General features: G+C 71.1%; 52 protein-coding genes, 1 pseudogene and 1 riboswitch (2 of these 54 cut by a window edge). Of the genes and pseudogenes, 16 read left to right on the forward strand and 37 right to left on the reverse strand.

Going from position 1 to position 56,959, the window contains the following annotated elements:
* On the reverse strand, positions 1-1,782 hold the 5' portion of the coding sequence (locus EDD93_RS00245; RefSeq protein ID WP_123523239.1) for an ATP/GTP-binding protein. Its footprint begins 699 nt before the window's first position; the window shows 1,782 of its 2,481 coding nt (coding positions 1-1,782); its start codon is at positions 1,780-1,782; the stop codon falls past the left edge of the window.
* Between the two features lie 245 nt (positions 1,783-2,027).
* Between EDD93_RS00245 and gabT the strand changes: the two genes are divergently transcribed.
* Positions 2,028-3,368 carry a 4-aminobutyrate--2-oxoglutarate transaminase gene (gene gabT, locus EDD93_RS00250; RefSeq protein WP_123523240.1) on the forward strand — a complete coding sequence of 447 codons (1,341 nt, stop codon included), beginning with the start codon at positions 2,028-2,030 and terminating at the stop codon, positions 3,366-3,368.
* Positions 3,369-3,745: 377 nt separating this feature from the next.
* The gene (locus tag EDD93_RS00255; RefSeq protein ID WP_260255574.1) at positions 3,746-4,309 is read left to right on the forward strand and encodes a phosphatase PAP2 family protein; all 564 of its coding nucleotides are present in this window, start codon (positions 3,746-3,748) and stop codon (positions 4,307-4,309) included.
* Here the strand turns inward: EDD93_RS00255 and EDD93_RS00260 are convergent.
* The 8 genes from EDD93_RS00260 to EDD93_RS00295 all read right to left on the reverse strand — a co-directional run bounded on the left by EDD93_RS00260 (position 4,294) and on the right by EDD93_RS00295 (position 13,963).
* Positions 4,294-6,123: a chitinase gene (locus EDD93_RS00260; protein ID WP_123523241.1), complete on the reverse strand. Its 1,830-nt coding sequence runs from the start codon at positions 6,121-6,123 to the stop codon at positions 4,294-4,296. The genes EDD93_RS00255 and EDD93_RS00260 overlap by 16 nt on opposite strands.
* Positions 6,124-6,207: 84 nt before the next feature.
* Positions 6,208-6,657 (reverse strand): hypothetical protein, encoded by a 450-nt coding sequence (locus tag EDD93_RS00265; protein ID WP_123523242.1) that lies wholly within the window; start codon positions 6,655-6,657, stop codon positions 6,208-6,210.
* A gap of 127 nt (positions 6,658-6,784) precedes the next feature.
* Positions 6,785-8,200: an FAD-binding oxidoreductase gene (locus EDD93_RS00270; protein ID WP_123523243.1), complete on the reverse strand. Its 1,416-nt coding sequence runs from the start codon at positions 8,198-8,200 to the stop codon at positions 6,785-6,787.
* A 23-nt stretch (positions 8,201-8,223) separates the two neighbouring features.
* Positions 8,224-9,027 carry an ABC transporter permease gene (locus EDD93_RS00275; RefSeq protein WP_123523244.1) on the reverse strand — a complete coding sequence of 268 codons (804 nt, stop codon included), beginning with the start codon at positions 9,025-9,027 and terminating at the stop codon, positions 8,224-8,226.
* Positions 9,027-9,953, reverse strand: coding sequence for an ABC transporter permease (locus EDD93_RS00280; protein WP_123523245.1), 927 nt, complete (start codon positions 9,951-9,953; stop codon positions 9,027-9,029). The genes EDD93_RS00275 and EDD93_RS00280 overlap by 1 nt, the downstream gene beginning before the upstream one ends.
* Entirely contained in the window at positions 9,950-11,098 is a 1,149-nt protein-coding gene (locus EDD93_RS00285) for an ABC transporter ATP-binding protein (RefSeq protein ID WP_123523246.1), read from the reverse strand. The genes EDD93_RS00280 and EDD93_RS00285 overlap by 4 nt, the downstream gene beginning before the upstream one ends.
* 57 nt (positions 11,099-11,155) lie before the next feature.
* Complete coding sequence (locus EDD93_RS00290) at positions 11,156-12,406, reverse strand: spermidine/putrescine ABC transporter substrate-binding protein (protein ID WP_123523247.1); 1,251 nt, start codon at positions 12,404-12,406, stop codon at positions 11,156-11,158.
* A 42-nt stretch (positions 12,407-12,448) separates the two neighbouring features.
* Complete coding sequence (locus EDD93_RS00295) at positions 12,449-13,963, reverse strand: gamma-aminobutyraldehyde dehydrogenase (protein ID WP_123523248.1); 1,515 nt, start codon at positions 13,961-13,963, stop codon at positions 12,449-12,451.
* Positions 13,964-14,178: 215 nt separating this feature from the next.
* On the opposite strand from EDD93_RS00295, the gene EDD93_RS00300 reads away from it, so the two are divergent.
* A complete protein-coding gene (locus EDD93_RS00300; protein ID WP_123523249.1) occupies positions 14,179-14,730 on the forward strand; it encodes an NADAR family protein in 552 nt (183 codons plus the stop codon).
* A 71-nt stretch (positions 14,731-14,801) separates the two neighbouring features.
* Here the strand turns inward: EDD93_RS00300 and EDD93_RS00305 are convergent, their stop codons facing one another.
* On the reverse strand, positions 14,802-15,614 hold the full coding sequence (locus EDD93_RS00305) for a DUF4190 domain-containing protein (RefSeq protein WP_123523250.1): 813 nt from the start codon (positions 15,612-15,614) through the stop codon (positions 14,802-14,804).
* Positions 15,615-15,863: 249 nt separating this feature from the next.
* Here EDD93_RS00305 and EDD93_RS00310 point away from each other — a divergent pair, with 249 nt between their 5' ends.
* The 6 genes from EDD93_RS00310 (at position 15,864) to EDD93_RS00335 (ending at position 21,694) form a co-directional block, all read left to right on the forward strand.
* Positions 15,864-16,898, forward strand: coding sequence for an adenosine deaminase (locus tag EDD93_RS00310; protein WP_123523251.1), 1,035 nt, complete (start codon positions 15,864-15,866; stop codon positions 16,896-16,898).
* Between the two features lie 23 nt (positions 16,899-16,921).
* Positions 16,922-17,626 carry a glycerophosphodiester phosphodiesterase gene (locus EDD93_RS00315; protein WP_123523252.1) on the forward strand — a complete coding sequence of 235 codons (705 nt, stop codon included), beginning with the start codon at positions 16,922-16,924 and terminating at the stop codon, positions 17,624-17,626.
* A 65-nt stretch (positions 17,627-17,691) separates the two neighbouring features.
* Positions 17,692-18,498, forward strand: a complete 807-nt coding sequence (locus EDD93_RS00320) for an SAM-dependent methyltransferase (protein WP_123523253.1) — start codon at positions 17,692-17,694, stop codon at positions 18,496-18,498.
* Positions 18,499-18,600: 102 nt separating this feature from the next.
* Complete coding sequence (locus EDD93_RS00325; RefSeq protein WP_123527515.1) at positions 18,601-19,695, forward strand: sensor histidine kinase; 1,095 nt, start codon at positions 18,601-18,603, stop codon at positions 19,693-19,695.
* Positions 19,692-20,384, forward strand: a complete 693-nt coding sequence (locus tag EDD93_RS00330; protein ID WP_123523254.1) for a response regulator transcription factor — start codon at positions 19,692-19,694, stop codon at positions 20,382-20,384. Before EDD93_RS00325 ends, EDD93_RS00330 begins: the two co-directional genes overlap by 4 nt.
* Positions 20,385-20,494: 110 nt before the next feature.
* Positions 20,495-21,694, forward strand: coding sequence for a serine hydrolase (locus EDD93_RS00335; protein WP_123523255.1), 1,200 nt, complete (start codon positions 20,495-20,497; stop codon positions 21,692-21,694).
* Between the two features lie 99 nt (positions 21,695-21,793).
* Here the strand turns inward: EDD93_RS00335 and EDD93_RS00340 are convergent, their stop codons facing one another.
* The 4 genes from EDD93_RS00340 to EDD93_RS00355 form a co-directional block, all read right to left on the reverse strand.
* Positions 21,794-23,698, reverse strand: coding sequence for a glycosyl hydrolase family 28-related protein (locus tag EDD93_RS00340; RefSeq protein WP_123523256.1), 1,905 nt, complete (start codon positions 23,696-23,698; stop codon positions 21,794-21,796).
* 47 nt (positions 23,699-23,745) lie between these two features.
* Positions 23,746-25,509: a glycosyl hydrolase family 28-related protein gene (locus EDD93_RS00345; RefSeq protein ID WP_123523257.1), complete on the reverse strand. Its 1,764-nt coding sequence runs from the start codon at positions 25,507-25,509 to the stop codon at positions 23,746-23,748.
* 292 nt (positions 25,510-25,801) lie between these two features.
* Positions 25,802-26,965 carry a spermidine/putrescine ABC transporter substrate-binding protein gene (locus EDD93_RS00350; protein ID WP_123523258.1) on the reverse strand — a complete coding sequence of 388 codons (1,164 nt, stop codon included), beginning with the start codon at positions 26,963-26,965 and terminating at the stop codon, positions 25,802-25,804.
* Between the two features lie 268 nt (positions 26,966-27,233).
* On the reverse strand, positions 27,234-28,673 hold the full coding sequence (locus EDD93_RS00355) for a gamma-aminobutyraldehyde dehydrogenase (RefSeq protein WP_123523259.1): 1,440 nt from the start codon (positions 28,671-28,673) through the stop codon (positions 27,234-27,236).
* Between the two features lie 163 nt (positions 28,674-28,836).
* On the opposite strand from EDD93_RS00355, the gene EDD93_RS00360 reads away from it, so the two are divergent.
* The 5 genes from EDD93_RS00360 (at position 28,837) to EDD93_RS00380 (ending at position 34,040) form a co-directional block, all read left to right on the forward strand.
* On the forward strand, positions 28,837-29,343 hold the full coding sequence (locus EDD93_RS00360) for an Lrp/AsnC family transcriptional regulator (RefSeq protein WP_073739130.1): 507 nt from the start codon (positions 28,837-28,839) through the stop codon (positions 29,341-29,343).
* A complete protein-coding gene (locus EDD93_RS00365) occupies positions 29,328-30,707 on the forward strand; it encodes an aspartate aminotransferase family protein (RefSeq protein WP_123523260.1) in 1,380 nt (459 codons plus the stop codon). Before EDD93_RS00360 ends, EDD93_RS00365 begins: the two co-directional genes overlap by 16 nt.
* A gap of 255 nt (positions 30,708-30,962) precedes the next feature.
* On the forward strand, positions 30,963-31,700 hold the full coding sequence (locus tag EDD93_RS00370) for an ABC transporter ATP-binding protein (RefSeq protein WP_123523261.1): 738 nt from the start codon (positions 30,963-30,965) through the stop codon (positions 31,698-31,700).
* Positions 31,682-32,866, forward strand: a complete 1,185-nt coding sequence (locus EDD93_RS00375) for a hypothetical protein (RefSeq protein WP_185092180.1) — start codon at positions 31,682-31,684, stop codon at positions 32,864-32,866. The genes EDD93_RS00370 and EDD93_RS00375 overlap by 19 nt, the downstream gene beginning before the upstream one ends.
* Positions 32,867-32,921: 55 nt before the next feature.
* The gene (locus EDD93_RS00380; RefSeq protein ID WP_123523262.1) at positions 32,922-34,040 is read left to right on the forward strand and encodes an LOG family protein; all 1,119 of its coding nucleotides are present in this window, start codon (positions 32,922-32,924) and stop codon (positions 34,038-34,040) included.
* Positions 34,041-34,103: 63 nt separating this feature from the next.
* Here EDD93_RS00380 and EDD93_RS00385 read toward each other — a convergent pair whose 3' ends face one another.
* The 4 genes from EDD93_RS00385 to rlmN form a co-directional block, all read right to left on the reverse strand.
* Positions 34,104-35,129 carry an ABC transporter ATP-binding protein gene (locus tag EDD93_RS00385; RefSeq protein ID WP_123523263.1) on the reverse strand — a complete coding sequence of 342 codons (1,026 nt, stop codon included), beginning with the start codon at positions 35,127-35,129 and terminating at the stop codon, positions 34,104-34,106.
* Positions 35,130-35,142: 13 nt separating this feature from the next.
* Entirely contained in the window at positions 35,143-36,756 is a 1,614-nt protein-coding gene (locus EDD93_RS00390; protein WP_123527517.1) for an iron ABC transporter permease, read from the reverse strand.
* Positions 36,757-36,842: 86 nt separating this feature from the next.
* The gene (locus tag EDD93_RS00395; RefSeq protein ID WP_123523264.1) at positions 36,843-37,946 is read right to left on the reverse strand and encodes a thiamine ABC transporter substrate binding subunit; all 1,104 of its coding nucleotides are present in this window, start codon (positions 37,944-37,946) and stop codon (positions 36,843-36,845) included.
* Positions 37,947-38,028: 82 nt separating this feature from the next.
* Positions 38,029-38,145: riboswitch (TPP riboswitch) on the reverse strand.
* A gap of 41 nt (positions 38,146-38,186) precedes the next feature.
* Complete coding sequence (rlmN, locus tag EDD93_RS00400) at positions 38,187-39,293, reverse strand: 23S rRNA (adenine(2503)-C(2))-methyltransferase RlmN (protein WP_123523265.1); 1,107 nt, start codon at positions 39,291-39,293, stop codon at positions 38,187-38,189.
* 138 nt (positions 39,294-39,431) lie between these two features.
* Between rlmN and EDD93_RS00405 the strand changes: the two genes are divergently transcribed.
* Positions 39,432-39,959, forward strand: coding sequence for a hypothetical protein (locus EDD93_RS00405; RefSeq protein ID WP_123523266.1), 528 nt, complete (start codon positions 39,432-39,434; stop codon positions 39,957-39,959).
* 73 nt (positions 39,960-40,032) lie between these two features.
* Here the strand turns inward: EDD93_RS00405 and EDD93_RS00410 are convergent, their stop codons facing one another.
* The 5 genes from EDD93_RS00410 to rpsB form a co-directional block, all read right to left on the reverse strand.
* Positions 40,033-41,118, reverse strand: a complete 1,086-nt coding sequence (locus tag EDD93_RS00410; RefSeq protein ID WP_123523267.1) for a phosphatidate cytidylyltransferase — start codon at positions 41,116-41,118, stop codon at positions 40,033-40,035.
* Positions 41,118-41,675: a ribosome recycling factor gene (gene frr / locus EDD93_RS00415; RefSeq protein ID WP_024488459.1), complete on the reverse strand. Its 558-nt coding sequence runs from the start codon at positions 41,673-41,675 to the stop codon at positions 41,118-41,120. Before frr ends, EDD93_RS00410 begins: the two co-directional genes overlap by 1 nt.
* 169 nt (positions 41,676-41,844) lie before the next feature.
* The gene (pyrH, locus tag EDD93_RS00420) at positions 41,845-42,621 is read right to left on the reverse strand and encodes a UMP kinase (protein ID WP_123523268.1); all 777 of its coding nucleotides are present in this window, start codon (positions 42,619-42,621) and stop codon (positions 41,845-41,847) included.
* A gap of 158 nt (positions 42,622-42,779) precedes the next feature.
* Positions 42,780-43,616, reverse strand: a complete 837-nt coding sequence (gene tsf / locus EDD93_RS00425) for a translation elongation factor Ts (protein ID WP_123523269.1) — start codon at positions 43,614-43,616, stop codon at positions 42,780-42,782.
* 101 nt (positions 43,617-43,717) lie between these two features.
* Positions 43,718-44,662 (reverse strand): 30S ribosomal protein S2, encoded by a 945-nt coding sequence (rpsB, locus tag EDD93_RS00430; RefSeq protein WP_123523270.1) that lies wholly within the window; start codon positions 44,660-44,662, stop codon positions 43,718-43,720.
* 276 nt (positions 44,663-44,938) lie between these two features.
* On the opposite strand from rpsB, the pseudogene EDD93_RS40775 reads away from it, so the two are divergent.
* Positions 44,939-45,670 (forward strand): annotated as a pseudogene (locus EDD93_RS40775) (murein hydrolase activator EnvC family protein); the annotation flags it as partial.
* A 119-nt stretch (positions 45,671-45,789) separates the two neighbouring features.
* Here the strand turns inward: EDD93_RS40775 and EDD93_RS00440 are convergent.
* The 14 genes from EDD93_RS00440 to trmD all read right to left on the reverse strand — a co-directional run.
* On the reverse strand, positions 45,790-46,365 hold the full coding sequence (locus EDD93_RS00440; RefSeq protein ID WP_123523271.1) for a TetR/AcrR family transcriptional regulator: 576 nt from the start codon (positions 46,363-46,365) through the stop codon (positions 45,790-45,792).
* Between the two features lie 140 nt (positions 46,366-46,505).
* On the reverse strand, positions 46,506-47,342 hold the full coding sequence (whiG, locus tag EDD93_RS00445; RefSeq protein ID WP_073739112.1) for an RNA polymerase sigma factor WhiG: 837 nt from the start codon (positions 47,340-47,342) through the stop codon (positions 46,506-46,508).
* A gap of 368 nt (positions 47,343-47,710) precedes the next feature.
* Entirely contained in the window at positions 47,711-49,030 is a 1,320-nt protein-coding gene (dprA, locus tag EDD93_RS00450; protein ID WP_123523272.1) for a DNA-processing protein DprA, read from the reverse strand.
* Positions 49,027-50,652, reverse strand: a complete 1,626-nt coding sequence (locus EDD93_RS00455) for a YifB family Mg chelatase-like AAA ATPase (RefSeq protein ID WP_123523273.1) — start codon at positions 50,650-50,652, stop codon at positions 49,027-49,029. Before EDD93_RS00455 ends, dprA begins: the two co-directional genes overlap by 4 nt.
* Positions 50,652-51,011, reverse strand: coding sequence for a YraN family protein (locus tag EDD93_RS00460; RefSeq protein WP_123523274.1), 360 nt, complete (start codon positions 51,009-51,011; stop codon positions 50,652-50,654). Before EDD93_RS00460 ends, EDD93_RS00455 begins: the two co-directional genes overlap by 1 nt.
* Before the next feature lie 84 nt (positions 51,012-51,095).
* Entirely contained in the window at positions 51,096-51,404 is a 309-nt protein-coding gene (locus tag EDD93_RS00465; protein ID WP_003965949.1) for a DUF2469 domain-containing protein, read from the reverse strand.
* A 61-nt stretch (positions 51,405-51,465) separates the two neighbouring features.
* The gene (locus tag EDD93_RS00470; protein WP_123523275.1) at positions 51,466-51,954 is read right to left on the reverse strand and encodes an NUDIX hydrolase; all 489 of its coding nucleotides are present in this window, start codon (positions 51,952-51,954) and stop codon (positions 51,466-51,468) included.
* Positions 51,944-52,693: a signal peptidase I gene (gene lepB / locus EDD93_RS00475; protein ID WP_123523276.1), complete on the reverse strand. Its 750-nt coding sequence runs from the start codon at positions 52,691-52,693 to the stop codon at positions 51,944-51,946. Before lepB (EDD93_RS00475) ends, EDD93_RS00470 begins: the two co-directional genes overlap by 11 nt.
* A gap of 49 nt (positions 52,694-52,742) precedes the next feature.
* Positions 52,743-53,663 (reverse strand): signal peptidase I, encoded by a 921-nt coding sequence (gene lepB, locus EDD93_RS00480; protein ID WP_123523277.1) that lies wholly within the window; start codon positions 53,661-53,663, stop codon positions 52,743-52,745.
* A gap of 84 nt (positions 53,664-53,747) precedes the next feature.
* Positions 53,748-54,647: a signal peptidase I gene (gene lepB / locus EDD93_RS00485; protein WP_123523278.1), complete on the reverse strand. Its 900-nt coding sequence runs from the start codon at positions 54,645-54,647 to the stop codon at positions 53,748-53,750.
* Positions 54,544-55,608: a signal peptidase I gene (gene lepB, locus EDD93_RS00490; protein ID WP_123523279.1), complete on the reverse strand. Its 1,065-nt coding sequence runs from the start codon at positions 55,606-55,608 to the stop codon at positions 54,544-54,546. The genes lepB (EDD93_RS00485) and lepB (EDD93_RS00490) overlap by 104 nt, the downstream gene beginning before the upstream one ends.
* On the reverse strand, positions 55,601-56,371 hold the full coding sequence (gene lepB / locus EDD93_RS00495) for a signal peptidase I (protein WP_123523280.1): 771 nt from the start codon (positions 56,369-56,371) through the stop codon (positions 55,601-55,603). Before lepB (EDD93_RS00495) ends, lepB (EDD93_RS00490) begins: the two co-directional genes overlap by 8 nt.
* A gap of 45 nt (positions 56,372-56,416) precedes the next feature.
* Entirely contained in the window at positions 56,417-56,767 is a 351-nt protein-coding gene (rplS, locus tag EDD93_RS00500; protein ID WP_123523281.1) for a 50S ribosomal protein L19, read from the reverse strand.
* A 127-nt stretch (positions 56,768-56,894) separates the two neighbouring features.
* On the reverse strand, positions 56,895-56,959 hold the 3' portion of the coding sequence (gene trmD, locus EDD93_RS00505) for a tRNA (guanosine(37)-N1)-methyltransferase TrmD (RefSeq protein ID WP_123523282.1). It continues 757 nt past the right edge of the window; 65 of the gene's 822 nt are visible here — the last part of the coding sequence; its start codon lies off the right edge, out of view — the gene reads right to left on this strand; the stop codon is at positions 56,895-56,897.

The following is a 56,959-nucleotide window of genomic DNA, read 5'->3' on the forward strand; positions in this document are numbered from 1 at the left end:
GTCGGCCAGGACGGCGGCCGGATCCCCCGCGCCGCCCGCCTGCCGGGCCCGCGCGTCCAGCTCGCGCAGCATCGCGTGCCCGCCGGCCGCCTCCAGGGCCTGGCGCAGCGCGGTCAGCGCGGGGACGGACCCTTCCAGGAGCTCGCGGAGTTCGGGGACGCCGGGGAACCTGCCGTGGACGGCGCGGTAGGGGCCGAGGAGCCGGCCGAGCACGGTGCCCGCGCGCCGGCTGTCCAGGCCGGGGAGGTCACCGACCAGCCCTTCCGCGAGGGTGGCCGCGGCCTCGTCGGGGTCGGTGGTGCCGCCGTAGAGGTCGAAGTCGTGCACGGAGGCGGGGTCCCCGATCCGGATGACGACGTCGTAGGCCTCGTCCGGCCCCAGCTGTGTGCCCGCGCCGCCGACGGCGAGCACCGCCGCCTGGCCCGTGAGCGCCCTGATGGCGAGGGATTCGATGACCGGCCGGACGACCCCGGCGGTCTTGCCCGAGCCGGGCGGGCCCACCGCCAGGAGCGAGGTGCCCAGCAACGCGGGCTCCAGGGCCAGGCCCGAACCGCGGCGGGGATAGGGGTTGCGCGGGTCGTCCGCGCAGCCGCCGATCCGGACCTGGCCGGTGAGCGGGTCGTGCGGGGCGGTGCGCAGCGGGAGATCGCGGTCGCCCGAGGGGTGCAGATAGGCGCCCGCGCCCTTGCGCAGCACGGTCTCGGTGAAGGAGGCGAGGCGGTCGGGGCGGGTCCGGGCGACGGCCCAGGCGTGCCGCAGCCGTACGCAGTCGACGTCGTTCATCCGGCCGGTGCGCACGGCGGCGGTCAGCGCCTCCGCCGCGTCCACCCGGCCCTCGGCCCGCAGCTCGGGCCAGTCCGCCGGGGCGGGACCGGTCTGCTCGGGGGCCGTCCGGGGGCGGCCGGGGACGGTTCCGGGCCGCTCCGGCTCCTGGTTGCGCAGGCGCCGCAGGAAGGGGCCGAGCTCCGTGGACCACTGGCCGATCCTGGCGAAGGGCCAGACGATCGCGGTGCCGATCAGCGCGTAGAGCACGATCGAGACGAGCAGCGCCGCGTACTGGTTGCCGCCGCCCTGCATCCAGCTGGTGGGCACGGCGGGCAGGACGACGTCCGCGAGCGGCACCCGCCGGGTCCAGACGAGCCAGACGGTGAGCAGCGCCCCGGCCACCGTGGTCAGGAACCTGGCCCGGTCCAGGCGGTCTCCCGCGTAGTACCGGAAGAGGTGCGCCCAGGCGCCGATCCGGGCGGCCCAGAAGCCGAGGGCGAGCACGAGGACCTGGTAGTAGAGCGTGGTGGAGTTGACGACCAGGGCGGGCGCGTCCTTACGGAGGCCGCCGAAGGACCACCATTCGGCCCCGGTGATGATCTCGATCGGCTTGAAGACGTAGGGGACGGCCCGTTCGGTGAGCAGCAGCCACAGCAGGAGCCACAGGACCAGCGTGGCGGCCGGCCCGAGCAGGGAGGGGCGCGGCGGCCGCTCGGCCGGCCTCGGCACATAGGCGTAGCGCCACACGCCGGGATCGCTCTCGGGGCGCGGCGTGTTCAGCCAGTCGGCGGTGGGCGATCCCGTCCCGGCGGAGCGGTGCTGGACCGGCATCGCGGCGGGGCGCGGCGGCCCCACCGTCGGCGGGAACGCGGGCGGCGCCGTCGGCGGCGGGCCCGGCGGGCGCGCGGGCGGCGGCCCGGCCGGGTGCGGCACGGAGCCCTGGGGGCGGCCGGCGCGGCCGTCGGGCGGCTGCGCACCCCGCGTGCCCCGGGCGCCGTGCGTGCCTTCGTTGTCCATGAACCGTTGCCCCCTGACCAGCCAGGTCCGACCGCTGCACGGCCAATCTAGTGCGCGGACACGGGGAGTTCAGCAACGCGCCCGGATAGTGACGGGGAACGGGCCGCCCCGCCCCCGTATCGCGTTCTGTCCGTCGCGGACAAGGACACGTCCGCCACCACTCCCGATCGGAGCATGCCCGCGCCCCGCCCACGCGCCTAGCCTGCAGAAACCGAAGCGTCCGAAACACCCCCCAGGAGCCCCGCATGACCGCAATTCCGCAGGAGCGCCGCGTCGTCACCGCCATTCCCGGCCCGAAGTCGGTGGAGCTGCAGGCCCGCCGCCTCGCCGCGGTCGCCGCCGGTGTGGGCTCCACACTGCCGGTGTTCACCGCGCGTGCCGGTGGCGGGATCATCGAGGACGTGGACGGCAACCGGCTGATCGACTTCGGTTCCGGTATCGCCGTGACGTCGGTCGGCGCCTCCGCCGAGGCCGTGGTGCGGCGGGCGTCCGCGCAGCTCGCGGACTTCACCCACACCTGTTTCATGGTCACTCCGTACGAGGGGTACGTCGAGGTCTGCGAGCAGCTCGCCGAGCTGACGCCGGGCGACCACGCGAAGAAGTCCGCGCTGTTCAACTCGGGCGCCGAGGCCGTCGAGAACGCGGTGAAGATCGCCCGCGCCTACACCAAGCGCACCGCCGTCGTCGTCTTCGACCACGGCTACCACGGCCGGACCAACCTCACCATGGGCATGACGGCGAAGAACATGCCGTACAAGCAGGGCTTCGGCCCGTTCGCGCCCGAGGTCTACCGGGTGCCGGTGGCGTACGGCTACCGCTGGCCGACCGGTGCGCAGAACGCCGGGGCCGAGGCGTCCGCGCAGGCCATCGACGAGATCACCAAGCAGATCGGCGCGGACAACGTCGCCGCGATCGTCATCGAGCCGGTCCTCGGCGAGGGCGGGTTCATCGAGCCGGCCAAGGGCTTCCTGCCGGCGATCGCGCAGTTCGCCAAGGACAACGGCATCGTCTTCGTCGCGGACGAGATCCAGTCCGGCTTCTGCCGCACCGGCCAGTGGTTCGCCTGCGAGGACGAGGGCATCGTCCCGGACCTGATCACCACCGCCAAGGGCATCGCGGGCGGCCTGCCGCTCTCCGCGGTCACCGGCCGCGCCGAGATCATGGACGCCGCGCACGCCGGCGGCCTCGGCGGCACCTACGGCGGGAACCCGGTCGCCTGCGCGGGTGCGCTCGGCGCCATCGAGACGATGCGCGAGCTGGACCTGAACGGGAAGGCGAAGCGCATCGAGGAGGTCATGAAGGGCCGCCTCGCCGAGATGCGGGCCAAGCTGCCCAACGGGGACATCATCGGTGACATCCGGGGCCGGGGCGCGATGATCGCGATCGAGCTGGTGCGGTCCGGCACCAAGGACCCGGACCCGGCGGCGGCCGCGCAGCTCGCCAAGGCCTGCCACGCCGAGGGTGTGCTGGTGCTCACCTGCGGCACCTACGGCAACGTCCTGCGCTTCCTGCCGCCGCTGGTGATCGGCGAGGAGCTGCTGAACGAGGGCCTCGACGTGATCGAGCAGGCGTTCGCCGGCGTCTGAGCCGGGTGGGCCCGGGAGCGGCGCGGCGTTTCCTCCGGGGATGCCCGGCGCCCCGGTGAGGGCCTGTGAAGAAGGTGTGCGGGGGCGATGGCGGGATAACGTTGCCGCTGTCGGACCCCCCACCGCCTGACGTACGGTTTGCGCAGATGAGAGAAACACCCCGCCCGCAGGGGACTGCCGGCGACACCGGGTCGGAGCTCCACCGGCACCGTCCTGGTTGTGCCTTCGCGCACACCACTGGAGCTTCGGGCTCCGGAACTCCTCACCGATCGGATGGCCGCCCGCCCCACACCCCCCGGGGCGCGCGGCACACCGGTCCGACCGTCCGTCCCGGAACACCCCCCCCTGTTCCGGGACGGACGGCTCTTCTCGTTTCGGTGGTCTCGGGCCTGCTGGCCCTGTTCGCCCTCACCACCTGGCAGATCGCGGCCGACGGCCCGCTGCGCGGCCTCGACGAACGCACCGGCCGCGCCCTGGTGGGCCGGGGTCCGGCCGGGCTCACCGAATTCCTCGCGGATCTCGGCAACATGCAGGTCGCGCTCCCGGTGCTGGGCTGCGCGATTGCCTGGTCGCTCGTGCGCGGTGCGCGCCGCGCCCCGGTCACGGCGGCGCTGACCACGGCCGCGGCGGGGCTGCTCGTCGTCCCGCTCAAGGACTGGATCGCCCGCCCCGGGCCGCTGACCGACGCCACCGGCTACTACCCCTCGGGCCACGCGGCGACCGCGGCGGTGGCGTACGGGGCCGCGGCGCTGCTGCTCGCCCCGTACCTGCGGCGGTCATGGATGATGCCCGTCGCCGCCGTCCTGCTGACGGCGGCGACGGGCATCGGTCTGGTGCTGCGCGGCTACCACTGGCCGCTGGACGTGCTGGGCAGCTGGTTCCTGTGCGGGCTGCTGCTCCTGCCGCTGGTGGTTCCGGGGCGCTCTCAGCCGCCGAAGTAGGCGTCGAAGTTCTTCGAGAACTCCCAGTTGTTGAAGCGGTCCCAGTTGATCGACCAGGTCATCAGCCCGCGCAGTCCGGACCAGGTGCCGTGGGTGGCGTAGGAGCCGCAGTCGGTCTTCTTCGTCAGGCAGTTCAGCGCCTTGGTCACCTCGGCGGGCGAGGTGTGGCCGTTGCCCGCCTGGGTGGAGGCCGGCAGACCGATCGAGACCTGGTCGGGGCGCAGGCCCGGGAAGACCTTGGTCTGGTCGCCCGCCACCGGGAAGCCGGTCAGCAGCATGTCGGTCATGGCGATGTGGAAGTCGGCGCCGCCCATCGAGTGGTACTGGTTGTCCAGGCCCATGATGGAGCCCGAGTTGTAGTCCTGGACGTGCAGCAGGGTGAGGTCGTCGCGCAGGGCGTGGATCACCGGGAGGTAGGCGCCGGCGCGCGGGTCCTGGCCGCCCCAGGGGCCCGAGCCGTAGTACTGGTAGCCGAGCTGCACGAAGAAGGTCTCGGGGGCCATGGTCAGGACGAACTTGTCGCCGTACTTGGCCTTGAGCGTCTTCACCGCGGAGATCAGGTTGACGATGACCGGTGTGGTGGGGCTGCGGAAGTCGGTGTCGCCGGTGTTCAGCGAGAGCGAGTGGCCCTCGAAGTCGATGTCCAGGCCGTCCAGACCGTACTCGTCGATGATCTTGCTGACCGAGGAGACGAAGGTGTCGCGGGCGGCGGTGGTGGCGAGCTGCACCTGTCCGTTCTGGCCGCCGATGGAGATCAGCACCTTCTTGCCGGCGGCCTGCTTGGCCTTGATGGCCGCCTTGAACTCGGCCGCCGACTCGACGTTCGGGCACTCGGCCACCGGGCAGAGCGAGAACCGGATGTCGCCCGAGGTGACGGAGGTGGGTTCGCCGAAGGCGAGGTCGATGACGTCCCAGGAGTCGGGCACGTCCGCCATCCGCGTGTAGCCGGAGCCGTTGGCGAAGCTGGAGTGCAGATAGCCGACGAGGGCGTGGGCCGGCAGCGTGGCCCCGCCCTCTCCCCCGCTGCCGCCGGTCTTGGTGGTGGCGAGCACCGCGGCGGACTTGGCGGACTCACCCCCCGCGTTGGTCGCGGTGACCTGGAAGCTGTACGCGGTCGAGGCGGCGAGGCCCGTCACCGTCGCGGAGGTGGCGGTGGTGGAGAGGACCTTCGTGCCGCCCCGGTAGACGTTGTAGCCGGTGGCGCCGGAGGACGCGGTCCAGGACAGCGGGACCGAGGAAGTGGTGGCGGTGCCCGCCTTGAGTCCCGCCGGTACCGCCGGGAGGACGACCGGGTCGCCGCCGGGGCCGACGAGGCTGAGGTCGTCGGCGTAGTAGGCGGGCGTCCCGTACCAGCCGTGCGTGTAGACCTTGACCGAGGTGGTGGAGGCGCCGGTCCTGAACGTGGTGGTGAGCTTCTGCCAGGCACCGGCGGACTGCGTCCAGGTGGACACGTCCGTCGTGCCGGTGCCCTCCGCGCCCAGGTAGACGTAGCTGCCCTGCACCCAGGCGCTCAGGGTGTACGTGGAGTCCGGCTTGACCGTGACGGCCTGCGAGCACTTGGCGTAGTCGCTGCCCGCCGGGGTCGCCTTCAGCGCCGAGGTACCGCCGTGCACCGGGGTGGTGACAACGGCTCCGCTGCCGCCCGTACAGCTCCAGCCGTCCAGGCCGACCTCGAAGGTGCCGTTGCGCGCCAGCTCGGCGTCGGCCGCCGCGGCGCTCGGCGCCGAGGCCGCCAGGCCGCCGGCGGCCAGAAGGGCGGCCGTGAAGGCGGCCAGCAGTCCGGTAATGCGGGCAGGGGGTCCCGTACGTTCCACAACGGCCTCCGTGCAGGGGGGAATTGGGTGGCCACAACATGGTCCAGACCAATCCGGTTGTCAAGACCTCTGGCAGCCACCCCGCTATTCCCGGCTCCCCGCCGCGGCCTCGTGCATCGCCAGTTCCAGCAGCGTGGCGTCGGTGAGCGTGCCCGAGCCGTCCGGCGGAATCAGCCAGCGGACCCCGCCGGCGGCGGACCGCCCGGGGTGGGGCACCACGATCCAGGTGCCCTGGCCGGCGCCCCGCACCCCCGTCCCGATCCAGCGGTCGACGGTGCCCGGCGGCACGAAGAACCCCATCCGGGCGTCACCGAAGTCGGCGAGGACCGGCCCCGGCCGGTCGATGAGCCGGGTGAGCACATCGAGCGTCGGATAGCCCAGCGCCCCCGGCAGGATCAGCACGTCCCAGCGCCGGCCGGCGGGCAGGAGCGCGATCCCCCGCGGATTGCGCTCCCACTCCCACCGGCAGGCGTCGGGGTCCGGTGCCACCGACACAAGCCACTCGACCGCTGCCCTGACTCCCGAGCCAGCCATGACCCGCCTCCGTTCCGTAGGCGCACCCGCGGGGAGTCGCGGGTGCGTTCACGGGAGAGAGAGCGGTGGGGCCGATCCATTACGCGGGTTCGACTACCAACCGGTAGTGAACTGGGTCACGCCCGGCTCAGCTGTCGAAGCCCAGCCCCAGCCGGTCCATCGTGCGCAGCCACAGATTGCGGTGGCCGCCGTTGTCGTCGGCGCGGGCCAGGGAACGCTTCGTCAGCTCGATCCCGGCCCAGGCGAAGGGCTCCGGCGGGAACGGCATCGGCTTGCTGCGCACCATCTCCAGCGCGGTCCGCTCCGTCTCCTGGCCGGCCAGCAGGTCGAGCATCACATCGGCGCCGAACCGGGTGGCCCCGACGCCGAGTCCGGTGTATCCGGCGGCATAGGCGACCCGGCCCTGATGGGCGGTGCCGAAGAATGCGGAGAACCGGGAACAGGTGTCGATCGCGCCGCCCCAGGCGTGGGTGAACCGCACTCCCGCCAATTGCGGGAAGCATTCGAAGAACTGCCCGGCGAGCTTCAGGAACGTTTCCGGCCGCTGGTCGAGTGCAGCGCTGAGCCGGCCCCCGTACGGATAGATCGCGTCGTATCCGCCCCACAGAATGCGGTTGTCGGCGGAGAGCCGGAAGTAATGGAACTGATTGGCGCTGTCGCCCAGGCCCTGCCGGTTCTTCCAGCCGATCGCGGCGAGCTGTCCGGCGGTCAGCGGTTCCGTCATCAGCGCGTAGTCGTAGACCGGGACGGTGTACGGGCGGACCCGCTTCACGAGCGAGGGGAAGATGTTCGTGCCGAGGGCGACCCGGCGCGCGAGCACCCTGCCGTCCGGGGTGCGGACCGCCATTCCGGTTCCGGTTCTGGCCAGCTCCAGGCCCCGGGTGTGCTCGTAGATCCGGACTCCCAGGTCGAGGCAGGCCTGTTTCAGGCCCCAGGCCAGCTTGGCCGGGTGCAGCATCGCGACCCCGCGGCGGTCCCAGAGGCCACCCAGGAATGTCGGTGAGTCGACATGGGCGCGCAGCGCTTCACCGTCCAGGAACTCGACGCCGCCGAAGCCTCGCCGCTCCAGCTCCTGGTGCCATTCCCGCAGCTCTTCGAGCTGGTGGGGCTGGGTGGCGACATCGATCTCACCGGTGCGCTCGAATTCGCAGTCGATGCCGTAGCGGGCGACCGCCTCCTCGATGGCGTCGAGGTTGCGCGCGCCCAGCTCCTCCAGCTTCTCGATCTCGCCGGGCCAGCGCTCCAGCCCGTTGGGCAGGCCGTGGGTGAGGGAGGCGGCGCAGAATCCGCCGTTGCGGCCCGAGGCGGCCCAGCCCGTCTCGTGCCCCTCGATCAGTACGACATCGCGTTCCGGTTCGCGCTCCTTGGCGAGCAGCGCGGTCCACAGTCCGCTGTAGCCGGCCCCGATGACGAGGAGGTCGCAGTGCTCGTCGCCCGTGAGCGCCGGGAGCGCTTCGGGCCTGCCGGGGTCGTCCAGCCAGAACGAGACCGGCTTCGCGTCGGCGATTGACTGGGCGGCGGTGCTCATGGCAACTGGGGCCATGTTTTCCAACTCCTTCGGGACTTTCAGGGTCGTGCGCTGTTCTTCCGCCGGTTCGCTATCAGCTGGCCGGCGAGAACCACCAGTACCGCAATGATGAACATTGCCGTACCGATGACGTTGATCTGCACGGGCGTGCCGCGCTGTGCCGATCCCCAGACGAACATGGGGAAGGTCACGGTCGAGCCCGCGTTGAAATTGGTGATGATGAAATCGTCGAAGGAGAGCGCGAAAGCGAGCAGTGCTCCTGCGGCGATTCCCGGGGCGGCGATCGGCAGGGTCACCCGCACGAAGGTCTGCACGGGCCCCGCGTACAGGTCGCGCGCCGCCTCCTCGAGCCGGGGGTCCATCGACATGACGCGCGCCTTGACCGCCGTCACCACGAAGCTGAGGCAGAACATGATGTGCGCGATGAGGATCGTCCAGAAGCCCAGCTGCGCGCCCATGTTGAGGAACAGGGTGAGCAGCGAGGCGGCCATGACGACCTCGGGCATCGCCATCGGCAGGAAGATCAGCGAGTTGATCGCGCCGCGCGCCCGGAAGCGGTAGCGGACCAGGGCGAACGCGATCATCGTGCCGAGCACGGTCGCGCCGACCGTGGCCCAGACGGCGATCTGGAGGGAGAGCGAGAGCGAGCCGCACATGTCGGCCACCCCGCAGGGGTCCTTCCAGGCGTCCACCGAGAAGCGCTGCCAGGAGTAGTTGAACCGCCCGTTGGGCTTGTTGAAGGAGAACACCATCACGACGATGTTCGGCAGGATCATGTAGGCGAGCGTCAGCAGACCCGCGATGACGATGATGTGGCGTCGCAGCCAGCGCAGTACGGGCATCAGACCAGGTCCTCCGTCCCGGAGCGGCGGATGTAGACAGTGACCGCGATCAGTACGACCGCCATGAGGATGAAGGAGAGCGCGGCCGCCGTCGGATAGTCGAGGACGCGCAGGAACTGGGTCTGGATGACGCTGCCGACCATCTTGGTGTCGGTGGAGCCCAGGAGTTCCGCGTTCACGTAGTCACCGCTGGCCGGGATGAAGGTCAGCAGGGTGCCGGAGACGACGCCCGGCATGGAGAGCGGGAACGTCACCTTGCGGAAGGTGGTGGCGGGGGTGGCGTAGAGGTCCCCGGCCGCTTCGTGCAGCCGGCCGTCGATCCGCTCCAGCGAGGTGTAGAGCGGCAGGATCATGAACGGCAGGAAGTTGTACGTGAGTCCGCAGACCACGGCCATCGGGGTGGCCAGCACCCGGTTGGACTCGGTCCAGCCGAGCCAGCTGGTGACGTCCAGGACGTGCAGGGTGTTCAGTACGTCGACGACGGCGCCGCCGTCCGCGAGGATCGTCTTCCAGGCGAGGGTGCGGATCAGGAAGCTGGTGAAGAACGGTGCGATGACCAGCACCAGCACCAGGTTGCGCCAGCGGCCGGCCTTGAACGCGATGAGGTAGGCGAGCGGGTAGCCGAGCAGGAGGCACAGGATCGTCGCGGTGCCGGCGTACAGCAGGGACCGGACGAACTGCGGGTAGTAGTCGGCCAGCGCGTCCCAGTACGTCTGGAAGTGCCAGGTGACCTCGAACCCCTTCTCCAGGGATCCGGTCTGGACGGAGGTCGAGCCCTGGTAGATCAGCGGCAGCGCGAAGAAGACGACGAGCCACAGGATGCCGGGGAGCAGCAGCCAGTAGGGGACGAGACGCTTACGGGTGGAGGGCTTGCGCACCTTCAGCTCCTCGGCGGGAGCGGGTGGCGCCTCCTGGGTGACGCTCACGCCGCGTCCTCCACCGTCTCCACACCTGCGTCGATGTCCTGGGTGGCGTCCAGGCCGAAGGTGTGGGCCGGGTTCCAGTGCAGGACGACCTCGGCCCCCGGGGTGAGCCTCGCATCACGCTCGATGTTCTGCTCGTACACCTGAAGCGACTTGCCCGCCGGGCTCTCCACCACGTACTGGGTGGAGACGCCGATGAAGCTGGAGTCGACGATCCGTCCGGTGACCCGGTTGCGGCCGTCCGCTATCGCGTCCGCGTCATCGAGGTGTGCGAGGGAGATCTTCTCGGGGCGGATGCCCAGGAGCAGCTTGCCGCCCTTCGCGGTCGGCGCGGGACATCGGTCACCGGGCAGCCGCAGCTTGCCGCCACTGGCCGATACGACGAGGTCGGTGCCGGTGGAGAGGACCTCGCCCTCGATGAGGTTCGAGGTTCCGAGGAAGTTGGCGACGAACGTCGTCCGGGGGTTCTCGTAGAGGTCGGCGGGGTTGCCCAGCTGCTCGACCCGGCCCGCGTTCATCACCGCGACGGTGTCGGCCATGGTCATGGCCTCCTCCTGGTCGTGGGTGACGTGGACGAACGTGATGCCGACCTCGGTCTGGATGCGCTTGAGCTCCAGCTGCATCTGGCGGCGCAGCTTGAGGTCGAGGGCGCCGAGCGGCTCGTCGAGGAGCAGCACCTGGGGGTGGTTGATCAGGGCGCGGGCGACGGCGACGCGCTGCTGCTGGCCGCCGGAGAGCTGGTGCGGCTTGCGCCGGGCGAAGTCGCCGAGCTGGACGAGCTCCAGCATGTCGTCGACCTGCTTCTTGACCGACTTGATGCCGCGCCGGCGCAGTCCGAAGGCGACGTTCTCGGTGATGTCGAGGTGCGGGAAGAGCGCGTAGCTCTGGAAGACCGTGTTGACGGGCCGCTTGTACGGGGGGAGGCCGGTGATGTCGCGGCCGCCGAGCGAGACGGTGCCGGTGGTGGCCTCCTCCAGGCCCGCGATCATCCGCAGGGTGGTGGTCTTGCCGCAGCCGGACGCGCCGAGCAGCGCGAAGAAGGAGCCTTGCGGGACGGTCAGATCGAGCGGTTGCACGGCGGCGAAGGAGCCGTACGTCTTGCTGATCCCGGTGAGGCGGACATCGCCGCCTGTCTGCTGCTGTGTCATGGAGGGCGGTCCCAGTGGTGTCAGAGGGAGATCGGGTGTCTTCGGGACGGGGCGGTGTCAGGCGCCGATGAGCTTGGCGAACTTCTCCTCGTACGCCGTCTCTTCCTCGGCGGTCAGGGACCGGAAGGCGTGCGAGGCGGCCGCCATCTTCTTGTCCGGGAGAATCAGCGGGTTGTCGGCCATCGACTTGTCGATCCTGGCGAGTTCCTCGCGGACGCCGTCGACCGGGCAGACGAAGTTGATGTACGCGGCGAGCTCGGCGGCGACCGGCGGCCGGTAGTAGTGGTCCATGAGCTTCTCGGCGTTGGTCTTGTGCCGTGCCTTCACCGGGACCAGCATGTTGTCGCTGGATATGACGTAGCCCGCGGCGGGTATCGCGTACTTGATGTCCGGGTTGCCGGCCTGGAGCTGGATGATGTCGCCGGCCCAGGCGACGCAGGCGGCGATGTCGCCCTTGTCGAGGTCCGCGGTGTAGTCGTTGCCGGTGAACCGGCGGATCTGGTTGCGGTCGACGCCCTTCTGGATCCGGCCGATCGCGGCGTCGTAGTCGGCGTCGGTGAAGGCGGCGGGGTCCTTGCCCATGTCGAGCAGGGTCATGCCGACGGAGTCGCGCATCTCCGAGAGGAAGCTGACCCGGCCCTTGAGTTTCGGATCGTCGAGCAGCTGACTGACGGAGTCGATCCTGCGGCCGCCGGTCGCCTTGGAGTTGTAGGCGATGACGGTGGGGATGCCGGCCCAGGGGTAGGAGTAGGCGCGGCCCGGGTCCCAGTCCGGGGAGCGGAACTGGGCGGAGAGGTTGGCGTAGGCGTTCGGCAGGTTGGAGGCGTCGAGCTTCTGCGCCCAGCCGAGCCGGACGATACGGGCGGCGAGCCAGTCCGTGACGCAGATGATGTCGCGGCCGGTGTCCTGGCCGGCGGCGAGCTGCGGCTTGATCTTGCCGAAGAACTCGACGTTGTCGTTGATGTCCTCGGTGTACTTGACCTTGATCCCGGTGCGCTCGGTGAACTGCTCCAGAGTGGGCCGGTGCTTGCCGTCGTCGGTGACGTCCATGTACTCGGTCCAGTTGGAGAAGTTGACCTGCTTCTCCTTGGCCGAATGGTCGTCGGAGGCGGCCGCGGCGTCCCCCTCCCGCTTCGCGGGAGGGATTCCGCACGCGCCGAGCAGGCCGAGCCCGCCGAGTGTGAGCGCGCCGGTGCCGGAGGCGCGCAGCAGCGATCGGCGGGTGAGGGCTCCCCTGCCACTGGTCAGAGTGCGACGCATCGCGGCCAGCTGGGCCGCCGAGAGACGCTCGGGCTCGTACTGCTCCATGCGCGTTGCCCTTTCGGGTGGTGTGCGGCCGGACCGGCCTGGTTATCGGTCCCCGAAGATCGTGCGGTGCCAGTCCTTGCGGGCGACCGCGGTGTTGTCGTACATGACGTGCTTGACCTGCGTGTACTCCTCGAAGGAGTACGACGACATGTCCTTGCCGAAGCCGCTGGCCTTGTACCCGCCGTGCGGCATCTCGCTGATGATCGGGATGTGGTCGTTGATCCAGACGCAGCCCGCCTTGATCTCGCGGGTGGCGCGGTTCGCCCGGTACAGGTCGCGGGTCCAGGCGGATGCGGCGAGTCCGTAGGGGGTGTCGTTGGCGAGCGCGATGCCCTCGTCGTCGGTGTCGAAGGGCAGCACGACCAGGACCGGGCCGAAGATCTCGGCCTGGACGATCTCGCTGTCCTGGGCCGCTCCGGCGATCAGGGTCGGCCGGTAGTAGGCGCCGTCGGCCAGTTCGCCGCCGGGGGCCTCGCCGCCGGTGACGACGGTGGCGTAGGCGCGGGCGCGCTCGACGAATCCGGCGACCCGGTCACGCTGGGCGTGGCTGATCAGCGGGCCGAGGTCGGTGTCCGGGGCGAACGGGTCGCCCACCCGGACGGTCTCCATCAGCTCCGCGACGCCCTGCACGAAGGCGTCGTACAGCGGGCGCTGGACGCAGGCCCGGGTGGCCGCCGTGCAGTCCTGGCCGGTGTTGATGAGGGAGCCGGCGACCGCTCCGTTGACCGCGGCCTCCAGGTCGGCGTCGTCGAAGACGACGAAGGGGGCCTTGCCGCCGAGTTCGAGGTGGAGGCGCTTGACGGTGGAGGTGGCGATCTCCGCGACCCGCTTGCCGACGGCGGTGGAGCCGGTGAAGGAGGTCATCACGACGTCGGGGTGGCCGACGAGGTGTTCCCCGGCGTCCTTGCCCGCCCCGTTGACGATGTTGATCACGCCGTCCGGGATGCCGGCCTCGGTGGCCGCCTGCGCGAACATCAGCGAGGTCAGCGGGGTGATCTCGGCGGGCTTCAGCACGATGGTGTTGCCCGCGGCGACGGCCGGGAGGATCTTCCAGGCGGCCATCTGGAGCGGGTAGTTCCAGGGGGCGATGGAGCCGATGACGCCGATCGCCTCACGCCGTACGTACGAGGTGTGGTCGCCGTCGTACTCGGCGGCGGACTTGCCCTCCAGGTGGCGGGCCGCGCCCGCGAAGAAGGACGCGTTGTCGACGGTGCCGGGCACGTCGAACTCGGTGGAGAGCTTGACCGGCTTGCCGCACTGGAGGGACTCCGCGTACGCGAAGTCGTCCGCCTGCCGGGCGAGGACCGAGGCGAACCGGTGCATCGCCTCGGACCGCTCGGCCGGGGTGGCGCCCGACCAGCCGGGGAACGCCTCCCGCGCGGCGGCGACGGCCGCGTCCACATCGGCGGTGCCCGCGAGCTCGTAGGTGTGGACGGTCTTGCCCGTGGCCGGGTTCACCACGTCGTGGCTGCGTCCCGAAGTGCCGGGTCGCAGTCTTCCGCCGATGTACTGTGCGCCGTCCGCGAAGCGGTCCTGTACCTGGAAGCTGTTGCCCATCACGCTCTCCTCCGCCGCTGTTCCCGGAGTGCGGGGCGGCGTAGCTCCTGCTCGATTTGAGTGCCGATCCTGACAGAGGGGACCCAGCCCAACAAGTGATTCCGTTGTTGCCTTTTGGTTACGCAACGGAATCTGTCGACCATGTGTCGTGTCAGTGCGGAATTCCCCGTACGTAGTGTCAGTGGCGGATGCCAGACTCACGTGTCATGGAACACATGGACGACCTCGTGACGCGGGCTCGCCGGGGTGAGCGAGTGAAGTATCTGAGGTTCTGGGGGCACCGGCCGCGGGCCGACGGGGAGATCGGTGCGAGCTGCCTCAGCCAGTGGTGGCCGTCGCCGTTCACGGTCGACGGGGTGACGTACGCGTCGGCCGAGCACTGGATGATGGCCGGCAAGGCGCGGCTGTTCGGCGACGCGGAGGCACAGGCCCGCGCGGTGGCGGCCAGGAGCCCGGCCGAGGCGAAGAAGACGGGCCGGCTGGTGCGCGGCTTCGACGAGGCGGTCTGGGAGCGCGAGCGGTACGGGCTGGTGGTGACGGGCAGCCTGCACAAGTTCGGCCAGGACCCGGCGCTGCGCGAGTTCCTGCTGGGCACGGGCGAGCGGGTGCTCGTCGAGGCGAGCCCGATGGACCGGATCTGGGGGATCGGGCTGACGGCGGACGATCCGCGTGCGGAGGACCCGGCGGCCTGGCGGGGGCTGAATCTGCTCGGCTTCGCGCTGATGGACGCGCGGACGGGGCTGCGGGAGGGCACCGGCCGGATATGAAACGGCCCCTGGGCGAAGCGGGAGTCCCGGACGGGCGGCGCTGCGCCCGCCCGGGACCGACTGCACTCCCGCTAGCGGATCACACCGGCGAACGGGGATCCGGCGACCGCAGATCCGGCGACCGGCGAATCGATGACCTGCGAGGCCGAGTACGGCTCGTAGCCGTAGCCGCTGTCGTCATCGGCGTCGCTCGCGATGGCCCAGATGACCAGACCCAGGAACACGGCACTGACGACGATCCCGACCGAGCCGAGGATGATACCGGCGAGGGCCACTCCCCCGTTGTCGGCCTCCCCCCGGCGGACCCGGCCCCGGCCTATCAGGCCGAAGATCAGCGCGAGGACGCCCAGTATGATCCCGAGCCCGTACAGGCAGAAGAGCGCCACCGCGATGATGCCGAGCACCATCGAGGCGATCCCGAGCCCGTTCGCGGGCTGCGGTCCCCAGGCGTTCTGGCCGTAGCCGGGGTAGCCCGGGTAGCCGCCGCCGTACTGCGGGGCCTGCGGGGCCGGGTAGCCGTACTGGCCGGCGGGCTGCTGCGACGGCGCCCCCGGGTACCCGTACTGGCCGGCGGCCGGCGGGCTCTGCTGACCCGGGCCGTTGGGACCGACGGGCGGCGGCGGCACGGACTCCGGGCCGAACGGGCCGCCGGGACCGGACGGCTGCCCCGTACCCGCCGGGGGGCCGAAGCCTGGCGCGGGACCGGCGGGACCGCCCTGCGGCCCGTCGACGCCCGGCATCGCGCCGACGGTCGGCTGGTCGTGCACGGCCGGCGGACGGGCGTCCGACGGGCTGTTCTTCTCCAGCGGCACCCTGTTGTCCGGCGGAGCCCACGGATCGCGCGGCACGGCCCTGTCCTCGGGCTGCTCTGTGTTGTCTGACATGGGCCTCCCCCATCGTGATGCCCGTCATGCTACGGCCAGGGTCTTTCGTTTGGATCAGGGAGCGGGGTCCGGTGTCGTGCATCGCAAGGCGGAGAATTGAGGCGACGAGGCGAGGTGCGGCACCGGACCCCGCGAGCCCAGCCCGATCCAGACGAGAGCCCTCGCCCCCGTCCTACGATGACTTCCGTCCGCCGCCCGGTTCCCACCTGTGTCCGGGCCCCGCGCCACCCCCTGCTCCCGGAGGATCCGTTGTCCGATCTGCACCCCTTCATCGCGGGGCTGCCCAAGGCCGAGCTGCATGTTCACCACGTCGGTTCGGCCTCGCCCCGCATCGTCGCGGAGCTGGCCGCGAAACACCCCGACTCCAAGGTCCCCACCGCCCCCGAGGCGCTGGCCGACTACTTCTCCTTCACGGACTTCGGGCACTTCATCGAGGTCTACCTCTCGGTCGTGGACCTGATCCGCACCCCGGAGGACGTCCGGCTGCTGACCTTCGAGGTCGCCCGCGACATGGCTCGGCAGAACATCCGCTACGCGGAACTGACCGTCACCCCGTTCTCCTCGACCCGGCGCGGCATTCCGGAACAGGGCTTCATGGAGGCCATAGAGGACGCCCGCAAAGCGGCCGAGGCCGAACTCGGGGTGGTGCTGCGCTGGTGCTTCGACATCCCGGGCGAGGCCGGGCTCGAATCCGCCGAGGAGACCGCCAGGCTCGCCGTCGACCTGCGGCCGGAGGGGCTCGTGTCCTTCGGTCTCGGCGGGCCCGAGATCGGGGTGGACCGCCCGCAGTTCAAGCCGTACTTCGACCGCGCCATCGCGGCGGGCCTGCACTCCGTGCCGCACGCCGGCGAGACCACCGGACCGGAGACGATCTGGGACGCGCTGACCGCGCTGCGCGCCGAGCGCATCGGCCACGGCACCAGCTCCGTTCGCGACCCGAGGCTCCTGGAACACCTCGCCGAGCACCGGATCGCGCTGGAGGTCTGCCCCACGTCGAACATCGCGACCCGCGCGGTGGCGGACATCGAGGAGCACCCGGTCAAGGAGATGGTGAAGGCCGGGGTGCTGGTCACGATCAACAGCGACGACCCGCCCATGTTCGGCACCGACCTCAACACCGAGTACGGGGTGGCGGCCCGCCTCCTGGAGCTCGACGAGCGGGGGCTCGCCGGGCTCGCGAAGAACGCCGTCGAGGCGTCCTTCCTCGACCCGGCCGGCAAGCGCAGGCTGGCCGAGGAGATCGACACGTACACCACCGGCTGGCTGGCGGACACCGGCCGGTGACCCCTGGCGGTGACAATGGCCCCATGGCCACCCCTGTCACCGCCGTCGCCCATCGCGGCGATCCGTACCGCGTCCGCGAGAACACCCTCGCCTCGATCCGCTCCGCCCTCGAACGGGGGGCGGACGCGGTGGAGATCGATGTCCGGGTCACCCGGGACGGTGTGCCCGTCCTGCTGCACGACGCCACGCTGGAGCGGCTGTGGGGTCATGACGTGCGGCTGGACCGGCTCACCCGGCAGGAGCTGAGCGAGCTGACGGCGGGCGGCGTGCCGACCCTGCGCGAGGCGCTGCTCGCCGCCGGGGCGCACCGCGTCATGGTCGATCTGCCCGGCTCCACCGAGGACTCGGTGCGCAGGACCGTCGGGACGGTACGGGAGTGCGGGGCCGGGGAGCGGGCCTACTACTGTGCGGGCCCGGAGGCGATGCTGCGGGTCCGGGCCGCCGATCCGTCCGCCGAGATCGCGATGACCTGGACGACCCTCGTACCGCCCCGGGCCGGGCTGCTGGCGGCGGTGCGGCCGCGCTGGCTGAACTACCGGTTCGGTCTGGTGAGCCGGGAGCTGACGGACCGCAACCACCGGGACGGGCTGCTGGTCTCGGCCTGGACGGCGGACACCGGGCGCACCATGCGCAGGCTGCTGCGGGACGGCGTGGACTCCATCACCACCAACCGGGTCGATGTACTGCACAAGCTGATCACCAACTCCCCGGACCACACCTCGCCTTGATCGGTCCGGCATCATGGACGCCACCTCATCGTCCCGATGCCGGGCCCGGCACCCGAGGAGCAGACGTGTCCGTCCCCCACCGCAACTCCCTTCCCTCCCAGGTCCGTATCGATGTCGCGCACAACGCCCGGGTCTGGAACTACTGGCTCGGCGGCAAGGACCACTTCCCGGTGGACCGGACCGTCGGAGACCGGGTCACCGGCATGTATCCCAGCATCGGCGAGGTGGCGCGGGCCGACCGGGCGTTCCTGGGCCGGGCGGTGCGGTATCTGGCCGGTGACGTGGGCATCGGCCAGTTCCTGGACATCGGAACCGGTCTGCCGACCGCGGACAACACCCACGAGGTCGCCCAGCACACCGCTCCCGACGCCCGCGTGGTGTACGTCGACAACGACCCGAGCGTCCTGGCGCACGCCCGCTCGCTGCTCACCAGCTCGCCGGAGGGCGCGAGCGAGTACATAGAGGCGGACGCCCGCGACCCGGAGCGGATCCTGCGGGCGGCCCGGCCGACGCTCGACCTGGACCGGCCGGTCGCGGTCATGCTCCTGGGCATCCTCAACTTCGTCCTCGACACGGACGAGGCGCTGCGCATCGTGCGGCGGCTGATGGACGCGGTGCCCTCCGGAAGCTACCTGGTCCTCACCCACCCCACGCTGGAGCTGGGCGGCGAGGGCAACGAGGCGGCGATGCGGTTCTGGAACGAGAACGCCACGCCCCCGATCACCGCCCGCAGCCGCTTCGAGTTCGCCGCGTTCCTGTCCGGTCTCGACCTCGTCGAACCGGGCATCGTCTCGTGCGCGCGCTGGCGCCCCGCGCCCGGCACCCGGGCCGCCGAGGTGGCCCAGTTCGGCGCCGTGGCCAGAAAGCGCTGAGGGCACCGGGTGCACATACGGGATGTCACGGCGCGGGCCCTCGCGGCCGGGCCGCGCACCGTCGACCTGCTCATCGCCGTGCTGGTGCAGGCGGCCGTGACCATGCCCTTCGTCGTGCCGCGTGCCCCGGACCTGCCGGCCGCGACATGGACGTCGTACGGGCTGACGACCCTGCTGGTGCTGCCGCTGACCGTCCGCCGCCGGGCACCGGTCGCGGTGCTGTTCGCGGTGCTCGCGGCCGGCGCCCTGTACAAGTTCGCCGTGGACGGGCCGGGGCAGCCGCTCCCGTACACCGGGCTGGTGGCGTTCTACACGGTCGCCGAGCTCTCCTCGCCGCCGAAGCGGCTCGTGGTCGCGCTGGTCACGGCGGTGGGCGTGCTGGGCTCGACGGGGATCGACAGCGCCGACATGCGGGAGCTGCTGTTCTCCCTGTTCGTGTTCGCCGCGGCCTACGCCTGCGGGCGGCTCGCCGTGACCCGGAAGGCCTATCTGCGGGCGGTGGAGGACCGGGCCCGCCAGCTGGAGCTGACGCACCGCATCGAGGCCGAGCAGGCAGCGGCGCGTGAACGGGCCCGGATCGCTCGGGAGATGCACGACATCCTGTCCCACGCGGTCAGCCTGATGATCGTGCAGGCGGAGGCGGGACCGGTGGCGGTGCGGACCGCCCCGGACCGGGCGGAGGCCGCGTTCGACGCGATCTCGGACACGGGCCGCGACGCCATGGTGCAGCTGCGCCGCATGCTCGGCGTGCTGCGCGAGAACGAGGACCCGGCCGGTGCACCGCGCGCACCGCAGCCGGCGCTGGCCGGGCTGCCGGGGCTCGTCGAGCGGGTGCGTGGCAGCGGTCTGGCGGTGTCGTACGAGGTGGCGGGCAGTCCACTGCCACCGGGACCGGCCGTCGAGACGAGCGTCTACCGGATGGCGCAGGAGGCCCTGACCAACGTGGTCAGGCACGCGGACGCGGACGCCGTGCGCGTCCGCCTCGAGCACGGCCCCGGCGAGCTGACCCTGACGGTCACCGACGACGGGCGCGGCCCCGCTGCCGGCACCGGTCTCGGCCTGGCCGGCATCCGGGAACGCGCCGGCGCCCACGGAGGCACGGCGCGCACCGGTCCGGGGCCGGGCGGAAGGGGGTTCGAGGTGAGGGTGACGATTCCGAGGGCGGTAGCGGACACAGAGGCAGGGGTGGGGCGTTGACGATCCGTGTGGTGGTGGCGGACGACCAGGAGCTGGTGCGCAGCGGCTTCGCGATGATCCTGGACGCGCAGCCGGACATCGAGGTGGTGGCCGAGGCGGGCGACGGTGCGGCGGCGGTCGAGGCGGTGCGGCGGCTGGCGCCCGAGGTGGCGCTGCTCGACATCCGGATGCCCGGCACGGACGGCATCGAGGCGTGCCGCGCGATAGCTGCGGGGACCGGCTGCCGGACGGTCATGCTGACGACCTTCGACTCCGACGACTACGTCTTCGAGGCGCTGCGCGCGGGGGCGAGCGGCTTCCTGCTGAAGGACGTCCGCCGCGACGACCTGGTGCACGCGGTACGGGTGGTGGCGGCCGGGGAGTCGCTGCTCGCGCCCTCGGTGGCGCGCCGGCTGATCGCCGAGTACACCTCCCGCCCGGCGACGCCGGCCGCCGTGCCGCCGGCGCGGCTGGGCGTGCTGACCGGCCGGGAGCGCGAGACGCTGCTGCTCCTGGCCAGGGGCCTGTCGAACGCGGAGATCGCGGCCGCGCTGGTGGTGAGCGAGCACACGGTGAAGACGCATGTCGGCAATGTGCTGTCCAAGCTGGGGCTGCGGGACCGGATCCAGGCCGTGATCTGCGCGTACGAGTGCGGGGTCGTCACTCCCTCGCCGGAGGGAGAGACGGCCCCGGCTCCCCCGCGCGGGTGAGGAATCCCGGCCGCGAGGACCGCCCGGCCGGGCGATCCGCCGGGGTCCGGGGATCAACAGGATGGAGTCCACAACCAGTTACGGATTCCGCGCCCCTGGAGGCACCGGTCATGAACACCCGCGCCGCACACATCGCCCTCGCCACCGCCCTGGTCCTCGGCATCGCCGCGGGAACCGCCGTACCCGCCTCGGCCGGGGCCCGCGTCCCGGCCGGCGCGCGTCCCGCCGCCGGGGCGTCCACCGGCCGGGCACCGGACGCCCAGGCGCTGCGGGCCGCGATCGACGGGCTCCCGGCGGACGACGCGACGGCCGCGCTGGTCCGGGTCGGCGGCACCGACGGAAGCTGGCGGGGCAGCGCGGGCGTCCACGATCTGGCCTCCGGCCGCCCGGCCGATCCGGACGGGCGCTTCCGGGCGGGTTCGGTCACCAAGGTCTTCACCGCGGCCGTGGTGCTGCAACTGGCCGGCGAGGGGAAGCTCGCCCTGGACCGGCCGGTCCGGCACTACCTGCCGGACCTGATCCCGGCCGCGTACGGGCAGGTCACCGTGCGGCAGCTGCTGAACCACACGAGCGGTATCCCCTCCCCCGACCCGGGCAACGGCGACACCCTGGAGGACTGGTACGCACACCGCTTCGACCTGCGTGATCCGGCGGACGACGTGCGCGCCGCGACCGCGCCGGCACCGGACTTCGCCCCCGGTACGCAGCAGCACTACGCCAACATCGGCTACACCGTGGCGGGGCTGCTGATCGAGCGGGTCACCGGTGACACGTACGCCTCGCAGGTCTCGCGCCGCATCCTGGAGCCCCTGCGGCTGGGCGGCACCTACTTCCCCGGCACCGATCCGGCGGTCCGGGGCCCGCACAACCACGGCTACCAGGTGTTCGGGCCGTCCGGCGAGCTGCGTGACGTCACGGTGTGGGGGGCGAGCGACGCGTGGGCTGCCGGGGACCTGATCTCGACGACCGCCGACCTGGAGCGCTTCACCGAGGCGCTGTTCCGCGGCCGGGTGGTGCGGGGACCGCTGCTGCGGGAGATGTTCACGCTGCCGGACGCGTCGGTGCGCGAGTACGGCACCGGCAAGCCCGCCGCGTACAGCGCGGGCCTCTCCGTGATGAGGCTGGGCGGCCGCGAGGTCTGGGGCAAGACGGGCGGCCGCTGGGGCTACAACGCGGCCATCGCCGCCACCCCCGACCTGTCCAGGACGCTCGTCTACAGCGTCAACGCGACGGACGCGAAGGGTGAGGGCATGGACGCCACGGCGATGAGGACGGTGGTGGCCGCGTTCGGGGCGCCGGACGAGGAGTGAGGCGGGGCGCGTGCGACGCCCCGGGGCCGCCCGGATCCGGCGTTCGGATCCGGGCGGCCCGGTGGCAGCGGCGGGGCGGTCAGGCCGCGCCGCGAGGTGTCACCTGCTGGTGCCGCTCCCCCGCGCGGCAGCCCCGTCGATCACGAACTGCGATCCGGGTTCGACCAGGACGTCCCCGTCGCGCGAGCCGGTGATCGTCACGTCGGTGAGCGTGGCGCTGCCTCGCGCGCCGCCCATGGCGAGGATGCCGGAGCCGTTGGCGGAGCCGGAGATCTTCACGTTGCTGATCCGGACGTCCGGCATGGCGCCGCCGCCGGTCTTGAACTGGATGCCGTCGTATGTGGAGTCCTCGATGTCGGTGTCACGGATGGTGACACCGGGGATGTCGGAGCCCTGTGCGAACAGGGTGATCGCGCCGAACTCCTGGTCCTCGTTCCAGAACGCGCCGCCTGTGCGGTAGAGCCCGTTGTTCGCGATCAGGGTCTGTCCGGAGAAGGACACCGGGTCGTGATCGGTGGCCAGCATGATGCCGGGGTAGTTCATGGTGTCGTACACCAGGTTGTTCTCGACCTTGTTGCCGTAGCCGCCGTAGACCGCGATGCCGTTGGCCCGCCACGGCAGCTGCACGGTGTTGTTGCCGAAGACGTTGTCGTGGCCGGCGTCGGTCGAGGGGTCCTTGACGTACTTGCTCGCCCACACCGCCATCGCGTCGTCCCCGGTGTTGCGGAAGGACGAGTCGGTGACGGAGGAGTTGCGGGTGCCGTTGGTGAAGTTGACGCCGTCCGCGTAGGTGTCGCGGATGCGCATTCCGCTGAACTCGAGGCCGTCGCCGGGTCCCCACAGCTCCGGGATGTTGCTGTAGTCGCGGCCGACCCAGGCGGCGACGTTGGCGTGCTCGATCCACACGTTGCTGATCTTGGTGTCCTTGCCGAAGCGGCCGTTGAGACCGACGCCGCCCTCGGCGTTGCCGTCACCGCCCCGAATGGTGCCGGAGCCGAAGATCGCGATGTCGGAGATCTTGGTGTTGTCGTCGATGTCGAAGCCGAAGTTGCCCTCGTGCGGGTGGTTGATGCCGCCCGCGTCCTGCGGCGGGGTCAGCGTGTACAGCTGCGAGTGCCACATGCCGGCACCCCGGATCGCGACGTCACGGATGCCGACCTGGTTGTACTGGCCCCGGTCCAGCGGGTCGTCGGTGAGGATCTTCTGCTCCTGCCGCCACTGCCCGGCCGGAATCCACACGCAGTCGATGTCGCCGTTCTGGTCGGCGGTGACGGCCGCCTGGATCGCGTCGGTGTCGTCGTTCCCGTCGTCGGGGACCGCCCCGTACTCGGTGATCGAGGTGCACTCGGCGGGCTTGCTCGCGGGCGGCGCCACCTGCTCCAGGTCGACCAGGTCGACGACGTAGTACGCGGCGTCGTCACCGGCGTCCCGCTGCAGCTTGAAGGTGGTGCCCTCGGGATACGTCCTGTCGAGTAGTGCGTGCGACTCGTCGAACAGCCGACGCGCGTCGCCGCCGGGGGTGTTCGTCAGCCCTTCCGGCTGGTCGGTGTTGCCGTACAGCCAGCTGTGCTTGGACGACAGTTCCAGCTTCTGCACGAACACGCCGTCGGCGTAGAGGCTCAGCGTCTTCTCCTGGCCGCCGCCGCCCGGGGCGTCGGGGATGGAGTTGCGGACGACGACGGAGTTGGTGCTGCCGGTCGAGGTGAACTCCACGTGCTCACCCGCGGAGTCGAGGCGGACCGACTTGCGCCCCGAGGACTCGGTGGCGAAGTCGGTGTGCCCGAAGGTGCGGGTGGCGTCCGTCTCCAGCAGGGTGCCGTCGTAGGTGCCGTCCTCCGCCTCGTACTCGGTGAACGGGGACGCCGCACCCCGGGCGGCCGACGCGGCCGGCGTCCCGGGGGCGGGCGGGGCCGCCTGCGCGGCGGACGGCACGAGCCAGGCGGCGGTCAGTACGGCGCCGAGGGTGAAGGCGACGCCACGCCGGTTCCGGTCTCTCCTTGTCACAGCGTTCCTCTCGATGTGGGGGGATGGGGCGTGGGTACGGATCCGGGCTACTTGCCGCTGCCCGGCTCGGGCCAGGCGGTGCAGTCGTCCCAGGTGGTGTCCCAGCCGGTGTTGCCGCCGCCGTCGGTGAGCGTGAAGGTGCCCGAGCCCTCGGGGTAGGGGCAGTTGTAGACGCCTGCCGCGCCCGGGTCGGTGGCGGTGACGTTCGACATCGTCACGGCGCCGGGCGTCTCGGCCTGCACGACGACCGTGCCGACCCCGTCGACGGCCGACCCGTCGACCGTGACGTTCTTGACGTCCTTGCCGGTGCCGCCGCCCGAGACGAACTCGTAGGCGCTGTAGGGGCTGTCCTTGATGGTGGTGTCGGTGATGTTCACGTTCGCCTCGATGGCGCTGTCGTACGCGTCCACGCGCAGCGCGCCCATCGGGTGGCCCCAGTTGGGGTTGATGGCCCCGGTGCGTACGAGGGTGTTCCCTGCGACGGTGATGGTGCCGCCGAGGGGGAAGAACGGGTCGGCGAACTTCTGGTTGGAGATGGCGATGCCGCTGCCCAGCGCGTTGGTGTCGCTGATCAGGTTGTCCTTGACGGTGATGTCGCTGCCGCCGTAGATGGCGATGCCGTTCGCCAGGTTGGGCTGGGAGATGGTGTTGTTCGCGAAGGTGGAGCCGGTGTCGGCGGCGTTCAGCGACCACATGGCGAGCGAGTCGTCGCCCTGGTTGCGCAGGAAGTTGTCGCGCACCTGCACGCCGTGAGCGCTGCCGTTGAGGTTCAGGCCGTCCGCGGTGGTGTCGAGGATGCGGTTGTTCTCGACGACCAGGTTGTCGTTGTTGCCGGTCAGCCAGAGGCCGACCTTGAGGTGCTGCAGCCACATGCCGCTGACCCGGGAGTCCGGGCCGAGGGAGCCGTTGACGAAGTTGTCCGGGTTGCTGTCGACCCGCTCGGTGACCTCTCCGATCACCGCGAAGTCCTTGATGGTGACCTTGCCGGCGGAGCCGCTCTGGTTGATGAACCGCGAGGCGTGCACGACCGAGTGCCAGCTGCCCGCGCCCTGGATCGTCACGTTCTCGACGCCGCTCAGCTCGGAGTCCAGCCTGAAGTCGCCCGCCGGGACCCACACCGTGCCGCCGGCCGCCTTCGCCTCGGTGATCGCGTCGCGGAAGGCCTGCGTGGAGTCCTGCTGCCCGGTGGCGTCGGCGCCCTTGTCGACGACGGAGACCGCGCCGGACGGCTCGGCGGCGGGCCCGTCGACCTGTTCGAAGTCGGCGACGTCGACGGTGACCTCGGTGGCGGCGGCCTCCAGCTTCACCTTGTCGCCCGCCCGGAGGTCGCGGCCGAGCAGCAGGCGGGCGTTGTCGAAGAGGTGGTGGGTCTTGGCGCCGGCGATCCAGGGTGTGTCGACGTAGCTGTACTTGGAGGTGACGGCCAGCGACGCGTCGAGCTTCGTGCCGTTGACGTAGACGGCGAGTGAACCGCTCTGCCCGTCGGGCACGTTGTAGGCGACGTTCACCGCGTCGGCGGCCGCGCCGAGGGTGAACTCGACGCTCTGCCCGCTGCTCAGGCGCACCGCCTGCCGGCCCGAGGCCTCGGAGGCGAGGGTGCCCTGGGTGTGGTCGGGCCCGATCTTCTGGCCGGTGGTGGTGGCGGACTCCGCCTCGGTGGAGCTGAACGGGAGGGTGGCGCCGGCGGCTACCGCTGCCGGCTCGGGGGCCCGCTGGGCGGAGGCCTGGCCTGTGACGCCGATGACGGTGCCCACGAGGGCGACGGCTACGGCGAGGACGTACGAACTGCGCGTGGGGGATGACGTGCGCATGACACTCCATTCCTGCTGTGACTGGTGCTTCCCGGTGGGGGAGGTGGGGGGCGAGGGAAGCGCCTGACACTCAAGCATCACGAACACATGAGCACAAGATGTCGCGTAGGTATCGCAATTTATTGACAGCGAAGCGAAACAACCAACTGGTGCCCAGGTGTCGGGTGTGCGGAACGCGTCGCGCGCCGGGCCGCAGCACGAGGAACCGGCACCACGCGCATTCCGCGTGGTGCCGGTTCCTCGTGCTCAGTACCTATCGAAAGCCCTGGTCACAGCCAAGCGGGGCGATACCTCACAACCCGACTATGGAGTTCCACTTCTTGGCGAACTCGGTGCGCTCCTCGGAGGTGATGTCGCGGGCGATGGCGAGCCGCTTGCGCATGGCGTCGTCGGGGAAGATCAGCGGATCCTCGGCGAGTGCGGCGGTCTCCTCGTCCTTGGAGGAGGCCAGCACCTCGCGGGCGGCCGGGACCGGGCAGACGTAGTTGACCCAGGCCGCCAGTTCGGCGGCGACCTCGGGCTCGTAGTAGTAGTCGACGAGCTTCTCGGCGTTGCGCTTGTGGTGGGCGAGATTGGGGATCATGAGCGACTCCGCCCAGAGCTCGGCCCCCTCCTGCGGCACGACGAACTCGATCTCGGGGTTGTCCGCCTGGAGCTGGATGACGTCGCCGGAGTAGGCCTGGCAGGCGAGCACATCGCCGGTGGAGAGGTCCTTGATGTAGTCGTTGCCGGTGAAACGGCGGATGTGCTTGGTCTTCACCAGCTTCTCCACCTGCTCGCAGATGTCGTAGAAGTCGTCGCGCTTCCAGCGGGTGATGTCGACGCCGTTGCCCTGCATCAGCAGCGCGAAGGACTCGTCGAGCCCGGACAGCAGCGTCACCTTGCCGCGCAGGTCGTGCGCCCACAGGTCGCTCAGGTGCTTGATCTCGCGGCCCAGCTTCTTGCGGTTGTACGCGATGCCGGTGATCCCGGACTGCCAGGGCACGCTGTGGGTGCGGCCCTTGTCGAAGGCGGGCGAGCGCAGCTGCGGATCGAGGTACTTGGCCACGTTGGGCTGCTTGGCGCGGTCCATCTCCTGGACCCAGCCGAGCCGGACGAAGCGGGCGGCCATCCAGTCGCTGATGACGACGAGGTCGCGCCCGGTCTGCTGGTGGTTCATCAGCGCGGGGCTGATCTTCCCGAAGAACTCGTCGTTGTCGTTGATCTCCTCGGTGTACGTGACGGAGATCCCGGTGCGCTTGCTGAACGCGTCCAGGGTGGGCCGCTTCGACTGGTTCTCGTCGTCGGTGTCGATGTAGAGCGGCCAGTTGGCGAAGTGCAGGGTGTGGTCACTGGCGGAGGAGTCGCGCCCGGCCCGGTCGCCGGGCTTCACGTAGGCGGCGGGCACTCCGCAGCCGGCCAGCGTGGCACCGGCCGCCCCCGCCCCGAGGGCGCGGAGCACGGACCGGCGGGACATGGGGTTCTTCGGGATCGCTCGCACCTGCGCAGGATGCCGGTCGGCGGGTGCGCCGGGCAATGGACCAACCGTCCAGCGGTGGCCGCCCGCCGCGCACACCCTGTCGAGGCCGGGGGCGGCAGCGGCCGGACCCACGGCCGCGTCGGGCGCTCCGGAGCACGGATACGGCGCCTCGGCAGTGCTGATCCGGTCCCGGGGGGCACGGATACGGCCCCCGGGCACTCGCACAGTGCGCCCGGGGGCCGTATCGGTACCGTTCGAGCGGCGGTCAGCCGTCGAGCGAGGTCATGACGTGCTTGATCCGGGTGTAGTCCTCGAAGCCGTACGCGGAGAGGTCCTTGCCGTAGCCGGACTTCTTGAACCCGCCGTGCGGCATCTCGGCGACGAGCGGGATGTGGGTGTTGATCCACACGCAGCCGAAGTCGAGGTTCTTGGACATCCGCATGGCACGGGCGTGGTCCTTGGTCCACACCGAGGAGGCCAGGGCGTACTCCACGCCGTTGGCCCACTCCAGCGCCTGCGCCTCGTCCCGGAACGACTGGACGGTGATGACCGGGCCGAAGACCTCGTGCTGGATGATCTCGTCGTCCTGCTTCAGGCCGGAGACGACGGTCGGGGCGTAGAAGTAGCCCTTCTCGCCGACGCGGTGGCCGCCCGCCTCGACCCTGGCGTGGGCCGGGAGGCGCTCGATGAAGCCGCTGACCTGGGCGAGCTGGTTGGCGTTGTTGAGCGGGCCGTAGAGCACGTCCTCGTCGTCCGGCTGCCCGGTCTTCGTGTCGGCCGCCGCCTTGGCCAGCGCGGTGACGAACTCGTCGTGGATGGACTCGTGGACCAGTACGCGGGTGGCGGCCGTGCAGTCCTGGCCCGCGTTGAAGTAGCCGGCGACCGAGATGTCCTCGACGGCCTTGGCGATGTCGGTGTCCTCGAAGACGACGACGGGCGCCTTGCCGCCGAGCTCCAGGTGGACCCGCTTGACGTCCTTCGCGGCGGACTCGGCGACCTGCATGCCGGCCCGGACCGAACCGGTGATGGAGGCCATCGCGGGGGTCCGGTGCTCCACCATCGCGCGGCCGGTGTCCCGGTCGCCGCAGATGACGTTGAAGACGCCCTTGGGCAGGATCTGCCCGATGATCTCGGCCATCAGCACGGTGGACGCCGGTGTGGTGTCGGACGGCTTGATCACCACGGTGTTGCCCGCGGCGAGCGCCGGGGCGAACTTCCAGACGGCCATCATCATCGGGTAGTTCCACGGCGCGACCTGGGCGCAGACCCCGACCGGCTCGCGGCGGACGATGGAGGTGAGCCCCTCCATGTACTCGCCGGCCGAGCGGCCCTCAAGCAGCCGGGCGGCGCCCGCGAAGAAGCGGATCTGGTCGACCATCGGGGGGAGTTCCTCGGTCCGGGTGAGCCCGACCGGCTTGCCGGTGTTCTCGGACTCGGCCGCGATGAGGTCCTCGGCGCGCTCCTCGAAGGCGTCCGCGATCTTCAGCAGAGCGCGCTGGCGCTCGGCGGGAGTGGCGTCGCGCCAGGCGGGGAAGGCCGCGGCGGCGGCTTCCATGGCGGCGTCGACGTCGGCGCCGCCGGAGAGCGGGGACGTCGCGTAGACCTCTTCCGTCACCGGGTTGACCACGTCGATGGTCCGCCCGTCGGCGGCGTCGCGGAACTCTCCGTTGATGTAGTTGCGCAGACGGCGCACCTCGGTGGTCACAGCCGGCCCTCCTGCTCTGAAGTCCAATGGGTGAGACGCCCAGCGTAGTCGCTCGGGTAACGCTTTCGACATACCCAACCGCCGTGAACTTCGGATTCGGTGAGATTCAGGTCCCGCAACAACGAATTTCATCGATCGAGGGTTGCAAGACAGACGAGTCCCGGTGCACAGTGGCTCCGTGGCCAGTCGCAGCGCAGACTCCAGGACCGGGAACGGATCGTCCTCAACCGTCGATGCCGTGTCCCTCGCAATCATCGAGCAGCTCCAGGAGGACGGGCGTCGTCCGTACGCCGCGATCGGCAAGGCCGTCGGCCTCTCCGAGGCGGCCGTGCGACAGCGCGTCCAGAAGCTGCTCGACCAGGGCGTGATGCAGATCGTCGCCGTCACCGATCCGCTCACCGTGGGATTCAGACGGCAGGCGATGGTCGGGATCAACGTCGAGGGCGACCTCGATCCCGTCGCGGAGGCCCTGTCGGCCATGGCCGAGTGCGAGTACGTGGTGATGACCGCGGGCTCCTTCGACCTGATGGTGGAGATCGTCTGCGAGGACGACGACCACCTGCTGGAGACGATCAGCAAACGCATCCGGGCCATTCCCGGAGTGCGCTCCACCGAGAGCTTCGTCTACCTCAAGCTCAAGAAGCAGACCTATATGTGGGGAACCCGATAGCCGTGAGCAAGGACCTCAGCCGGACCGCGTACGACCACCTGTGGATGCACTTCACCCGCATGTCGGACTACGAGAACGCAAGCGTTCCCACCATCGTGCGTGGCGAGGGCACCTACATCTTCGACGACCAGGGCAAGCGCTACCTCGACGGCCTGTCCGGCCTGTTCGTGGTCAACGCCGGCCACGGCCGCCGCGAGCTCGCCGAGGCCGCGTACAAGCAGGCGCAGGAGCTGGCCTTCTTCCCGGTGTGGTCCTACGCCCACCCCAAGGCCGTCGAACTGGCCGAGCGCCTCGCCGACTACGCCCCGGGCGACCTCAACAAGGTCTTCTTCACCACCGGTGGCGGCGAGGCCGTCGAGACCGCGTGGAAGCTGGCGAAGCAGTACTTCAAGCTCAAGGGCAAGCCGACCAAGTACAAGGTCATCTCGCGCGCGGTCGCCTACCACGGCACCCCGCAGGGCGCCCTGTCCATCACCGGACTCCCCGCCCTCAAGGCCCCGTTCGAGCCGCTGGTGCCCGGCGCGCACAAGGTGCCGAACACCAACATCTACCGCGCCCCGCTCTTCGGCGACGACCCGGAGGCCTTCGGCCGCTGGGCCGCCGACCAGATCGAGCAGGAGATCCTCTTCGAGGGCCCCGAGACCGTCGCCGCGGTCTTCCTGGAGCCGGTGCAGAACGCCGGCGGCTGCTTCCCGCCGCCGCCCGGCTACTTCCAGCGGGTCCGCGAGATCTGCGACCAGTACGACGTGCTGCTCGTCTCCGACGAGGTCATCTGCGCCTTCGGCCGGCTCGGCACGATGTTCGCGTGCGACAAGTTCGGCTACGTACCGGACATGATCACCTGCGCCAAGGGCATGACGTCGGGCTACTCCCCGATCGGCGCCTGCATCATCTCGGACAAGCTCGCCGAGCCGTTCTACGAGGGCGACAACACCTTCCTGCACGGCTACACCTTCGGCGGCCACCCGGTCTCCGCGGCGGTCGGCCTCGCCAACCTCGACATCTTCGAGAAGGAAGGCCTCAACCAGCACGTCCTCGACAACGAGAACGCCTTCTTCACCACGCTGCAGAAGCTGCACGACCTGCCGATCGTCGGTGACGTCCGGGGCAACGGCTTCTTCTACGGCATCGAGCTGGTCAAGGACAAGGCCACCAAGGAGACGTTCACCGACGAGGAGACCGAGCGCGTCCTGTACGGCTTCCTCTCCAAGGCGCTGTACGACAGCGGTCTCTACTGCCGGGCCGACGACCGGGGTGACCCGGTCGTCCAGCTCGCGCCGCCGCTGATCTCGGACCAGTCCACGTTCGACGAGATCGAGTCCATCCTGCGGTCCGTCCTGACGGAGGCCTGGACGAAGCTCTGACCGATCGCTCGATCGGCTGATCGAGCGAGCCCGGCTTGACCACAGCTTGACCCTCCACGGACGGTCCTCCAGCGGTCATTTCATACGGTCCACACGGCCCGGATGCGCCCAGTCGAGTGGGAAGAGGCGCACCCGGGCCGCGTGCTGTGCGCACACCGCGGTCCGAATCCTTACGGTGCCGAGTGACCGATCGGCCCCCTCTTCGTTCCCCCGTACGGGGGAACGGGATATCTGATCTGAACCGAGGTGTACGCCATGGTGGCCCCGCCGGACAACGACGTGATCTGGGCGCGCTCCCTGCACCACTCCCACAACGGCTCACCCGCGCTCGGCGGGGTGTCCCTGGGGATCCGCGACGGCGAGATCCTCGCCGTGACCGGCCCGCGCGGCAGCGGCAAGACGACCCTGCTGCACTGCCTGTCCGGCCAACTGGTGCCCAACGAGGGCGAGGTGTGGTTCAACAGCGTCCCCGTCCACACCATGGGACCCCGGCTGCGCGAACGGCTGCGGCGCGACAAGTTCGGCTGGATCGCCCCCGAGCCGCAACTCGTCCCGGAGCTGACCACCTGGGAGAACACCGCCCTTCCGCTGCTGCTGCGCGGCGCCTCGCACCGGGAGGCCAAGAAGGCCGCCATGGAGTGGCTGGAGCGCCTCGACATCGGCATGTGCGCCAGGAAGCGGCCGCACACCCTGCAGCAGAGCCAGCGGCAGCGGATCTCGGTGGCCCGCGCGCTGGCCACCGCCCCCGCCGTGATCTTCGCCGACGAGCCCACCGCGACCCTGCACCGCACCGACCGCACCCACGTACTGCGCACCCTGACCAGCGCGGCCCGCTCGCACGGCATCACGGTGGTCCTCGCCACGCACGACGCGGAGATCGCCGCCCTCGCGGACCGTGCGGTGCCGCTGCTGGACGGGCGCCGGGTCGCCACGGTCAAGCCGGCCGCCGGGACCGACACGGAGGGCCGCGCGGCGTGCTCGCTCTCCGTCTAGCCCGCGGTTCCCATCCACTGGTCCTGGTGCGGCGGCTGATGGTCGCGGCCGCCTCCGCCGGGGTCGGCTTCCTCCTGCTGTGCACCCTGGGCTACGCCTCCGGGCACCCGGCGCACTCCGCGGGCTCCGTGCTGCGGCTGCTGTGGTGCCTCGTGCCGCTGGCCGCCACCGTGCAGTTCGCGGTCGCGGTGGCCCGTACGGACCCGAGCACCCGCCCGCGCGCCGGACTGTCCGCCGTCGGCCTCGGCCCGGTCCGGCTCAGCGTGCTCGCCGCCGTCTCCACCGCCGTCTCGTGCACCCTCGGTTCCATGGTGGCGCTGCTCTTCTTCCTCCACCTGCGCGGCGACCTGTCCGGGCTGCCGTTCGACGGTGCGGCGGCCGGGCTGCTGGACGCCCAGGCACCGCTGCCGCTCGCCGCCGTCCTGGTCCTGCTGACCCTGGTCCCCGCGGCGGCTGCGACGGCGAGCGCGCTGGCGCTGCGCACCAGCCCGGTGCGGGCGGCGGGCGTGCAGGACGGCTCGCAGGACCTGCTGCCCGAGGAACAGGTGCCCGCTCCGGCCGCCCCGCCGTCCGGACTGCCCTGGGGCGTCGCCCTGACCGCGGCCGGCCTCGCGGTCGAGGCGTACGCGAGCCGCGGCTCGTCCGGCAGCCCCTTCCCGCTCCCCGGAAAGCTCGACTCCACCCCGGCCTGGGTCCTGGTGGGCTGGACGCTGACGGCGATCGGCCTCGCCACGGCCGGCCCCGGCCTGACCCATCTCGCCGGACGGCTGCTCCAGGCGGTGCGCCCCGGAGCGGTACGGCTGCTGGCCGGCCGGGTGCTGATGGACGAGGCGCGCCGGATCGGCCGGCCGCTCGGCGTCGTCTGCGCGGTGCTCTCGGCGGTCGTCGCCGCGTTCGCCCTGTACGGGACGGGCCCCCGGCCCTTCGGACCGCTCACCGCGCTCGGCGCCGTACTCGTCATCGGCTGCACAACGGCGACGCTGCTGACGTCCGCGCTGGAGGCGAGGCAGGCCCGCGCGGAGACGGCGCGGGCCCTGCTGCGGCTCGGCGCACCGGCCTCGGCGCTGCGGGCCGCCACCGCGCTGCGCGCGGCCGTGCTGCTCCTGGTCTTCGCCCCGCTGACCTGGGCTGTCGCCGAGCTGGCCGCCCTGCCGCTGACCGCCTGAGCGGCCGGGCGGACGCCGCCGGGGCGGGCCGGGGGCCGGTCCGTAGCATGAGGGCGTGGAGACCCCGGACGAGAGCATTCCCGCACCCGGCGGCGAGATCGAGTCGCTCGCCGAATTCGACGCGGCGGCCGCCGCCGGCTCACTGGCCGGGCGCCGCGTCCAGTCCGTCGACCTGACGGAGCGCGGCGCCGCCCTGCTCGCCGCCGACACCTCGGGCGCCGTCTTCCTCGGCTGTCCGATGACGCCCGACGCGGCGGAGAAGGTACGGGCCGACGGGGCGTTCGTCTTCCCGCCGGTGCCGGGCCTCCCCTTCGACCCCTACCGCGGCCTGCTCTACTCCCCCGACGCGCTCTACGACGGGCTGGCGAAGGGCGGTTACGAGGAGACGCCGGACGCCCGCGCCTACCGCTGGTTCCGGGCGACGCGGTCCAACGGTGACGCGTTCGCGTCGATGCTCCGCGCACTCCACGACGACGCGGTCTCCGACGCCCTGGAGGAACTCCTGGCCGGGGCGCGGGTGGTCGGCGTGATGGGCGGCCACGCGACGGCCCGGGGCAGCGACTCCTACGCGGGCGCGGCCCGCCTCGGCCGGACCCTGGCCCGCAGCGGTCTCACGGTCGCCACCGGCGGCGGACCGGGCGCGATGGAGGCGGCGAACCTCGGCGCCTACGCGGCCCCGCACCCCGACCCGATGCTGGACGAGGCCTGCCGACTCCTGGCCGCCGTACCCTCGTTCACCCCCTCCGTCTCCGACTGGGCACTGGCGGCGTTCGCCGTGCGGGAGCGGTGGCCGGACGGCGGCGGCTCGGTGTCGATCCCCACCTGGTTCTACGGGCACGAGCCGCCGAACCCGTTCGCCGGCCACATCGCGAAGTACTTCGCCAACGCCCTGCGCGAGGACGGGCTGCTGGCCCGCTCGACGGCGGGCGTGATCTTCCTGCCCGGCGCGGCCGGCACCGTCCAGGAGATCTTCGACAGCGCCACCCCGAACTACTACGGCTCACGCGGCGACCCCGCCCCGATGGTGCTGGTGGGCCGGGACCACTGGACCCGCGAACTGCCCGCCTGGCCCCTGCTGCGGGCGCTCGCCGCGGACCGGCCGATGGCGGCCCGTATCGCGCTGGTGGACACGGTGGAGGAAGCGCCCGGGGCGCTGGCGCGGCTGTCGGCGTAGCGGCCGGGCCGGGGCGTCGTGGATACGGGGCCCAGTTGTCAGAACACACACGGGCCCCTGTTGTCAGAACACAGCGGGCAGTACGACGCTCTCCGCCGCGTCGAAGGTGACGCCGACGACCGCGCCCTCCTCCGGTGTGCCGCGCAGCGGGCACTCGGCGTCCAGCGCCGGTCCGTGCTCGGGACGCAGGGTCACGGCAACGTGGTTGCCCCGGAAGGTGCGGGCGGCCACCGTGCAGCGCAGGCCGTCCTCCGGGGCGCCGATCCGGACTCCGGCCGGACGCACCAGCAGGTCGCAGGCGCCCTGCGGTGAACCGGCGGGCACCGGCACCTTGCCCCAGTCCGTGTCGGCGGCCTCACCGGTGACGGTCGCCTCCACCACGTTGTCGAAGCCGAGGAAGCGGGCGACGAAGGCCGACGCGGGGTGCTGCCAGACCTCCAGCGGGGTGCCCACCTGGGCGATGCGCCCGTCGCGCATCACGACGACGCGGTCGGCCAGCGCGAAGGCCTCGCCCTGGTCGTGGGTGACGGCGAGCACGGTGGTGCCCAAGCGGGCGAAGAGCGTGCGCAGTTCGACGACGAGGCGTTCGCGCAGACTGCGGTCCAGCTGGCCGAGCGGCTCGTCCAGCATCAGCAGCCTGGGCCGGGGCGCGAGCGCGCGGGCCAGGGCGACGCGCTGCTGCTCGCCGCCGGAGAGCGCGGCGACGGCCCGCCGCTCGGCGCCGGGCAGCCCCACCAGGTCGAGGAGCCCGGCGACCTTGCCGTCCCGCTCGCTCCGGCCCACGCCGCGCATCCGCAGCCCGAAGGCGACGTTGGCGCCGACGTCCCGGTGCGGGAACAGCTGGTGGTCCTGGAACATCAGGCCGAGCCCGCGCCGGTGCACCGGTACCCCGGCCTGGTCCGCCCCGTCGAGCAGTACCCGCCCGCCGTCCGGCTGCTGGAGACCGGCCACCACCCGCAGCAGCGTCGACTTCCCGCTGCCGCTCGGGCCCAGCACACAGACGATCTCGTGGTCGGCGACCTCCAGGTCGACCGCGTCCAGCACCGCCCGGTCGCCGAAGCGCACCGTGGCCGATTCGAGTGTCAGCATCGTGTCGGCATCCTTAGAACTCGCCGGATCGGTCGGTGCGGATGCGTTCGAGCAGCAGCAGGGACACCGCGCACACGAGCATCAGAATGGTGCTGAGGGCCATCGCCTGGCCGTAGTTGAGATCCCCGGAGCGCCCCAGCAGCCGGGCCACGGCCACCGGCAGCGTCGGGTTGTCGGGCCGCGCGATGAACACCGTGGCGCCGAACTCCCCCAGCGACACGGCGAACGCGAAGCCCGCCGCCACCAGCAGCGCCCGGCGCACCAGCGGCAGGTCCACCTCGCGCCAGGCCCGCAGCGGTGAGGCGCCGAGCACCGCGGCCGCCTCGCGCAGCCGCCCGTCCACCGCGCGCAGGACCGGCAGCATGGTCCGTACGACGAACGGCACCCCGACCAGCGCCTGGGCGAGCGGCACCAGGATCCAGGAGGTCCGCAGGTCCAGCGGCGGCTTGTCCAGGGTGATCAAGAAGCCGAAGCCGACGGTGACGGCGGAGACCCCGAGCGGGAGCATCAGGAGCGCGTCGAAACCCCTGACCAGCCGCCCGGCCCGCCTGGTCAGCGCCGCCGCGGCCAGGCCCCCGACGACCAGCGCGATGGCGGTCGCGACCAGGGCGTACCGCAGCGAGTTCCAGATCGCCTCGATGGGCGCGACCAGGAACGTACCGCTGTTCGCCGCCGCCGAGCCCAGCGCCCGGTAGTAGCCGAGGCCGTGACCGCCGGGCAGGTCGAGCGAGCGCTCCACCAGGATGGCGAGCGGCAGCAGGATCAGCACCAGCACGGTCAGCAGAACGCCTGTGAGCAGCGCCCATTGGCCCGCGCCGCGCGGTCGGCGGGCGGTCTGCGCCGGGTCGACGAGCTTCAGCGCGGTCTCCCTGCGCCGTACGGTCCAGGCGTGCACGGCGAGGATCGCGCCGACTGCGGCGAACTGCACGAGCGTGAGCACCGCTGCCGTGGGCAGGGCGAGCAACTGCGCGGTCTGGCGGTAGATCTCCACCTCCAGCGTGGAGAATCCGGGGCCGCCGAGGATCTGGACGACGCCGAAGGAGGTGAAGGTGAAGAGGAAGACCATCAGCGCGGCCGCGGCCACGGCGGGAGCGAGCGCCGGAAGCGTCACCCGCCGCCAGGCGGCGAACCGTCCGGCGCCCAGGACCCGCGCCGCCTCCTCCTGCCGGGGGTCCAGCTGCGACCACAGCCCGCCGACGGTGCGCACGACGACCGCGTAGTTGAAGAAGACATGGGCCAGCAGGATCGCCCACACCGTGGTGTCGAGCCGGACGCCCCACAGGTCGTCGAGGAAACCCCCGCGCCCCAGCAACGCCAGGAACGCGGTGCCCACGACGACGGTCGGCAGCACGAACGGCACCGTGACGACCGCGCGCAGCAACTGCTTGCCCGGGAAGTCGAACCGGGCGAACACGTAGGCGCCCGGCAGGGCGATCAGCAGGGTCAGCGCGGTCGAGGCGAGCGCCTGCCAGAGCGTGAACCAGAGGACCTCGCGGATGTCCGGCCGGCTCAGCACCTCGCCGATCCGGCCGAACTGCCAGACGCCGCCGTCCTTGAGCCCGCGTCCCACGATCGCGACGACGGGGTAGGCGAAGAACACCGCGAAGAAGGCGACGGGCACGGCCATCAGACCGAGCCGCACCGCGCTCCCGCGCCGCGACCGGGTGCGCGCGGCCTTCCCGCGCGCGCCCGGTCCGCGTACGGGAGGCTTCGCTACTTCACTACGAGCGAGGACCATGACTGGACCCACTGCTCACGGTTCTTGGCGATCGTGTCGGGGGCGACGGTCGCCGGCTTGTCCGCGGTGGTCCCGAACCTGGTGAAGAGTTCCGGCACCTTCGCGCCCTTGGTGACCGGGCTGACGAACATGTTGAGCGGCATGTCCTCCTGGAACTTCTTGCTGATCAGGAAGTCCAGCAGGGCCTTGCCGCCCGCCTCGTTCTTCGCGCCGTCGAGCAGACCGGCGAACTCGATCTGCCGGAAGCACGTCGCGGTGGCGACCCCGGTCGGGGCGGTCTTGGGCTGCGGGTCCGCGTACAGCACCTCGACGGGCGGGCTGGAGGCGTAGCTGACGACGAGCGGCCGGTCGGCCTTGGCCTTCTTGCCGCCGGCCGAGCCGGAGAACGCCTCGTTGTACGCCTGCTCCCAGCCGTCGACGACCTTGACGCCGTTGTCCTTCAGCTTCTTCCAGTAGTCCTGGTAGCCGTCCTGGCCGTAGGTGGCGATGCTGCCGAGGAGGAAGCCGAGGCCGGGCGACGAGGTCGCGGCGTTCTCGGTGACGAGGAGGTTCTTGTACGCGGGCTTCGCCAGGTCGTCGAAGGACTTCGGCGGTGCGAGCTTCTTGTCCGCGAAGTACTTCTTGTCGTAGTTGACGCAGATGTCGCCGGTGTCGACCGGGGTGACCCGGTGCTTCGCGGCGTCCAGCTGGACGTCGGACGCGACCTGGCCGAGGCCCTTGGCGGCGTACGGCGTGAAGAGGCCGTTGTCGAGTGCGCGGGACAGCAGGGTGTTGTCGACGCCGAAGAACACGTCGCCGCGCGGTGAGCCCTTGGTCAGGATCTCCTGGTTGAGGGCGGCGCCGGCGTCACCGCTCTTCAGCACCTTGACCGTGTAGCCGGTCTCCCGGGTGAACTCCTTCAGCACGCCCTTGGACGCGTTGAAGGAGTCGTGGCTGACGAGCGTGACGGTCTTGGAGCCGGAGCCCTTGGTGCCGCCGGAACCGGACCCCGAGTCGTCGGAGCTCCCGCAGCCGGCGAGCGCGGTCGCGCCGATCGCCGCGGCGACGGCGGTCACCGCGAGCTTCTTGGTGGTGCTCATGTGATTCCTCCTGGGGGTGACCAGGAAGAGACGCGGCCCTGCCCGCGCCGGCGGAGAACCGGAAGCGGGCAGGGCGCAACAGCTTGAGTAAGGTCCGAACTTCCTACCCGGAATGACCCGGGCGAGGTTCAGAGGGTCTGCGGCCAACCTGTCCTCGGTGCCGCACTCTCAGCGCTGTGGCGCTCCCCTGTCGGAATATGAAGTTGAATTCACGCCCAGGCTACACGGCTGGTTCCGGCCTCAGCGCTCGGACGCCGCGAGCTGCCCGCAGGCTCCGTCGATCTCCTGGCCGCGGGTGTCCCGCACGGTCACCGGCACCCCGTGGGCGGCGATGGCCTCGACGAACGCCTTCTCGTCCTCGGGCCGCGAGGCGGTCCACTTCGAGCCCGGCGTCGGGTTCAGCGGGATCAGGTTGACGTGGACCCGCTTGCCCTTGAGGAGCCGGCCGAGCCGGTCACCGCGCCAGGCCTGGTCGTTGATGTCACGGATCAGCGCGTACTCGATGGAGATGCGGCGACCGGACTTCTCCGCGTACTCCCAGGCCGCGTCCAGCACCTCGCGCACCTTCCACCGGGTGTTCACGGGGACGAGGGTGTCGCGCAGCTCGTCGTCCGGGGCGTGCAGCGAGACGGCGAGACGGCACTTGAAGCCCTCGTCCGCGAAGCGCAGCATCGCCGGCACCAGGCCGACGGTCGAGACGGTGATCCCGCGCTGCGACAGCCCCAGCCCGTCGGGCTCGGGGTCGGTCAGCCGGCGGATGGAGCCGACCACCCGGTTGTAGTTGGCGAGCGGCTCGCCCATGCCCATGAAGACGATGTTGGAGAGCCGCGCCGGACCCCCGGGGACCTCGCCGTCGCGCAGCGCCCGCATGCCGTCCACGATCTGGTGGACGATCTCCGCGGTGGAGAGGTTGCGGTCGAGACCGGCCTGTCCGGTGGCGCAGAACGGGCAGTTCATCCCGCAGCCGGCCTGCGAGGAGATGCACATCGTGACGCGCTCGGGGTAGCGCATCAGGACGGACTCGACGAGCGTCCCGTCGTGCAGCTTCCACAGCGTCTTGCGGGTGGTGTCGTCGTCGCAGCTGATGTGGCGGACCACGGACATCAGCTCGGGGAACAGCGCCTCCGCGAGCTTGTCCCGCGACCCGGCCGGGATGTTGGTCCACTCCGACGGGTCGTGCGCGTACCGCGCGAAGTAGTGCTGCGAGAGCTGCTGGGCGCGGAAGGGCTTCTCGCCGGTCGCGGCGACGGCTTCCTTGCGCTCGGCGGGCGTGAGGTCAGCGAGGTGCCGCGGCGGCTTCTTGGCTCCGCGGGGCGCGACGAAAGTGAGTTCTCCGGGCTTAGGCATGGTTCTTCCAGTGTCGCAGACCCGCGGCGGTGCCCCCGCCCCCCGCCGACGGGGCCCGGCGGAGCAGCGCTGAGCGGGGCCGGACGGGGTATCCGGAGGAAGAGGGACGGCCCGCCGACCACGCAGGAGGTATCAGTCGTGCACACCGTGAAGCGCTGGTTCAGTCACAGCCTGCCCGCACAGGCCCTGGTGCTCTTCGTGCTGGGACTGGGCTTCGGAGCCGTGTTCCGCCGGGACGATCATCCGGCCTTATGGGCGGTCCAGAGCCTGCTCTACACCGCCGTGATCATCGGGGTCGTGGCGTACCAGCGCCGCAGGACCAGCCGGGCGACCGGCGCGCGGCCCGGCACGGTCGACGACCTCAGCCGCAGGATCCGGCACCGCGAGGTGCCCGAGGACCCGGAGGAGCGGGCGCTCATGGGGCGGCTGGTCGAGGACCAGCTCGGGAAGATGGAGCGGGGCAGCCGGTGGCTGCCCTACTGGCTGGGCCTGATGGGCCTGATCGCGGTGGGCATGCTGGTCCTCGGGGCCACCACCGGCTCACTGGCCTTCCCCGTGGTCTTCGCCGTGGGCGTGATCGCGTTCTGTTGCGGGGTCCTGTGGATGCACAAGCGGACGATGGGGCTCCTTCACCACATGCGCTCGGCCCTGCGGGACCGTGTCTGACGTCACCGGAAACGGGTGAGGGCCCACCGTCCGGAGACGGTGGGCCCTCATCCGTGGCGACGCGTACGACCGCTCAGCCGGAGCCGACGAAGATCACCATCAGCAGCCAGACCACCGGCGCGGTCGGCAGCAGGGAGTCCAGCCGGTCCATGATTCCGCCGTGTCCGGGGAGCAGCGTGCCCATGTCCTTGATCCCGAGGTCCCGCTTGATCATGGACTCGCCGAGGTCACCCAGGGTGGCGCTGGCGGCGACCGCGAGGCCGAGCAGCAGGCCCTGCCACCAGGAGCCGTCGTCGATCAGGAACTGCATGCACAGCGCGCCGGCCACCATCGCGAAGCTCACGGCACCGAAGAGGCCCTCGCGGGTCTTTCCGGGGCTGATCCGGGGGGCGAGCTTGTGCTTGCCGAACCGCCAGCCGACGGCGTACGCGCCGGTGTCGCTGACCACGGTCAGCAGCAGGAAGGTCAGCACCCGCATCGGTCCGTCGTCCGCCGTCAGGAGCATGGCGACGAAGGTGGCCAGGAACGGTACGTAGAACGCGGCGAAGACGCCGGCCGTGACGTCCTTGAGGTAGCCCTCCGGCGGTTCGGTCATCCGCCAGACGAGCACCGCGAGGGCGGTCAGCGCCATGGCGGCCCAGGCGCCCTCGGCGCCTCGCGCGTAACCGGCCACGACCATCGCCGCGCCACCGACCGCGAGGGGTACGAGCGGAGCCTTGATCCCCTTGCGCTCCTGCAGACGGGAGGTGAGCTCCCACAGGCCCACGACGACGGCGACCACGATCACCCCGACGAAGACGGCCTTGACGACGAAGAGTGAGGCGACGACGACGGCGCCGAGGCCCACGCCGACCCCTATGGCGGCTCCCAGATCACGCCCCGCGCGTTTCTTCTGCGGGGGCGGCGGCGCGGTGGACATGGGCTCCTGCGGCTTCTCGTCGCGGAACAGGGGGCCGCCGCTCAGGCGTGCGGCCCCCTGGTCCCGGTCATCACGGCTCTCAGCGTCTCTACCTGCGTCGGGAACGTCCGGCACGATGGGCATGGGCCGAGTCTGCTGGGCGTTATGCACATCGTATGCAGGACCCGCCGGAGCGGCCCACATCTCGGGAGCGGCCCCGTGGCCGGCGTCCTGCGGGACGCCCCAGGAGGAGTCGTTCATCAGACTTCGAGCAGCTCGGCTTCCTTGTGCTTCAGCAGCTCGTCCACCTGCGCGACGTACTTCGCGGTGGTGTCGTCGAGCTCCTTCTCGGCGCGGCGTACCTCGTCCTCGCCGGACTCCTTGTCCTTGACCAGCTTGTCAAGGGTCTCCTTGGCCTTGCGGCGGACCGCGCGGATCGAGATCTTGGAGTCCTCGGCCTTGGTCTTCGCGACCTTGATGTAGTCGCGACGGCGCTCTTCGGTGAGGTCGGGGAAGTTCACCCGGATGATATTGCCGTCGTTGCTCGGGTTGACGCCGAGGTCGGAGTCGCGGATGGCCTGCTCGATGTTGCGCAGCGCCGTCTTGTCGAACGGCGTCACGACGGCCATCCGGGGCTCGGGCACCGAGAACGAGGCCAGCTGGTTGATCGGGGTCAGCGCGCCGTAGTAGTCGGCGACGATCTTGTTGAACATCGCCGGGTGCGCACGGCCGGTGCGGATCGCGGCGAAGTCCTCTTTCGCGACCACGACGGCCTTCTCCATCTTCTCCTCGGCCTCGAGGAGGGTTTCTTCGATCACCACGTGCTCCTGCGTGTCTTGAGTGGGCCCGGCGTGCTCGGGCCCGGCGGGTCCTGCGTCGCGTCCTCACCTGCACGGTGTCCGACCGGCAGGCCGTTGTCCATCCTTCGGGCCCCTACCGCGGGCCCCGGGAACCCACCGGGTCTCCCCGGTCCGGCCCCCATGGTTCTCAGGCCCGGGTGCTCCGGTCGCTCACGAGCGAACCGATCTTCTCACCCTTGACGGCACGGGCGATGTTGCCCGCCGTCGTCAGCTCGAAGACGAGGATCGGCAGCTGGTTGTCACGGCAGAGCGTGATGGCGGTGGCGTCGGCGACCTTGAGGTCGCGGGCGAGCACCTCGCTGTACTCCAGCGCGTCGAACTTCACCGCTCCGGGGTTGGTCTTCGGGTCGGAGTCGTAGACCCCGTCCACACCGTTCTTGCCCATCAGCAGCGCCTCGGCGTCGATCTCCAGGGCGCGCTGGGCCGCGGTGGTGTCGGTGGAGAAGTACGGCATGCCCATACCGGCGCCGAAGATGACGACGCGGCCCTTCTCCAGGTGCCGTACGGCGCGCAGCGGGATGTACGGCTCCGCGACCTGGCCCATGGTGATGGCGGTCTGGACGCGGGAGTCGATGCCTTCCTTCTCCAGGAAGTCCTGGAGTGCCAGGCAGTTCATGACCGTGCCGAGCATGCCCATGTAGTCGGACCGGGCCCGGTCCATGCCGCGCTGCTGGAGCTCGGCGCCGCGGAAGAAGTTGCCGCCGCCGATGACGATCGCGATTTCCGCGCCGTCCCGGACGACCGCCGCGATCTCGCGTGCGATGGCGTGCACGACGTCGGGGTCGACACCGAGACCCCCGCCACCGGCGAACGCCTCTCCGGACAGCTTCAGCATGAAGCGTCCGGCCACCTTGCCGTCGTCGCGCCTGTGGTCACCTGTTGCGGCGTCCGCGCCCTTGTTCATGGAGATTCTCCTCGTGCACATACGAAGAAGGCCATTGCCGGTGGGTCCTGTGTCCCTCAGCGGCAATGGCCTCCTCGTCAGATCTGCGGTCGTACGGCGGTGTGCGGCCGTCGACTGCACCAGACCCTATCGGGGTCCACCGTTTTTCGCGGACGGACTCAGATGCCGACCTTGATGCGCGAGAAGCGCTTCAGGGTGACACCGGCCTCGTCCAGGACCTTCTGGACGGACTTCTTGTTGTCCAGCGCGTACGGCTGGCCGAGGAGGGTGGCCTCCTTGAAGAAGCCGTTGACGCGACCCTCGACGATCTTCGGGAGCGCGGCCTCGGGCTTGCCCTCGGCGCGCGTGGTCTCCTCGGCGACACGACGCTCGGTCTCGACGATCTCGGCCGGGACGTCCTCGCGGGAGAGGTACTTCGGCGCGAAGGCGGCGATGTGCTGGGCAAGGCCCTTCGCCAGGTCGGCGTCGGCCTTGTCGAGCTCGACCAGGACACCGATCTGCGGCGGCAGGTCGGGCATGGTGCGGTGCATGTACACGGAGACGTAGGCGCCGGTGAACTGCTCGAAGCGGTCCAGGACGATCTTCTCACCGAGGTTGGCGTTGGCCTCGTCGACGTACGCCTGAACCGTCTTGCCGGCCTCGATCTCGGAGGCGAGCAGCGTGGCCAGGTCGGCCGGGGAGGTGGCGGCGACGTGCGCGGCCAGCGCGTTGGCGACGGCCTGGAACTTCTCGCCCTTGGCGACGAAGTCCGTCTCGCACTTCAGCTCGAGCAGGACGCCGGAGGTGTTGTCCTCGGAGATGAGGGAGACAACGGCGCCGTTCTCGGCAGAACGGCCCTCGCGCTTGGCGACGCCCTTCTGACCCTTGATACGAAGGGCCTCGACGGCGCCTTCGACGCTGCCATCGGCCTCGTCGAGCGCCTTCTTGCAGTCCATCATGCCGGCGCCGGTGAGCTCACGGAGCTTCTTGACGTCAGCGGCGGTGTAGTTCGCCATGAGTCTGTATTTCTCTCTCGAAGTCTGAAAGATCTACGGGTGAACGGCGGGGGCGGTGCCTGTGTGGCACCGGCCCCCGCCGTCGTCAGCCGTGACGGGTGTCAGGCCTGCTCGCCGTCCGCGGCCGGAGCCTCGGCGGCGGGGGCCTCGACGGCCGGCGTCTCGGTGGCGGGCGCCTCAGCGGCAGCCTCGGCGGGGGCCTCAGCGGCCTCCGCGTCCGCGACCTTCTCGGTCTCGGCGGAGGTCTGGACCTCGGCGTCGGCCTTCTTGTCGCCCTCGAGCAGGTCACGCTCCCACTCGGCGAGCGGCTCGCCGGCGGCCTTCTCGCCCGGCTTCGAGTCGCCGGTCGCAGCGCCGGAGCGGGCGATGAGGCCCTCGGCGACGGCGTCGGCGATCACGCGGGTGAGCAGGGTGACGGAGCGGATCGCGTCGTCGTTGCCCGGAATCTTGTAGTCGACCTCGTCGGGGTCGCAGTTGGTGTCCAGGATCGCGACGACCGGGATGTGGAGCTTGCGCGCCTCACCGACGGCGATGTGCTCCTTCTTGGTGTCGACGATCCAGACGGCGCTCGGCACCTTCTGCATCTCGCGGATACCACCGAGGGTCTTCTCCAGCTTGGCCTTCTCGCGGGAGAGGACCAGGAGCTCCTTCTTGGTGAGGCCGGAGGCGGCCACGTCCTCGAAGTCGATGAGCTCGAGCTCCTTCAGACGCTGAAGGCGCTTGTAGACGGTGGAGAAGTTGGTGAGCATGCCACCGAGCCAACGCTGGTTGACGTACGGCATGCCGACGCGCGTCGCCTGCTCGGCGATGGCCTCCTGGGCCTGCTTCTTCGTACCCACGAACATGATGGAGCCGCCGTGGGCGACGGTCTCCTTGACGAACTCGTAGGCGCGGTCGATGTACGACAGCGACTGGAGCAGGTCGATGATGTAGATGCCGTTGCGCTCCGTGAAGATGAAGCGCTTCATCTTCGGGTTCCAACGACGGGTCTGGTGACCGAAGTGGACGCCGCTTTCCAGCAGCTCCCGCATCGTGACGACGGCCATGGCCGTACTCCTTGAGGTACTCGGTTATCGCGACCGCAGGTTTGCTGTCGCGCCTGACGCCCCGACGCGCCGTGCCACGAGGGACCGAGGAGCGCGGCCACCTCCGTTGAGAGGGAGATGGCGGGGCGTGCGAAGTCGACCCGGTGACCCGGATCGCCAAAAGAAGTGTACGGGACCGGTCGAGTGCCGGGTGACGGCGCTGTCCACAACCGGCCGGTACTCCACAGATCCGGTCCATGATCCCCGCGGACCGGGCCGCCGGGGGACGGTTGTGCCATGCGAATCACATCTGACCAGGACGGATCCCGGGTCCGGTCCGCAGGCCGCCGCGGACGGGGCGGAACGCCGGGGCGACCGGTGCGGGCGGTGGGTCCGGTGCGGGCGGTGTCGGCGGTGGCCGCAGCTTCCGTTCTCGCGGCGGCAGTTCTCGTGGCGGCGGTTCTCGTGGCGGGGTGGTGGTGCGGGACGACGGCCGCCGCGGCGGACCGGCCGCCCGCACCCGTGACCGCGCCCGCCCCCGATCCGGTGCCCGCGCCCGCCCCGGCCGGACCGCCGCCGGACCGCGCACGCGTCTGGCCGCTGGCCGGCCGGCCCGTGGTCGTGCGGGGATGGGAGCCGCCCGCCACGGACTACGGACCGGGGCACCGCGGGGCGGACCTCGCCGCCGCACCGGGTACGGAGGTGCTCGCGGCCGCCTCCGGCCGGGTCTCGTTCGCGGGCGGGGTCGCGGGACGGGGGGTGCTGGCGATCGAGCTCGCGGGGACGGGCGAACCGCCGCTGCGGACCACGTACGAGCCGGTGCGCCCGCTGGTCGCGAAGGGGGACGAGGTCACTGCGGGGCAGGTGGTGGCGGTGATGGCGCCGGGGCCCTCCCACTGCGATTCCGGCTGCCTGCACTGGGGGCTGCGCCGCGCGGCGGCGTACCTGGACCCGCTGTCGCTGCTGCCGCCCGCGCTGTTGCGGCGCGGGCCCTCCCGGCTGCTGCCGGTGACCGGTGTGCCCGAACCCGCATCGGCGCAGGACGGGAATCCGGCGAGGCTGCCGGATGGCGGGGACCCAGTGACGCTGCCGGACGGCGGGGCGGCCGCCGCCGCGCTGCTGAGGGGTGTCGCGGTGCAGCGCCGGGGTCAGTCCTGCGCGCCGGGGAGGCCCCGGACACCGCCGAGGACCATGGCGACCGCGGTGTCCGCGATCACGGACGGCTCCTCCGCCACGCTGAGTTCGATACGCCGGACCGCGGCGTCCACGGAGCCCTGCAGCAGCATCGCGGCCAGCCGGGGCTGCTCGTGGCCGAGGTCGCCGAGCGCCTCGACGATCATGGCGATCAGACCGCCGTGGGCGGCCCGGATCTTCTCCCGGGCGCCGGCGTCCAGCTCACTCGCGGAGATCGCGACGACGGCGCGGTGGCGCCGGTCCCCCACGAGATCGAGCTGCCGTCGCACGTACGCCTCGACCTTCTCCTCCGGCGTCCCGGCCCGCTCCATCGCGTTCTCCACCTCGGCCGCCCAGACGGGGAAGTCGACGGTGCAGAGCTCCTCGACGACAGCGGCGCGGGAACGGAAGTACTCGTAGACGGAGGAGCGGGCGAGGCCCGTGCGCTCGGCGAGGGCGGGAAAGGTCAGCGCCTCCGTGCCTCCCTCGGACAGCAGGGAACGCGCTGCGTCCAGGAGGGCGCCGCGCTGCATGGTCCGGTGCTCGGCCACGGAGGCCGCTCGAATCCTGGGCACGACTCCACTCTACGGCGACGGGTGCCCGGGAGGGAGCGGGTGGCCCCGATCGGTGGCCGAGGCGGCCGAGGGCGGTTCTCGAAGCGGTCCCGGCCGGCCGCCGCAGCAGAGCGGTCTCAACGCCCGGCGTCGGCCAGTTTCGCGCGCAGCTGCAGCACGGACTTCGTGTGGATCTGGCTGACCCGGCTCTCGGTGACCCCGAGGACGTTACCGATCTCCGCGAGGGTGAGGCCCTCGTAGTAGTAGAGCGTGACCACCGTCTTCTCGCGGTCCGGGAGGGTGTTGATCGCCCGCGCGAGCAGCCTCCTGAGCTCACGCCCCTCGGCCACCTCCACCGGATTGTCGGCGGCGGTGTCCTCCAGCGTGTCCATCAGGCTCAGCCGGTCGCCGCCCTCGCCGCCCACATGGAGCAGCTCCTCCAGCGCGACCACGTTCGCCAGCGACAACTGGCTGAAAACCGCGTGCAGTTCCTCCAGCCCGATCTCCATCTCCGCGGCGACCTCCGCCTCCGACGGGGTGCGCCGCAGCCGCGCCTCCAACGTGGCGTAGGCGCGTTCCACCGCCCGCGCCTTCTGGCGCACGGAGCGCGGGATCCAGTCCAGTGCGCGGAGTTCGTCGATCATCGCGCCGCGAATGCGGGTGATCGCGTACGTCTCGAACTTGATCGCCCGCTCGATGTCGAACTTCTCGATCGCGTCGATCAGCCCGAACACCCCCGAGGAGACGAAGTCCGCCTGCTCGACGTTGGACGGCAGACCCACACTCACCCGGCCGGCGACGTACTTCACCAGGGGCGAGTAGTGCAGGATCAGCTGCTCCCGCAGCCGCTCGTCGCCCGTCGTCTTGTACGAACGCCACAACTCGTCGAGCGAGGAGGGGGCGGGAGGGCGCACAGTGCCACGCGCAGCCGGTGGTACTGCCGCGCGGTCAGACCCGGAGGTGTGCTGGGGCATGTGGTGCCTTGAGCCGTTCTGCTGTGAAGTGCTGGGGGATGTGCGTTCTGGGGCGGAATCCTTGTGAGCGTAGCGTGACTGAAGTGTCGCGGTGCGCGCAGGATATGGGATCGGGGCCGTCCGCTTCCGGGGGAACGGACACGCCACCGGTCGCGGGGGCGGACGGCGATACGGACGGGGCCACGGCCACGGTGAAGGGCACCGCGGACCCGGCGGACCCAGCGCCTGACGCGGCGCCGGAGACGGCCGCGCATGAGGGCGCGGACATGACTGGCGTCGGGGCCGACGCGTCGCGCGCCGGCCCCGGAGGCGCTGCCGAACCATCCGCCGGGGTCATCGCCATCACCTTTTCACCCGAATGCTCCAGGTCAAGTACCGCCTCGCCGCGCGTCGTCATTGCAAGTCGGCCGTCGCGTCAACTGCCATCCATCGCCATGACGTTCGACGAACCCCAGTGAGTGCAGTTCGTACAGCTTGGCGAGGGCCTCGTCGGCGCTCGTTCCGGCGGTGCGGGCCACCTCGCGCCCGTCGACGACGCCGCGGGCCGGCAGTGCGTCGAGAACCCGGGCGCAGCCGGTGTCCAGCAGGTCGCGCGGCAGCACCGGCCCGCGTCGGGGCGGGGCGAGGTCCCCCATGTCACCGACCAGTTCGACGACTTCCGAGGCATCCGTCACCAGCACCCCCTCTCCCCGCAGGAGTTCATGGACGCCTGCCGACAGACCGCTGGTGGCGGGCCCGGGAACACCCATCGTGAAGCGGCCGAGCCGCTGGGCGCAGCGTGCCGTGACCAGTGAACCGCTGCGGTACTCGGCCTCCACCACCACGGTCCCCCTCGTCAACGCGGCGATCACCCGGTTCCGGAGGATGAACCGGCTGCGGGTGGGGTGTTCGGCCGGCGGCAGTTCACCGATGACGAGCCCCTGTTCGACCACGCGCCCGATCAGTTCGGCATGTCCGCGGGGGTACGCGACGTCCACCCCGCAGGCCAGCACCGCCGCCGTCGCCCCACCCGCGGCGAGGGCTCCCCGGTGAGCGGCCCCGTCGACCCCGAACGCCGCACCCGAGACGACCACCCACCCCCGCTCCGCGAGACCGGCACCGAGGCTCGCCGCCATGTGCGCGCCGTACGGGGTGCAGGCGCGGGCCCCGACCACCGCGACCGAACGCAGTGCCCAGAGCCGCAGATCGGGCCTCCCCCGCACCCAGAGCCCGGTCGGCCGGCCGTCGCCCAGGTCGTCCAGCTGGCTCGGCCACTCGCGGTCGCCCGGACAGACGAAGCGCCCGCCGGCCTCGGCCACCGCCGCCAGGTCCCGCGCGGGTTCGGCCGCCTCCGCCCGCAGCCGGTAGCCGGCCAGACGCCTCGCCGTCATACCGCTCAGCCGCTCGGCCGATCCGTCGCGGGCCGTGATCCGCCGCAGCAGTTCTCCGGCGCCGCACTCCCGCAGCCAGCGGCCGCCCCGTTCGTCCCCCGGCTCCAGGACCCGGCTCAACGCGGCCCGCGCAAGCCGCTCCCCCTCACTCACCCCGCCGGCAGCCCGCACCGGCCGCTCCCCGTCATTCGCCCCACCGGACACCCACACCGGCCGCTCCCCGTCATTCGCCGCCGTCGCCGGAGGTTGCCCCTCGGCGCGCGGGCCGTGCGCGGCATCCGCCGCGCGGCGGCTCGTCCCGGACCCGTGCCCCGTCATGCCGCACCCGCCGTCATCGGGGCCCCGCGCGGGATCCCGGTGCGCATCTCGAGCGCCACCGCGACGTCCGACGCGTCCGGCCGGCCCGCGCCCCGCAGATCCGCGAGGGTCCACGCCACCCGCAGGACCCGGTCCAGTCCGCGCGCGGTGAGCAGGCCCCGTTCCATGTCGCGTTCGGCCGCCAGCAGCGCCCCCGGCGCCGCGACCAGCCGGGTCCTCAGCTCGTGGCCGGGCACCTCGCTGTTGCTGGTCCAGGGGGTGCCTGCCAGCCGCTCCGCCGCGCGGGCCCGCGCCTCCCGCACCCGGGCGGCGACCGTCGCCGTCGACTCGCCGCGGCCGCCCTGCCCCATCAGGTCCGCGCGCCTGACCGGGTCGACGGTCACCCGCAGGTCCACCCGGTCGAGCAGCGGGCCGGAGAGCCGGGCCTGATAGCGCCGGACCGAGGCGGGCGGGCATTCGCAGCCGGCCCCGTTCAGGGTGTGCCGCCCGCACGGACACGGGTTGGCGGCCAGCACCATCAGGAAGCGGGCGGGCAGCCGCACGACCCCGGCGCTGCGCGCCACCACCACGTGCCCCGACTCCAGCGGCTGCCGCAGTGCGTCCAGCGCGCGTACCGAGAACTCCGGCGCCTCGTCCAGGAAGAGGATGCCACGATGGGCCAGCGACACCGCGCCCGGCCGCGGCAGCCCGTTGCCCCCGCCGACCAGCGACTGCATGGTCGCCGAGTGGTGCGGTGCGCAGTAGGGCGCCCGGGAGACGAGGGGCTCGCCCGGCGGCAGGATGCCCGCCACCGAGTGCACCGCGGTCACCTCGAGGGACTCCTGCCTGGTCAGGGCGGGCAGGATCGCGGGCAGCCGTTCGGCGAGCATGGTCTTGCCCGCGCCCGGCGGCCCGGACAGCAGGAGGTGGTGACCGCCCGCCGCGGCGACCTCCAGGGCCTTGCGCGGCCGCTCCTGGCCCGCGACGTCCGCCAGGTCCGGCCGGTGTCCGTCGCCCTGTGCCGGGCCCTGGGCAATGCCGGTGCCCATTCCGGCGCCGGGCACCATGAGACCGGCCAGCATCGTGTCGGGGCGCCCCTGGTCGTGGGGCTCCTGTTCCTCGGGCACCGGCTCGTCGCGGAGCACGGCGATCAGCTGCCGCAGGCTCCGCACCCCGAGCACGGAGACCCCGGGCACCAGTGCCGCCTCGCCCGCCGTCTGCTCGGGGACGACCACCTGGCGGTAGCCGGCCTCCGCGGCGGCCAGCACGGCGGGCAGCACCCCGCGCACCGGCCGCACCCGGCCGTCGAGCCCCAGCTCACCGATCATCACGACGTCGGCGATCGAGGCGGGGTCGATCCGCTCGGCCGCACCGAGCACCGCGCACGCCACAGCGAGATCGAAGCCCGAACCGCCCTTGGGCACCGAGGCCGGGGACAGGCCCACCGTCAGTTTCTTCTGCGGCCACTCCGCGCCGGAGTTGACCACCGCCGCCCGCACCCGGTCACGGCTCTCCACCAGGCTCTTGTCGGGCAGCCCCACCAGGGTGAACGCCGCCACCCCGGGCTCCAGGTCCGCCTGGACCTCCACGACCACGCCCTCGACGCCGACCAGGGCCACCGAGCAGGCACGCGCGAACGCCATCACGCCACCCCCCTGGCGTGCTCGGCCAGCGGCGCGCCGCGCCTGGGCAGCAGCACGCCGACCAGGTCGATCCGCACACCACCGGGCGGCGGACCGCCGTGCCGGTCGAGCCAGAGTTCGGCCAGCCGGCGCAGCCGGTCCGCCTTGGCCGGTGTCACGGCGGCCATCGGGTGCTCGAAGCCACCCGCCCTGCGCGTCTTCACCTCACAGATGACGAGCGCGTCGCCGTCCAGCGCGACGATATCGATCTCGCCGGTGCGACAGCGCCAGTTCCGCTCCAGTACGGACATGCCGGCGTCGGTCAGCAGCCGCGCCGCCAGATCCTCGCCGTACCGCCCGAGTGCCCCCCGTGCGTTCATATCGGCACCACCTCCGGCACCGACTCTGACGCGTCCGCCCGCAGCTAGTGGATCTTGGTGGACAAGCGGGCGGATGTGGACAACTCAGCCACCCGGAAGCTCGAGATCGCTCTTGTTGAGCTCCTCGATGTTGACGTCCTTGAACGTCAGGACCCGGACCTGCTTGACGAACCGTGCCGGCCTGTACATGTCCCAGACCCAGGCATCCGCCATGGACACCTCGAAAAACACCTCGCCCTGGACCGAGTGCACCTGCATCTCGTAGTCGTTGGTGAGGTAGAAGCGCCGTTCGGTCTCGATCACATATTTGAACAGACCGACGACATCGCGGTACTCCCGGTAGAGCTTCAGCTCCATCTCGGTCTCGTACTTCTCGAGGTCCTCGGCGCTCATTGGCATGTTCCCCTTCAGCCGTGCGTGCCCCCATTGTGCGCCAGGCCCGGCGCCCGGACGCTCAGGCGATTTCGGGAGCCAGAACCAACGGCGTACGCGGGGGACCCTCGTCGAGCAGCGTGTGCAGCAGCCCGGCGAGTCTGGTCGGGTACACCGTCTCACGCGTCGCCGACAGTTCGGCGGAGGTCCACCACCTCAGGCCCGCGACACTGCGCCGTTCCAGCCCGGTCTGCCCACTGGTGTCCGTCAGGGTCTGCGCCGTGCGGGCGAGGAAGTACCACTCGTCCTGCTCCCAGCGCCGGCCGTCGAACGGGAAGGAGCACATCCGCTTCCAGAGGAGCGGGCCCAGCTCGACATCCCTGATCCCGGTCTCCTCGGCCAGCTCGCGCAGCGCGGCCCGCTCCCGGGTCTCATCGCCTTCCAGCCCGCCGCCGGGGGTGAACCACCAGGTGCTCGCGGGGTCCTCCGGTTCGAAGCCGTGCATCAGCAGAATGCGGTCGTCCGGATCGAGGAGTACCAGGCGGGAGACCTTGCGCTGCTCAGTGGACACCGGCAGCTGCCTTCCCCTGGCTGTTCCGCTTCGACCGGGAGGACCGGGCCGCGAGCGGTCCGTACACGGAACCGCCCAGAATGAGCAGCACGCCCGCGATCACCGCTGCGAGCTGGAGCTTGAGCGGTCCGGCGGACGACACCCCGCCGGGCAGGGCGGCGAAGGCCCCGGGCCGTTCGACCATGCTGCCCAGCGGCCAGGCCACGGCGTCCACCCGGGCCGTCACGGCGCTGCGGGGCACCGAGCCCTGCCCGCCGTCCTCCAGATGGACCCGGGAGTCCAGCGAGACCTGGCGGTCGTCGCCCAGGAGGAAGAGCTGTCCCTTGGGCACCTCGGCCGTGAAGCCGTTCGCCGAGGCGGGGTCCGTCGACTGCAGATACGGTTCCGCGACGGGTATGCCGTTGATCGTGAGCCGGCCGTCCTTCTGGCAGCAGGCGACCTTGTCGCCGCCGATGCCGACGACCCGCTTCACCATCGGCATGTCGCCCCACGCCGGATCGGTGAAGACCACGACATCGCCCCGGCGCACCTCGCTGCCGTCCACCCGTTGCGCCAGGACCCGGTCCCCGGCGTTCACCGTCGGGGTCATCGACTCGGTCGGCACCGTGTACGGCCGGTACACCACGGCGGCCCAGGCGAAGCCGCCGAGGAAGAGCACACAGCCGACGGCCACCGCCAGCCCCGACAGCTTGCTGCCGAGCCGGCCGCGGCCGTCATCCGTACGTCCTGTTCCACTCATCCCAGCGTCCCCCATCGGAGATCGACAATCGCTGATCCGAGTCGGCACCCTACCCGGCGGTACGCCCGCCGGTCTGCCTCCGCCTGCGCAGAAGCACGATCGGCAGGGCGCCGGCGATGCCGAGCGCACCGGGAGCGAGCGCGGCCGCGGTGTTGATCCCCGGCTGGTCGAAGGTGTCCGGGACGGGCAGGGTCGCCCAGCGGTTGACCGGCCACGCGACCAGGAAGGCCCGGCCCACGACGTCGTCCACCGGCACGAAGCCCTTGTTCACGTCGTTCATGTGATAGCGCGAGTCCGCGGAGTCCTGGCGGTGGTCGCCCATCACCCAGATCTTGCCGTCGGGCACCTTGAACGGGCCGAAGGGCATGTCGTCACAGGGCGTGCCGCCGGGGAAGATGTACGGCTCGTCCAGCGGCTTGCCGTTGACGACGACCGGGCCGCCCTTCTTGCACGACACGGTGTCGCCGCCGACCGCGATCGTCCGCTTGATCAGGTCCTTCTCCTGCGACGAGGGCATCAGGCCGATGAAGCTGAGGAAGGTCTGCACCGCGTTCGACTCGGGTGTCGGCTCGCCGTCCAGCCAGCCGCTCGGGTCGTGGAAGACGACGACCTCACCGCGCTCCGGCTCCGAACCGAACCACGGGGTCAGCTTGTCGACCAGCACCCGGTCACCCCGCTGAAGGGTGTTCTGCATCGAATCCGACGGAATCGAGAACGCCTGCACCAGAAACGTCTTGATCAGCAGCGCCAGCACCAGCGCGACACCGATGAGGAGCGGCAGCTCCTTCCAGAGGGGGCGGGGCTTCTTCGCCCGCTTGCCGCCCTGTTCCGGGATGCGCGCGGCCTCCGGCGCGGCCGGACCCGGTGTCCCTTCCACAGGGTCGAAGGCAGCGTCGGCAGGCTGCTCAACCCTCTTAGTGGACTGCCCGTGTCCGGATCGCGCTCCGCCTGCCACGTCGCTCACATTCATTCCTCACTCTGCGCCAACGGCCGCCCACCCGGGCCTGCCGATCACAAACCCACCCCCCTGCACAACGAGCGGGGGTTCCCCGGGCTACTTCTGCCGCGCCGCCGCGGCCCTGCTCCGCCTGCGCCAGAGCACGAGGGGCAGCGCGCCGGCGAAGCCGAGCGCACCGGGAGCCAGCCCGGCCGCTGCGTTGATCCCCGGCTGGTCGAAGGTCTTCGGCACGGGCAGGGTCGCCCAGCGGTTGACCGGCCACGCGACCACGATGGCCCGGCCCACGACCTCGTCGTTGGAGACGGTGCCGCCACCCGGCAGCCCCTGGTGGTAGCGGGAGTCGAGGGAGTTCTGACGGTGGTCGCCCATCACCCAGATACGGCCCTTGGGCACCTTGACCGGGCCGAACGGCTCGTCGTTGCAGGCGGTGTTCCCCTTGAAGATGAACGACTTGTCGTCCAGCGCCTTGCCATTGACCTCGACCGGGCCGTTCGTCTTGCACTCCACCGTGTCCCCGCCGACCGCGATGACCCGCTTGATCAGGTCCTTCTCCTCGGCGGACGGCATCAGCCCGATGAAGCTCAGGAACTTCTGCACCGCGTTCGGGTCGGCCGTCGGGGTGTTCTCCAGCCAGCCGCCCGGGTCGTGGAAGACGACGACCTCACCGCGCTCCGGCTCCGAACCGAACCACGGGGTCAGCTTGTCGACCAGCACCCGGTCACCCCGCTGAAGGGTGTTCTGCATCGAATCCGACGGAATCGAGAACGCCTGCACCAGAAACGTCTTGATCAGCAGCGCCAGCACCAGGGCGATACCGATGAGGAGCGGCAGTTCCTTCCAGAATGAACGGGGCTTCTTCCGGGCCGTACTGCCACTGCCCGGGGCCTCGCCGTCACTCTCCGCCCGGTCCGCCGTCGTCCCGGCCGGCTCGGTGTCCTCCGGAATGTCCGGCCGGTCCTCGGGTTCGTCGTGTCCGGATCGTGCGCCCACCGCCAAATCCCCCACATCTGCTCCTTATTCCATACCACCGCCTGCGCCCCAGCCGGTGCAGGCCAACCACTCCCATAACGAGCGGGAGTTCCGCAGGGGTCGGGAGCCGGATCATTCCGTTGGGATCCGGGGACACACTATTCGACGGCCCGGGGCCGGCCGCCGTCCCGGCGCGCGGGTCAGGGACCGAGGAGAACGCGGAACGTTCCTCCAGCTTCGACCAGTGCCCGACGGGCCAGGCGATCACCACGGCCCGTCCCACTACGGCATCTTCGGAGACCGTGCCGTCGGCCGTCTTGTCCAGGTGGAAACGTGAATCAGCGGAATTGGAGCGATGGTCACCCATCACGAAGATTCGTCCGGCTGGAACCTTTACCTCGAATTTGATCGTGGAAGGGGGATTGCCGGGGTAGAGATAGGGCTCGTCGACCGCCTGGCCGTTGACCATGAGACGGCCGTCCGTGTCACAGCACTTCACCGTGTCGCCGCCGACGGCGACCACCCGTTTGATCAGGTCCTGTTCGTCGTCGGACGGCAGCAGCCCGATGAACGTCAGCGCCTCCTTCACCTGCTTGATGACGACAGGTGACTCCTTCGCCGCCACCGGATTCGGCGGCGGCCAGTCGGAGGGGTTCTTGAACACGACCACATCGCCACGCTGCGGCCGCGAACCGAACCACGGGGTCAGCTTGTCCACGAGGACCCGGTCGCCGATCCGGATGGTCTGTTCCATCGATCCCGACGGGATGACGAAGGCCTGCACCAGGAACGTCTTGAGGACCAGCGCGATCACCACCGCCACGGTGATGAGGAGGGGTATCTCCTGGACGGCCGATCTGCGCCGCTTCCGCTTCACCTTGCGGGCCAGCCTGCGCCGCTCCGCCCGGGTGGGCAGCGAGCGGGACACCGGCCCGCCCTCCGGCACCCCGGGATCGGCGGCGTCCTGCCGCCGCCCGTGGTTACCCATGCGTCGCCCCCGGCGCCGGCACGCCGTCGAAGGCCGCGGTGGCCGGGAGCGAGGCCACTCGCCCCAGCGGCCAGCCGATCCAGTCGACCCGGCCGATCACCTTGTCGACGGGCACCATGCCGCCGCCCGGTTCGCCCAGGTGGTCGCGGGAGTCCCGGGAGCGGCTGCGGTGATCGCCCATCATCCAGAGCGTGCCGTCCGGCACGACGATGTCGAACGGGGCCCTGGAAGGCGCGTCACCCGCGAACAGGTAGCCCTCGTCCAGTGGCCGGCCGTTCACCTGGATCCTCCCCTGCTTGTCGCAGCAGACCACCCGGTCGCCCCCCACACCCACCACCCGTTTCACGAAGTCGGTCTCGGCGGGTTCCACGAGCCCCAGCGAAGCCGCCGCACCGTGCAGCAGCCCGGTGACGGGGTTCACCGCCGGCGCCTCCTGCATGAACGAGCCGGTGCCGTCGAAGACCACCACGTCCCCGCGGCGGGGTTCGGAGCCGAAACGGTACGCCAGTTTGTTGACCAGCACCCGGTCCCCGACCCGCAGCGTGGACTCCATCGAGCCGCTGGGGATCAGGAAGGGCTGCACCACGAAGATGCTGAAGAGCAGGACGAAGACCGAGCAGACGGCGCCGAGCGCGACCGTGCGCCGCCATGACATCGAGGCGCCGAAACGGTGCGTGATACGCGAAAAGCGCGACCCCTCCTCCGGCCCCGTGGGGGCTGCGGAGGAGCGGTCGCGCTCCGTGGTGCCTGCTTCCGTGTCCATCGGGGCCAGAGCTTATCCGGCCGTGCCGCGGACCTGGGAGTCAGCTCAGCGGTCGCGCTTCTCCTTGATCTTCGCGGCCTTGCCGCGCAGCTCACGGAGGAAGTACAGCTTGGCGCGACGGACGTCACCGCGGGTGACGAGCTCGATCTTCTCGAAGATCGGGCTGTGCACCGGGAAGGTGCGCTCAACGCCGACGCTGAAGGAGACCTTGCGGACCGTGAAGGTCTCGCTGATGCCCGCGCCCTGGCGGCGGATGACGATGCCCTTGAACTGCTGGATACGGGAACGGTTGCCCTCGATCACGCGGACGTGAACGTTGACGGTGTCACCGGCGCGGAACGCCGGGAGGTCGCTGCGCAGCGAGGCGGCGTTGACGCCATCGAGCAGGGAAGTCATGATGTCTGCTTTCTTCGCCGATGCCACAGGTCATCGACGGGAGAGTGATGAGTTCGGGGTGCTGATCGCGTCGGGCGGGCGTCTTTCCCCCTGTGGCAGGGGCGCGCGTCGGACGTACAGCAGCGGCCTATTCTTCCACGGCCGCGGGCCTACGCCAAAATCGGCCCCCGGGCTCGGGTGACCAGCCGAGGA

It is taken from the genome of Streptomyces sp. 840.1, from assembly GCF_003751445.1.
GTDB lineage: Bacteria > Actinomycetota > Actinomycetes > Streptomycetales > Streptomycetaceae > Streptomyces.

Coding starts and splice junctions, on each gene's coding strand:
- gabT (WP_123523240.1), top strand. CDS start 2,028: ATGACCGCAATTCCGCAGGAGCGCCGCGTCGTCACCGCCATTCCCGGC.
- EDD93_RS00265 (WP_123523242.1), bottom strand. CDS start 6,657: ATGGCTGGCTCGGGAGTCAGGGCAGCGGTCGAGTGGCTTGTGTCGGTG.
- EDD93_RS00270 (WP_123523243.1), bottom strand. CDS start 8,200: ATGGCCCCAGTTGCCATGAGCACCGCCGCCCAGTCAATCGCCGACGCG.
- EDD93_RS00275 (WP_123523244.1), bottom strand. CDS start 9,027: ATGCCCGTACTGCGCTGGCTGCGACGCCACATCATCGTCATCGCGGGT.
- EDD93_RS00285 (WP_123523246.1), bottom strand. CDS start 11,098: ATGACACAGCAGCAGACAGGCGGCGATGTCCGCCTCACCGGGATCAGC.
- EDD93_RS00290 (WP_123523247.1), bottom strand. CDS start 12,406: ATGGAGCAGTACGAGCCCGAGCGTCTCTCGGCGGCCCAGCTGGCCGCG.
- EDD93_RS00295 (WP_123523248.1), bottom strand. CDS start 13,963: ATGGGCAACAGCTTCCAGGTACAGGACCGCTTCGCGGACGGCGCACAG.
- EDD93_RS00300 (WP_123523249.1), top strand. CDS start 14,179: ATGGACGACCTCGTGACGCGGGCTCGCCGGGGTGAGCGAGTGAAGTAT.
- EDD93_RS00305 (WP_123523250.1), bottom strand. CDS start 15,614: ATGTCAGACAACACAGAGCAGCCCGAGGACAGGGCCGTGCCGCGCGAT.
- EDD93_RS00315 (WP_123523252.1), top strand. CDS start 16,922: ATGGCCACCCCTGTCACCGCCGTCGCCCATCGCGGCGATCCGTACCGC.
- EDD93_RS00325 (WP_123527515.1), top strand. CDS start 18,601: ATGCCCTTCGTCGTGCCGCGTGCCCCGGACCTGCCGGCCGCGACATGG.
- EDD93_RS00335 (WP_123523255.1), top strand. CDS start 20,495: ATGAACACCCGCGCCGCACACATCGCCCTCGCCACCGCCCTGGTCCTC.
- EDD93_RS00345 (WP_123523257.1), bottom strand. CDS start 25,509: ATGCGCACGTCATCCCCCACGCGCAGTTCGTACGTCCTCGCCGTAGCC.
- EDD93_RS00350 (WP_123523258.1), bottom strand. CDS start 26,965: ATGTCCCGCCGGTCCGTGCTCCGCGCCCTCGGGGCGGGGGCGGCCGGT.
- EDD93_RS00370 (WP_123523261.1), top strand. CDS start 30,963: ATGGTGGCCCCGCCGGACAACGACGTGATCTGGGCGCGCTCCCTGCAC.
- EDD93_RS00385 (WP_123523263.1), bottom strand. CDS start 35,129: ATGCTGACACTCGAATCGGCCACGGTGCGCTTCGGCGACCGGGCGGTG.
- EDD93_RS00390 (WP_123527517.1), bottom strand. CDS start 36,756: ATGGCCGTGCCCGTCGCCTTCTTCGCGGTGTTCTTCGCCTACCCCGTC.
- EDD93_RS00395 (WP_123523264.1), bottom strand. CDS start 37,946: ATGAGCACCACCAAGAAGCTCGCGGTGACCGCCGTCGCCGCGGCGATC.
- rlmN (WP_123523265.1), bottom strand. CDS start 39,293: ATGCCTAAGCCCGGAGAACTCACTTTCGTCGCGCCCCGCGGAGCCAAG.
- EDD93_RS00410 (WP_123523267.1), bottom strand. CDS start 41,118: ATGAACGACTCCTCCTGGGGCGTCCCGCAGGACGCCGGCCACGGGGCC.
- pyrH (WP_123523268.1), bottom strand. CDS start 42,621: ATGAACAAGGGCGCGGACGCCGCAACAGGTGACCACAGGCGCGACGAC.
- tsf (WP_123523269.1), bottom strand. CDS start 43,616: ATGGCGAACTACACCGCCGCTGACGTCAAGAAGCTCCGTGAGCTCACC.
- rpsB (WP_123523270.1), bottom strand. CDS start 44,662: ATGGCCGTCGTCACGATGCGGGAGCTGCTGGAAAGCGGCGTCCACTTC.
- whiG (WP_073739112.1), bottom strand. CDS start 47,342: ATGCCCCAGCACACCTCCGGGTCTGACCGCGCGGCAGTACCACCGGCT.
- dprA (WP_123523272.1), bottom strand. CDS start 49,030: ATGACGGGGCACGGGTCCGGGACGAGCCGCCGCGCGGCGGATGCCGCG.
- EDD93_RS00455 (WP_123523273.1), bottom strand. CDS start 50,652: ATGGCGTTCGCGCGTGCCTGCTCGGTGGCCCTGGTCGGCGTCGAGGGC.
- EDD93_RS00460 (WP_123523274.1), bottom strand. CDS start 51,011: ATGAACGCACGGGGGGCACTCGGGCGGTACGGCGAGGATCTGGCGGCG.
- EDD93_RS00465 (WP_003965949.1), bottom strand. CDS start 51,404: ATGAGCGCCGAGGACCTCGAGAAGTACGAGACCGAGATGGAGCTGAAG.
- lepB (WP_123523276.1), bottom strand. CDS start 52,693: ATGAGTGGAACAGGACGTACGGATGACGGCCGCGGCCGGCTCGGCAGC.
- lepB (WP_123523277.1), bottom strand. CDS start 53,663: ATGAATGTGAGCGACGTGGCAGGCGGAGCGCGATCCGGACACGGGCAG.
- lepB (WP_123523279.1), bottom strand. CDS start 55,608: ATGGGTAACCACGGGCGGCGGCAGGACGCCGCCGATCCCGGGGTGCCG.
- lepB (WP_123523280.1), bottom strand. CDS start 56,371: ATGGACACGGAAGCAGGCACCACGGAGCGCGACCGCTCCTCCGCAGCC.
- rplS (WP_123523281.1), bottom strand. CDS start 56,767: ATGACTTCCCTGCTCGATGGCGTCAACGCCGCCTCGCTGCGCAGCGAC.